At 40.7% G+C, this 54,812-nt stretch carries 70 protein-coding genes, 5 tRNA genes and 2 pseudogenes (1 of these 77 running past the window's edge); 17 read left to right on the top strand and 60 right to left on the bottom strand.

Translation table 11 applies throughout. The features are described 5' to 3' along the window. From AB5935_RS11075 to AB5935_RS11065, 3 genes and pseudogenes are all read right to left on the bottom strand, one after another. Positions 1-881 carry the 5' portion of a site-specific integrase gene (locus AB5935_RS11075; RefSeq protein ID WP_057098572.1) on the bottom strand. Its footprint begins 418 nt before the window's first position, so 881 of the gene's 1,299 nt are visible here — the first part of the coding sequence; its start codon is at positions 879-881; its stop codon lies off the left edge, out of view. A gap of 260 nt (positions 882-1,141) precedes the next feature. Further along, positions 1,142-1,603 (bottom strand): annotated as a pseudogene (locus AB5935_RS11070) (acyltransferase family protein); the annotation flags it as partial. Between the two features lie 306 nt (positions 1,604-1,909). Further along, complete coding sequence (locus tag AB5935_RS11065; protein ID WP_157196197.1) at positions 1,910-2,071, bottom strand: hypothetical protein; 162 nt, start codon at positions 2,069-2,071, stop codon at positions 1,910-1,912. A 165-nt stretch (positions 2,072-2,236) separates the two neighbouring features. Between AB5935_RS11065 and AB5935_RS11060 the strand changes: the two genes are divergently transcribed. From AB5935_RS11060 to AB5935_RS11040, 5 genes are all read left to right on the top strand, one after another. Next, entirely contained in the window at positions 2,237-3,409 is a 1,173-nt protein-coding gene (locus tag AB5935_RS11060; protein WP_007838886.1) for an iron-containing alcohol dehydrogenase, read from the top strand. Then, the gene (locus AB5935_RS11055; RefSeq protein ID WP_022185102.1) at positions 3,409-4,164 is read left to right on the top strand and encodes a creatininase family protein; all 756 of its coding nucleotides are present in this window, start codon (positions 3,409-3,411) and stop codon (positions 4,162-4,164) included. Before AB5935_RS11060 ends, AB5935_RS11055 begins: the two co-directional genes overlap by 1 nt. A 208-nt stretch (positions 4,165-4,372) precedes the next feature. Further along, positions 4,373-4,639: a hypothetical protein gene (locus tag AB5935_RS11050; RefSeq protein WP_007838891.1), complete on the top strand. Its 267-nt coding sequence runs from the start codon at positions 4,373-4,375 to the stop codon at positions 4,637-4,639. A gap of 115 nt (positions 4,640-4,754) precedes the next feature. Next, positions 4,755-5,909 carry a DUF4221 domain-containing protein gene (locus AB5935_RS11045; RefSeq protein WP_007838893.1) on the top strand — a complete coding sequence of 385 codons (1,155 nt, stop codon included), beginning with the start codon at positions 4,755-4,757 and terminating at the stop codon, positions 5,907-5,909. Then, positions 5,906-6,634 carry a DUF1573 domain-containing protein gene (locus AB5935_RS11040; protein WP_007855379.1) on the top strand — a complete coding sequence of 243 codons (729 nt, stop codon included), beginning with the start codon at positions 5,906-5,908 and terminating at the stop codon, positions 6,632-6,634. The genes AB5935_RS11045 and AB5935_RS11040 overlap by 4 nt, the downstream gene beginning before the upstream one ends. A gap of 64 nt (positions 6,635-6,698) precedes the next feature. Here AB5935_RS11040 and AB5935_RS11035 read toward each other — a convergent pair whose 3' ends face one another. Further along, complete coding sequence (locus AB5935_RS11035) at positions 6,699-7,142, bottom strand: acyl-CoA thioesterase (protein ID WP_032952818.1); 444 nt, start codon at positions 7,140-7,142, stop codon at positions 6,699-6,701. 122 nt (positions 7,143-7,264) lie between these two features. On the opposite strand from AB5935_RS11035, the gene AB5935_RS11030 reads away from it, so the two are divergent. The 6 genes from AB5935_RS11030 (at position 7,265) to AB5935_RS11005 (ending at position 11,574) form a co-directional block, all read left to right on the top strand. Next, positions 7,265-8,542, top strand: coding sequence for an O-acetylhomoserine aminocarboxypropyltransferase/cysteine synthase family protein (locus AB5935_RS11030; protein ID WP_032946159.1), 1,278 nt, complete (start codon positions 7,265-7,267; stop codon positions 8,540-8,542). Positions 8,543-8,552: 10 nt separating this feature from the next. After that, positions 8,553-9,281 (top strand): SDR family NAD(P)-dependent oxidoreductase, encoded by a 729-nt coding sequence (locus tag AB5935_RS11025; RefSeq protein ID WP_117596140.1) that lies wholly within the window; start codon positions 8,553-8,555, stop codon positions 9,279-9,281. 336 nt (positions 9,282-9,617) lie between these two features. Continuing rightward, positions 9,618-10,103 (top strand): DUF4252 domain-containing protein, encoded by a 486-nt coding sequence (locus tag AB5935_RS11020; RefSeq protein WP_007848315.1) that lies wholly within the window; start codon positions 9,618-9,620, stop codon positions 10,101-10,103. Next, positions 10,090-10,602, top strand: a complete 513-nt coding sequence (locus AB5935_RS11015) for an RNA polymerase sigma factor (protein ID WP_054349327.1) — start codon at positions 10,090-10,092, stop codon at positions 10,600-10,602. The genes AB5935_RS11020 and AB5935_RS11015 overlap by 14 nt, the downstream gene beginning before the upstream one ends. Beyond that, positions 10,589-11,119, top strand: a complete 531-nt coding sequence (locus tag AB5935_RS11010) for a hypothetical protein (RefSeq protein WP_007838904.1) — start codon at positions 10,589-10,591, stop codon at positions 11,117-11,119. The genes AB5935_RS11015 and AB5935_RS11010 overlap by 14 nt, the downstream gene beginning before the upstream one ends. After that, a complete protein-coding gene (locus tag AB5935_RS11005) occupies positions 11,116-11,574 on the top strand; it encodes a DUF4252 domain-containing protein (protein ID WP_007838906.1) in 459 nt (152 codons plus the stop codon). The genes AB5935_RS11010 and AB5935_RS11005 overlap by 4 nt, the downstream gene beginning before the upstream one ends. 254 nt (positions 11,575-11,828) lie before the next feature. Here AB5935_RS11005 and AB5935_RS11000 read toward each other — a convergent pair whose 3' ends face one another. After that, on the bottom strand, positions 11,829-12,500 hold the full coding sequence (locus tag AB5935_RS11000; RefSeq protein ID WP_007841167.1) for a glycine zipper domain-containing protein: 672 nt from the start codon (positions 12,498-12,500) through the stop codon (positions 11,829-11,831). A gap of 331 nt (positions 12,501-12,831) precedes the next feature. On the opposite strand from AB5935_RS11000, the gene AB5935_RS10995 reads away from it, so the two are divergent. Next, a complete protein-coding gene (locus AB5935_RS10995) occupies positions 12,832-14,631 on the top strand; it encodes a MutS family DNA mismatch repair protein (RefSeq protein WP_008654476.1) in 1,800 nt (599 codons plus the stop codon). Between the two features lie 94 nt (positions 14,632-14,725). On the opposite strand, the gene AB5935_RS10990 is transcribed toward AB5935_RS10995, so the two are convergent. From AB5935_RS10990 to rpsU, 53 genes are all read right to left on the bottom strand, one after another. Continuing rightward, entirely contained in the window at positions 14,726-15,265 is a 540-nt protein-coding gene (locus AB5935_RS10990; protein ID WP_007841170.1) for a hypothetical protein, read from the bottom strand. 117 nt (positions 15,266-15,382) lie between these two features. Then, a complete protein-coding gene (locus tag AB5935_RS10985; RefSeq protein ID WP_007838928.1) occupies positions 15,383-15,808 on the bottom strand; it encodes a hypothetical protein in 426 nt (141 codons plus the stop codon). A 413-nt stretch (positions 15,809-16,221) separates the two neighbouring features. Then, complete coding sequence (gene rplQ / locus AB5935_RS10980) at positions 16,222-16,710, bottom strand: 50S ribosomal protein L17 (protein WP_007838929.1); 489 nt, start codon at positions 16,708-16,710, stop codon at positions 16,222-16,224. Positions 16,711-16,713: 3 nt separating this feature from the next. Continuing rightward, the gene (locus tag AB5935_RS10975; RefSeq protein WP_005844902.1) at positions 16,714-17,706 is read right to left on the bottom strand and encodes a DNA-directed RNA polymerase subunit alpha; all 993 of its coding nucleotides are present in this window, start codon (positions 17,704-17,706) and stop codon (positions 16,714-16,716) included. Between the two features lie 11 nt (positions 17,707-17,717). After that, positions 17,718-18,323, bottom strand: a complete 606-nt coding sequence (gene rpsD, locus AB5935_RS10970) for a 30S ribosomal protein S4 (RefSeq protein ID WP_005844899.1) — start codon at positions 18,321-18,323, stop codon at positions 17,718-17,720. Positions 18,324-18,439: 116 nt separating this feature from the next. Next, a complete protein-coding gene (rpsK, locus tag AB5935_RS10965; RefSeq protein ID WP_005844897.1) occupies positions 18,440-18,829 on the bottom strand; it encodes a 30S ribosomal protein S11 in 390 nt (129 codons plus the stop codon). 11 nt (positions 18,830-18,840) lie between these two features. Further along, complete coding sequence (gene rpsM / locus AB5935_RS10960) at positions 18,841-19,221, bottom strand: 30S ribosomal protein S13 (RefSeq protein ID WP_007838931.1); 381 nt, start codon at positions 19,219-19,221, stop codon at positions 18,841-18,843. A gap of 33 nt (positions 19,222-19,254) precedes the next feature. Beyond that, positions 19,255-19,371 carry a type B 50S ribosomal protein L36 gene (ykgO, locus tag AB5935_RS10955; protein WP_002558051.1) on the bottom strand — a complete coding sequence of 39 codons (117 nt, stop codon included), beginning with the start codon at positions 19,369-19,371 and terminating at the stop codon, positions 19,255-19,257. Positions 19,372-19,385: 14 nt separating this feature from the next. After that, entirely contained in the window at positions 19,386-19,604 is a 219-nt protein-coding gene (gene infA / locus AB5935_RS10950) for a translation initiation factor IF-1 (protein ID WP_002558052.1), read from the bottom strand. Position 19,605: 1 nt separating this feature from the next. Beyond that, entirely contained in the window at positions 19,606-20,403 is a 798-nt protein-coding gene (map, locus tag AB5935_RS10945; protein WP_038604944.1) for a type I methionyl aminopeptidase, read from the bottom strand. Between the two features lie 10 nt (positions 20,404-20,413). Next, positions 20,414-21,760: a preprotein translocase subunit SecY gene (gene secY / locus AB5935_RS10940; protein WP_005844891.1), complete on the bottom strand. Its 1,347-nt coding sequence runs from the start codon at positions 21,758-21,760 to the stop codon at positions 20,414-20,416. 4 nt (positions 21,761-21,764) lie between these two features. Continuing rightward, positions 21,765-22,211, bottom strand: coding sequence for a 50S ribosomal protein L15 (gene rplO, locus AB5935_RS10935; RefSeq protein WP_005844889.1), 447 nt, complete (start codon positions 22,209-22,211; stop codon positions 21,765-21,767). Positions 22,212-22,241: 30 nt separating this feature from the next. Beyond that, positions 22,242-22,418: a 50S ribosomal protein L30 gene (gene rpmD / locus AB5935_RS10930; protein WP_007838934.1), complete on the bottom strand. Its 177-nt coding sequence runs from the start codon at positions 22,416-22,418 to the stop codon at positions 22,242-22,244. Positions 22,419-22,427: 9 nt separating this feature from the next. Next, on the bottom strand, positions 22,428-22,943 hold the full coding sequence (gene rpsE, locus AB5935_RS10925; RefSeq protein ID WP_007838936.1) for a 30S ribosomal protein S5: 516 nt from the start codon (positions 22,941-22,943) through the stop codon (positions 22,428-22,430). 6 nt (positions 22,944-22,949) lie between these two features. Further along, a complete protein-coding gene (gene rplR, locus AB5935_RS10920) occupies positions 22,950-23,291 on the bottom strand; it encodes a 50S ribosomal protein L18 (RefSeq protein ID WP_005844882.1) in 342 nt (113 codons plus the stop codon). 21 nt (positions 23,292-23,312) lie between these two features. Further along, entirely contained in the window at positions 23,313-23,882 is a 570-nt protein-coding gene (rplF, locus tag AB5935_RS10915) for a 50S ribosomal protein L6 (RefSeq protein WP_007838939.1), read from the bottom strand. Positions 23,883-23,896: 14 nt separating this feature from the next. Next, positions 23,897-24,292, bottom strand: a complete 396-nt coding sequence (gene rpsH, locus AB5935_RS10910; protein WP_005844874.1) for a 30S ribosomal protein S8 — start codon at positions 24,290-24,292, stop codon at positions 23,897-23,899. 57 nt (positions 24,293-24,349) lie between these two features. Continuing rightward, positions 24,350-24,649 (bottom strand): 30S ribosomal protein S14, encoded by a 300-nt coding sequence (gene rpsN / locus AB5935_RS10905; protein WP_005844872.1) that lies wholly within the window; start codon positions 24,647-24,649, stop codon positions 24,350-24,352. Positions 24,650-24,655: 6 nt separating this feature from the next. Then, on the bottom strand, positions 24,656-25,213 hold the full coding sequence (rplE, locus tag AB5935_RS10900) for a 50S ribosomal protein L5 (protein ID WP_005844870.1): 558 nt from the start codon (positions 25,211-25,213) through the stop codon (positions 24,656-24,658). Beyond that, positions 25,213-25,536: a 50S ribosomal protein L24 gene (gene rplX, locus AB5935_RS10895; protein ID WP_007838941.1), complete on the bottom strand. Its 324-nt coding sequence runs from the start codon at positions 25,534-25,536 to the stop codon at positions 25,213-25,215. Before rplX ends, rplE begins: the two co-directional genes overlap by 1 nt. A 20-nt stretch (positions 25,537-25,556) precedes the next feature. After that, on the bottom strand, positions 25,557-25,922 hold the full coding sequence (rplN, locus tag AB5935_RS10890) for a 50S ribosomal protein L14 (RefSeq protein WP_005844866.1): 366 nt from the start codon (positions 25,920-25,922) through the stop codon (positions 25,557-25,559). Positions 25,923-25,924: 2 nt separating this feature from the next. Beyond that, entirely contained in the window at positions 25,925-26,182 is a 258-nt protein-coding gene (rpsQ, locus tag AB5935_RS10885) for a 30S ribosomal protein S17 (protein WP_005844864.1), read from the bottom strand. An 11-nt stretch (positions 26,183-26,193) separates the two neighbouring features. Continuing rightward, entirely contained in the window at positions 26,194-26,388 is a 195-nt protein-coding gene (gene rpmC, locus AB5935_RS10880; RefSeq protein WP_005844862.1) for a 50S ribosomal protein L29, read from the bottom strand. A gap of 6 nt (positions 26,389-26,394) precedes the next feature. Further along, entirely contained in the window at positions 26,395-26,829 is a 435-nt protein-coding gene (gene rplP, locus AB5935_RS10875; RefSeq protein WP_005844860.1) for a 50S ribosomal protein L16, read from the bottom strand. Positions 26,830-26,850: 21 nt separating this feature from the next. Continuing rightward, positions 26,851-27,582, bottom strand: coding sequence for a 30S ribosomal protein S3 (gene rpsC, locus AB5935_RS10870; RefSeq protein ID WP_005844858.1), 732 nt, complete (start codon positions 27,580-27,582; stop codon positions 26,851-26,853). 6 nt (positions 27,583-27,588) lie between these two features. Further along, positions 27,589-27,999, bottom strand: coding sequence for a 50S ribosomal protein L22 (rplV, locus tag AB5935_RS10865; RefSeq protein ID WP_005844856.1), 411 nt, complete (start codon positions 27,997-27,999; stop codon positions 27,589-27,591). 36 nt (positions 28,000-28,035) lie between these two features. Then, positions 28,036-28,305 carry a 30S ribosomal protein S19 gene (gene rpsS / locus AB5935_RS10860; RefSeq protein ID WP_002558070.1) on the bottom strand — a complete coding sequence of 90 codons (270 nt, stop codon included), beginning with the start codon at positions 28,303-28,305 and terminating at the stop codon, positions 28,036-28,038. A gap of 22 nt (positions 28,306-28,327) precedes the next feature. Then, the gene (gene rplB, locus AB5935_RS10855) at positions 28,328-29,149 is read right to left on the bottom strand and encodes a 50S ribosomal protein L2 (protein ID WP_005844853.1); all 822 of its coding nucleotides are present in this window, start codon (positions 29,147-29,149) and stop codon (positions 28,328-28,330) included. Between the two features lie 5 nt (positions 29,150-29,154). Beyond that, on the bottom strand, positions 29,155-29,445 hold the full coding sequence (gene rplW / locus AB5935_RS10850) for a 50S ribosomal protein L23 (RefSeq protein WP_007838943.1): 291 nt from the start codon (positions 29,443-29,445) through the stop codon (positions 29,155-29,157). Between the two features lie 21 nt (positions 29,446-29,466). Then, positions 29,467-30,093: a 50S ribosomal protein L4 gene (gene rplD, locus AB5935_RS10845; protein ID WP_007838944.1), complete on the bottom strand. Its 627-nt coding sequence runs from the start codon at positions 30,091-30,093 to the stop codon at positions 29,467-29,469. After that, a complete protein-coding gene (gene rplC / locus AB5935_RS10840; RefSeq protein ID WP_005844847.1) occupies positions 30,093-30,710 on the bottom strand; it encodes a 50S ribosomal protein L3 in 618 nt (205 codons plus the stop codon). Before rplC ends, rplD begins: the two co-directional genes overlap by 1 nt. A gap of 21 nt (positions 30,711-30,731) precedes the next feature. Continuing rightward, positions 30,732-31,037, bottom strand: coding sequence for a 30S ribosomal protein S10 (gene rpsJ, locus AB5935_RS10835; protein WP_002558075.1), 306 nt, complete (start codon positions 31,035-31,037; stop codon positions 30,732-30,734). Between the two features lie 82 nt (positions 31,038-31,119). After that, entirely contained in the window at positions 31,120-33,237 is a 2,118-nt protein-coding gene (fusA, locus tag AB5935_RS10830; RefSeq protein WP_007838947.1) for an elongation factor G, read from the bottom strand. A gap of 31 nt (positions 33,238-33,268) precedes the next feature. Beyond that, positions 33,269-33,745, bottom strand: a complete 477-nt coding sequence (gene rpsG / locus AB5935_RS10825) for a 30S ribosomal protein S7 (protein ID WP_007838948.1) — start codon at positions 33,743-33,745, stop codon at positions 33,269-33,271. Between the two features lie 150 nt (positions 33,746-33,895). Beyond that, a complete protein-coding gene (gene rpsL / locus AB5935_RS10820) occupies positions 33,896-34,309 on the bottom strand; it encodes a 30S ribosomal protein S12 (RefSeq protein ID WP_005844840.1) in 414 nt (137 codons plus the stop codon). A 189-nt stretch (positions 34,310-34,498) separates the two neighbouring features. After that, entirely contained in the window at positions 34,499-34,840 is a 342-nt protein-coding gene (locus AB5935_RS10815; RefSeq protein WP_005844838.1) for a DUF3467 domain-containing protein, read from the bottom strand. Positions 34,841-35,049: 209 nt separating this feature from the next. Beyond that, the gene (gene rpoC / locus AB5935_RS10810) at positions 35,050-39,336 is read right to left on the bottom strand and encodes a DNA-directed RNA polymerase subunit beta' (protein ID WP_007838956.1); all 4,287 of its coding nucleotides are present in this window, start codon (positions 39,334-39,336) and stop codon (positions 35,050-35,052) included. 38 nt (positions 39,337-39,374) lie between these two features. Further along, on the bottom strand, positions 39,375-43,187 hold the full coding sequence (gene rpoB / locus AB5935_RS10805; protein WP_007838957.1) for a DNA-directed RNA polymerase subunit beta: 3,813 nt from the start codon (positions 43,185-43,187) through the stop codon (positions 39,375-39,377). A gap of 102 nt (positions 43,188-43,289) precedes the next feature. After that, positions 43,290-43,664, bottom strand: a complete 375-nt coding sequence (gene rplL, locus AB5935_RS10800) for a 50S ribosomal protein L7/L12 (protein ID WP_005844832.1) — start codon at positions 43,662-43,664, stop codon at positions 43,290-43,292. Between the two features lie 46 nt (positions 43,665-43,710). Continuing rightward, positions 43,711-44,229 (bottom strand): 50S ribosomal protein L10, encoded by a 519-nt coding sequence (gene rplJ / locus AB5935_RS10795; RefSeq protein WP_007838958.1) that lies wholly within the window; start codon positions 44,227-44,229, stop codon positions 43,711-43,713. 15 nt (positions 44,230-44,244) lie between these two features. Beyond that, positions 44,245-44,943 carry a 50S ribosomal protein L1 gene (gene rplA / locus AB5935_RS10790; RefSeq protein WP_007841179.1) on the bottom strand — a complete coding sequence of 233 codons (699 nt, stop codon included), beginning with the start codon at positions 44,941-44,943 and terminating at the stop codon, positions 44,245-44,247. Positions 44,944-44,958: 15 nt separating this feature from the next. Continuing rightward, on the bottom strand, positions 44,959-45,402 hold the full coding sequence (gene rplK / locus AB5935_RS10785) for a 50S ribosomal protein L11 (protein WP_005844826.1): 444 nt from the start codon (positions 45,400-45,402) through the stop codon (positions 44,959-44,961). Between the two features lie 60 nt (positions 45,403-45,462). After that, entirely contained in the window at positions 45,463-46,005 is a 543-nt protein-coding gene (nusG, locus tag AB5935_RS10780; protein WP_007838969.1) for a transcription termination/antitermination protein NusG, read from the bottom strand. A gap of 13 nt (positions 46,006-46,018) precedes the next feature. Then, on the bottom strand, positions 46,019-46,213 hold the full coding sequence (gene secE, locus AB5935_RS10775; RefSeq protein WP_007838971.1) for a preprotein translocase subunit SecE: 195 nt from the start codon (positions 46,211-46,213) through the stop codon (positions 46,019-46,021). Positions 46,214-46,229: 16 nt separating this feature from the next. Beyond that, a tRNA-Trp gene (locus tag AB5935_RS10770) sits at positions 46,230-46,302 on the bottom strand. Positions 46,303-46,360: 58 nt separating this feature from the next. After that, positions 46,361-47,545 carry an elongation factor Tu gene (gene tuf, locus AB5935_RS10765; RefSeq protein ID WP_007838973.1) on the bottom strand — a complete coding sequence of 395 codons (1,185 nt, stop codon included), beginning with the start codon at positions 47,543-47,545 and terminating at the stop codon, positions 46,361-46,363. A gap of 51 nt (positions 47,546-47,596) precedes the next feature. After that, positions 47,597-47,668, bottom strand: a tRNA-Thr gene (locus AB5935_RS10760). Between the two features lie 8 nt (positions 47,669-47,676). Continuing rightward, positions 47,677-47,749 (bottom strand) — tRNA-Gly (locus tag AB5935_RS10755). An 8-nt stretch (positions 47,750-47,757) separates the two neighbouring features. After that, positions 47,758-47,840: transfer RNA gene (locus AB5935_RS10750), tRNA-Tyr, on the bottom strand. Between the two features lie 45 nt (positions 47,841-47,885). Further along, positions 47,886-47,959, bottom strand: a tRNA-Thr gene (locus tag AB5935_RS10745). Between the two features lie 98 nt (positions 47,960-48,057). Further along, entirely contained in the window at positions 48,058-48,357 is a 300-nt protein-coding gene (gene hpf / locus AB5935_RS10740; protein WP_007838975.1) for a ribosome hibernation-promoting factor, HPF/YfiA family, read from the bottom strand. Between the two features lie 15 nt (positions 48,358-48,372). Continuing rightward, entirely contained in the window at positions 48,373-49,254 is an 882-nt protein-coding gene (locus AB5935_RS10735; RefSeq protein ID WP_007841181.1) for a tyrosine-type recombinase/integrase, read from the bottom strand. Between the two features lie 77 nt (positions 49,255-49,331). Next, on the bottom strand, positions 49,332-49,523 hold the full coding sequence (rpsU, locus tag AB5935_RS10730; RefSeq protein ID WP_005844817.1) for a 30S ribosomal protein S21: 192 nt from the start codon (positions 49,521-49,523) through the stop codon (positions 49,332-49,334). Positions 49,524-49,691: 168 nt separating this feature from the next. Here rpsU and AB5935_RS10725 point away from each other — a divergent pair, with 168 nt between their 5' ends. From AB5935_RS10725 to AB5935_RS10705, 5 genes and pseudogenes are all read left to right on the top strand, one after another. Continuing rightward, positions 49,692-51,473 carry an aminopeptidase P family protein gene (locus tag AB5935_RS10725; protein WP_032942985.1) on the top strand — a complete coding sequence of 594 codons (1,782 nt, stop codon included), beginning with the start codon at positions 49,692-49,694 and terminating at the stop codon, positions 51,471-51,473. Between the two features lie 9 nt (positions 51,474-51,482). Then, positions 51,483-52,007, top strand: a complete 525-nt coding sequence (locus AB5935_RS10720) for a gamma carbonic anhydrase family protein (protein ID WP_007848308.1) — start codon at positions 51,483-51,485, stop codon at positions 52,005-52,007. A 45-nt stretch (positions 52,008-52,052) separates the two neighbouring features. Then, entirely contained in the window at positions 52,053-52,544 is a 492-nt protein-coding gene (locus AB5935_RS10715) for an outer membrane protein (protein ID WP_007838985.1), read from the top strand. 33 nt (positions 52,545-52,577) lie between these two features. Continuing rightward, positions 52,578-53,075 (top strand): annotated as a pseudogene (locus AB5935_RS10710) (GNAT family N-acetyltransferase); the annotation flags it as partial. A 3-nt stretch (positions 53,076-53,078) separates the two neighbouring features. Next, positions 53,079-53,615: a GNAT family N-acetyltransferase gene (locus AB5935_RS10705; RefSeq protein WP_032933629.1), complete on the top strand. Its 537-nt coding sequence runs from the start codon at positions 53,079-53,081 to the stop codon at positions 53,613-53,615. A gap of 50 nt (positions 53,616-53,665) precedes the next feature. Here the strand turns inward: AB5935_RS10705 and AB5935_RS10700 are convergent, their stop codons facing one another. Further along, a complete protein-coding gene (locus AB5935_RS10700) occupies positions 53,666-54,367 on the bottom strand; it encodes a response regulator transcription factor (protein WP_007848306.1) in 702 nt (233 codons plus the stop codon). A gap of 25 nt (positions 54,368-54,392) precedes the next feature. Next, positions 54,393-54,812 (bottom strand): sensor histidine kinase (locus tag AB5935_RS10695; protein ID WP_368327428.1); only part of this gene is annotated, 420 nt, incomplete at its 5' end.

Below are 54,812 nucleotides of genomic sequence, written 5' to 3'. Positions count from 1 at the left end.
TTGGTCTTTGTCCTGCGGGTGATAATCCATTCTTCTCCGTCGAAATCCATACGCTGGATCTTGTTATAGGTGAGAGTCTTTATATCTATGTAGCTCAATCCGGTGAAGCAGCCGAAAAGGAACATATCACGGACGAGGTTGGTCTGTTTATCCACAAACACGGTATTGGCTATCAGTTTCAGTTCTTCTTCCGTGAGGTAGCCCCGGTCGGTTTCCTGCATTTCAAGGCTGTACTCGCTGAACGGATCGGTACGGATAATTCCCCTGCGCCAAGCCTTGTCGGTCAGGCTGAGTATGGGCATGGTGTAAATCCAGAGAGTGTTTGCGCTCAATCCCTTTTCATTACGCAGGTAGCTGTCGAAATCGTCTATGAAGTCTTTCGTCAGTTCCTTGTAAGCCATATCGGTACGCTTCCTCTTCTCCCACATGAAGGCTTCGAGATGCTTGTAAACGGTCAGGTATTTGTTATAGGTGGACTTCGCACGGAGTTTCTTTTCCACCATTTCGCCAAATTCCTTGTTCATGGTCTGGAAGTCTTTAAGGATGCAGTTCTCCATCACGCCGATGCCTAAAAAGGCGTTGCGCACCTTCTCGGAAGTGACAAAATCGTCCACCCGGAGTATCTGGTAGTAGTGGTTGTTGATGCGGGCTTTGATCTCTTCCAACTGCGGGTTGATCTCCAAGGCTTCGACGGACTTGCCGCTTACTTTTCCGGCTTCGGCGTTCCACAAGGAAGGGGTGACGAACAGCTTTGCGCTGAACGTGGCAATATCGCCGTCAATGGTGATACGTGCCATTACAGGGGCTTTTCCGTCACTTACTCTGACTGCTGTTCTCTTCACGTAGAACAGGACTTTAAAGGTGCTTCTTTTTGTTTTCATAACTCTAAATATTCGTTTGTAAAGGTAATTACTTTCCCGTTACCACGAGTTATGAAGAATTACGCAAAATAGTGAAACAGAACTTATTACCATTACAGTAGGGTGTCATGGATTAGGTAATGACTTAGTACCTGAACTATGGCTTAACCCTACTTTTTGGGGCTTTTTTTGCCGGGGGCTGTTTCTTTCCGCTTTGCTACTAAGATGCTGATATGCTTATTTTTAAGCTAAACTTTGCTTTTCTTTGCGACTGTTCCCGATTTTTTAGCAAAAAACAACGCTAAAAACGGAAACAAGAAATAAAACAACTGTTCACATCCCAAACTCCAGGAAGGACTGTCGAAATAAAAAAAGTAATCCATCCGGGGAACAAAAGGGTGCAAAAGGAACAGCGCAGGAATAAAATGTTTCAATCCTTCCCCCCAACCCATCGGGTTCAATAGATTACCTATCACGGCTACTCCCAATAAGGTCGCTATATGCAATGGATAGATACGGGCGATTCGTGCCACCCAAAACTGGCGTTTCGACACTTTCCGCTCCACCAGCTTCTGCTGATAATTATAAGCGATAATAAAACCACTCAATATAAAGAAGAAACTCACGCCTACAAAACCCTCTTTATAGAAATGAGTTGAAAAGGTGGAATCAACGACATAGCAATGTGCCCCGAAAACCATCAGCGCAAAAAAGAGCCGTAAGGAAGTTAATGTATTAATCATAGTAGCATTCTTTTCTCAATTGAATGTAAAGGTACATTTCTTTTCCGAACTATTTATTCACATAGAACGGAAAAACAGATTGGACCGCATTATTCACCAATAAATAAAAATATCATCCAATAACCTTATATCACGAACGGGCTTATATCACGCAACAAAATCATATCTTTCACAGAAGCGACGTATTGTTTTTCTGACTCGACAGTGGGCAAGTTGTACAATTCGGACAAACCGCCTTTCTGTAAATAGGTCAAATAAGAAGCCCGGCCGGCAAGTTGCTGCATCAACTGTAAATATTCAGCATAACTATAGGGCAATATATGAAATTCCACATAACGTCCCCACAAAATTGCCAATCTTGTCGGTATAAGCTTTCCGTTCCAGTCCCAATTGATACGTATTTCCGCCCCAAAGGTTATACTTTTCTAAAGCTTTCCATTTATCGTCCATGCTCGAATCTTTTCCCACAAAGATAGTTTTTTTCGATTATACTCGGAAAAACATATCTATCTCAAACTGAATTAAAGAAAACGAATACAATCCGGCAGTATGTAAAATTTAACAAATTACTTAAACAAGCAAACTATTATTTTCCTACATTTGTTACCAGTGAAACTTTAAATACGAAAGAACATGAAAGCAAATCCTGTATTTAGTTTGTACATCCCTACCAAATTAGTATTTGGTTGCGGAGAAATCAAGAAATTATCCAGTGAAAAATTACCGGGGAAAAAGGCACTAGTCGTCATCTCATCCGGAACTTCCATGCGGAAATATGGGTATCTGGAAAGAGTACTCGCCCAATTAAGACTGAATAATGTAGAAACACTGGTTTACGATAAAATCCTTCCCAACCCCATCAAAGAACACGTCATGGAAGCAGCCGCCATCTGCCGGGAAGAAAAATGTGACTTTGTAGTAGGCCTGGGAGGCGGAAGTTCCATCGACTCCGCCAAAAGTATAGCTGTTATGGCCTGCAACGACGGTGACTACTGGGATTATGTATCAGGGGGTAGTGGCAAAGGACGCCCCGTAACCAAAGCACTTCCCATTATCGCCATCCCTACCACCGCCGGAACCGGAACGGAAATGGATCCATGGACAGTGATTACCCACGAAACGGCTCAAGAAAAGATAGGCTTCGGTTGCCAGCTGACCTTCCCTACCTTATCTATTGTAGACCCGGAACTGATGGTTTCCATTCCCCCGCACCTCACCGCCTATCAAGGGTTCGATGCATTCTTCCATGCCGCAGAAGGTTTTATCGCCAATTGTGCAACACCCATCAGTGATCTTTATGCCTTAGAAGCCATTCGTTTGATCTACAAATATCTGCCAGTAGCTGTAGCCGACGGAAAGAATTTGAAAGCGCGTGCCAAAATTGCTTGGGCCAGCACCTTGGCAGGCATGGTGGAGGCCACTTCCAGTTGTACTTCTGAACATTCATTAGAACATGCCATGAGTGCTTATTATCCACAACTTCCTCATGGAGCAGGACTCATTGCCTTGTCTGAGACATACTTCGAAACTTTCCGGCATGACTGTACAAAACGTTACATGAAAATGGCTGAAATGATGACCCAGAAAAAGAGCAACCGTCCGTCCGATTTCATTGATGCATTGATTACACTGCAAAAAGAATGTAAAGTACATTCTATCAAACTGAGCGAGTTTGGCATCCAATCCGAAGATTTCCCCAAATTTCTGCAAAATGCAAGAGATACGATGGGAGGACTGTTCACTCTCGACCCACGCCCGATTACAGACGAAGAAATCCTGCATATCTTTAAAAAGTCTTATAAATAATGGATAAAGAACTAGACCTTGCCGTAACCTGTTACGGCAAGGTAAAACCATTGAAATATGATTTGGTCCTCCTCCCTTGGGGGGCTACCGAACCGCATAATCTGCACCTGCCTTATCTGACAGACTGTATTCTGAGCCACGACATCGCACTAGATGCTGCTAAAATGGCAAAAACACATTACGGTATTCGTTGCATGGTCCTGCCTTACGTCACTGCCGGTTCACAGAATCCGGGACAACGCGGGCTGGATTTCTGCATCCACTATCGCTATGAAACGCAGAAAGCGATTTTAAGCGACATAGTTGCCTCTCTATACGCCCAAGGATACCGCAAAATGGTCATTATCAACGGACATGGCGGCAATACATTCAAAAGTATGATACGTGACTTGTCACTGGACTATCCCGACTTCCTGATAGCCAGCAGCGAATGGTTTGCCTTTGTTCCTGCTAAAGAGTACTTTGATGAACCGGGTGACCATGCAGATGAATTGGAAACTTCTGTTATGATGCATTATCATCCGGAATTGGTAAATTTAGACGAAGCCGGAAACGGAGATTATAAGAAGTTCACCTCACAAATGTTGAATGAAAAAGTGGCATGGATTCCGAGGAACTGGCAAAAAGTTTCGCAAGACACCGGTATAGGCAATCCTAAAAAAGCAAGTGCCGGAAAAGGGAAGAAATACGCCGAAGCAGTCGTTGCAAAATATGCATTGCTGTTTGAAGAGTTGGTACATAAAGAACTTTATTAATAGTTTTAGAACTAAATAGGTTTATTTTCTTCATAATAAAAAGCATAAATTTAGCACATCATATAAGTCACATTCAATTATATCACTGCATATAAACCAGTTACCCAACAATATATTCTGAAAAATATTCCAAAATATATTTGATATAATAAAATTCTAATGTACATTTGTGAAGTTAACTATATACTAACCTTTAAAAGCAGATCTTATGAAAAACAAATCACTTTTTTTAGTCCTAGTCATTCTTTGTTTGACTAGCGTAGAGATCTATTCTTCCCGACAAGAATTAAAGTTTGATGCACCTCTTCCGAGCAACACAGAAAACGGAAATGCTCGCAGTGATTACGGACCTCCCGGTGAAGGAGATAAATGCTGGTATTTCGATGGAGCGTCTTCTTGTGTAAATTTTTCATTCAATAATTGTTATGAAGACCCAAACCAAAGGTGCGGAAGAGATGAAGGAGCTCCCAATTAATTTAACCGACTAGCAAATCATTCCATAGGGTATTTAAGATCTTTCCTATTCATAATTAGTTGATCCAATCTACAAACTGAAGATAATTAAATACCCTATATTTAATCTATAGTGTATGAAATATTTTTTGTATATCTTCACTTATCTGCTTCTAGGAGCATCGTGTTCATCTCCTTCTCGTCCAATAGACTATGGTACAGAATTAACAGCTACAGACTCCATCTGCCTGTCTATAGATGAACATACACATTATGAAAGCAAATCTATATTCCAATTTGAAGAAAACGGACATGAGTATCTTTCCTTTTTGAATGAAAAAGCAAGCTATAAAGTTCATATCTATGATTTGGATACCAAACAAGTTATTAAAACAATTCATCTACAAAAAGAGGGGAGAAATGCAATGCCATCAACTAATGGCTGTTTTCCACTTAGCTCAAAGCATTTTTTAATTACAACTTGGAATGGAGTTTTTGGAATTATCAATGAAAAAGGAGAAGTGGAAAATAAGAATAGCTTTTGGAAAGACAGCGTAAACTTTCATGCTTTCGACCACATTTGTTGCATGAGTTATACATATCGACCTGCCATAATTAAGGATTCTATTTTATATTTCAGTCAATCATTATTAAAATATCCCCGTAAAAAAGATGAATGGGATAAAATACCCATATTTGCTTATGCAGACCTTCATAAAAAAAAACTAGGGTGGACAGAACTACGATACCCATCTATTTTTAACAAAGATGAGATAGACTACATTCTGTATGACCCTGAAATCAGTTACACATATACAGGTAAAGAAGTTGTTGTTTCACTGGGACAATATGACAGCATATTTGTATCTTCTGATTTCAAACATAAAAAAGCGTATAATGCTAAAAGCCATTATCTGCCCCACGTGCGTCCAGTCTCCCAAAATTTACAAATTGATTTATTCAAAACCATACATGACAGAGGATTACAGCCCCATTACCACCACTTGATGTATGATAAATACCGAAAAGTATTCTATCGGTTTGCCTTAATGCCGGATGATAATATAAAACCATTCTCCAACAATCCGCATCAAAGTTTCTCCATCATCATTCTAAACAAAGACTATGAAATTATTGGTGAAACAAAATTTCCCGGCAACACCTATGCCCATCACTTGTGCTTCGTAGGTAAAAAAGGCCTGTATATTTCAGAGAATAATGAAAATAATCCTCAGTTTGACGAAAACAAACTGGTATTCAGGTGTTTCACACTTCAAGGCCGGAAAAAATGAAGAAAAAGAACTACTCAATCATTCTATGTGGAGGACTGTTCCTGGCAAGCTGTATGTCCAATAATGACAAATGCCTTCAAAAACTGTTTGATGAAGTCGGAGTTGAGAAATCACAAATCCACAATGCCACCCACCTTGTTACCATATTGGGTAATGGTTGCAAAGGATGCATACACAAAGCTCTGTCAGAAATACATAACTCGACCGATACTATTTATATAATTGCATGTAAAAGTAAAAAGACTTTCAATTTAATTGCCAATAAAAATATAGATGACTACTCCAATGTATATCTAGACACTAAATCCATATTAGTGGAATTGGATATGGCTAAAAACACACCTAGAGTCTACCTTTTAAATAATGGTAAATATGTGTCGCACTCTTTTTATGGAAATGAATCTCCCAGCGAAGAAGCGAACACCACCATTACATTCAACACAAATGAGATAGATTTAGGCAAAATCAGCCGCACGGAAAAGGCAAGAATCAAATTCACAATATGGAATACAGGGAAGAACATAGTAAGAATCAGTCATATAGATCTTTCATGCGAATGTTTGAATATTGAAAATGAAATTACTGAAATAAATCCGGGAGACAGCACTTGTCTGAATATCATTTTCCATCCCGATGACATAGGAAAGTTTCAAAGAGAAATTTTATTATATGGTAATTTTGACTCATCTCCCAAACTTTTAACCATTACAGGAGAATGCTTTTAATAAAATAATACAATCTCGCTATAAATAACTTTTTAGCTATTTATAGCGAGTATACCATCCATTTCTACCCTTTTGAAAGTTCCTCCAACGTTTTTTCCTCGTACCTGCAAATGGCCTCCTTATAATCCTCGGAAATCAATTTCGGTTCTTTGGTAGCCAGGTCATAACCTACCATCACCGTGCGGCACTCACACTTCACCTCATGGGTATCCGTAGTCACGGCACGCTGCAACAAAGTAAAACTCTTATGCCCCAAATGTACCACAGCCGTTTCTATCACCAGATGATCCGAGAAAAATACCGGCATAAAGAAGTTTGCATTGATATTGGCCACCACAATAGCCAGCTTACTCCAGTCGGCACTGCCAAACACATCTTTTATATAAGTAGTCTTTGCCAAATCATACAAAGAAAAGTAAACTGAATTGTTCATATGACCAAACTGGTCCACATCGCTGAATCGTATCTGCACCGGCATAGTATGCCTGAATTTTATATCCTCTGCCATAGTTAAGCTTATTAAAATCGTTCAAATATAACACTTTTCTCAATAATTGAACCCTAAATGACAGATTATTCTTAATTTTGCTGCGAAATAAATGAATATGTAATTTTAATAACAATATAAACATGGATAAGAAGTATAGCAGGGAGACCTTATGCGTACAGGCAGGCTGGACTCCGAAAAAAGGCGAACCGCGCGTTTTGCCTATTTATCAAAGTACCACATTCAAGTATGACACCAGCGAACAGATGGCGCGTCTGTTCGATCTGGAAGATTCGGGATATTTCTATACACGCTTGCAAAACCCCACCAATGACGCCGTCGCCGCAAAAATCGCAGCATTGGAAGGTGGTGTGGGTGCTATGCTGACCTCGTCCGGCCAGGCTGCCAACTTCTATGCCATTTTCAATATCTGTCAGGCAGGCGACCACTTCGTATGCTCGTCTACCATCTACGGAGGTACATTCAACCTGTTCGGCGTCACGCTGAAAAAACTGGGCATCGAGTGTACCTTCATTGACGCCAATGCATCCGAAGAGGAAATAGACCAAGCTTTCCGCCCGAATACCAAAGCGTTGTTCGGCGAAACCATCTCCAATCCGAGCATCGATGTGCTGGACATCGAAAAGTTCGCACGCATCGCACACAAGCACGGTGTGCCTTTGATTGTGGACAACACCTTCGCCACTCCCATCAATTGCCGCCCGTTTGAATGGGGAGCGGATATCGTCACCCATTCTACAACCAAATACATGGACGGTCATGCCACCAGTGTAGGAGGCGCCATTGTGGACAGCGGCAACTTTGACTGGGAAGCCCATGCGGACAAATTCCCCGGTCTGACCCAGCCCGACGAATCTTATCACGGACTGACTTATACCAAAGCATTCGGCAAAATGGCTTACATGACGAAAGCAACCGCCCAACTGATGCGTGACCTCGGCTCCATCCAGTCTCCGCAAAATGCGTTCCTGCTGAATCTGGGATTGGAAACATTACACCTGCGCGTGCCCCGTCATTGCGAAAACGCACAGAAAGTGGCCGAATGGCTGGAAGCCAACCCGAAAGTGAAATGGGTGAACTATTGCGGACTGAAAAGCAGCAAATACTATGATCTGGCACAGAAATATATGCCAAACGGCTCGTGCGGTGTCATCGCTTTCGGCTTGAACGGAACCCGTGAGGAAGCGATAGAATTTATGGACAGGCTGAAATTCATCTGCATCGTAACCCATGTGGCCGACGCACGGACCTGCGTACTGCATCCCGCCAGCCATACTCACCGCCAGCTCACCGACGAACAGTTGCGCGAAGCGGGAGTCGCTCCGGACTTGATTCGTCTTTCAGTGGGCATCGAGAATGTAAACGACATCATAGCCGACATTGAGCAAGCTTTACAATAAGACGAAGCGGATGAAAAGAATCATTATCATTGGCGCCACTTCCGGCATCGGACTGGAAGTGGCGCGATGCTATCTGAAAGACGGCTGGCAAGTAGGCGTGGCAGGACGTAGAGAAGAAGAACTGGAAAAAATCCGGTTATCCGCGCCCGGACAGGTATGTACTCAGACAATAGATGTCACCCGTGAGGACGCCCCTTTCTCATTGGAGCAACTGATTACTAAAATGGGAGGTATGGATGTGTTCCTGCTCAGCTCGGGCATAGGCAAACAAAATCTTTCACTTCAACCCGATATAGAATTACAAACCGCCGCCACCAATGTTTCGGGATTCATACGGATGGTCAATGCCGCCTATCACTATTTTGAGCAACACGGGAAAGGGCATATAGCCGTAATCAGCTCCATAGCAGGCACCAAAGGGCTGGGATCCGCCCCAGCTTATTCAGCTACCAAGCGGTTTCAGAACACGTACATAGATGCATTGGACCAATTGGCACACATGAAGAAACTAAACATCTCCTTCACCGATATCCGTCCCGGATTTGTCGCCACTCCTTTGCTGAAAGATGATAAATATCCGCTGCTGATGCATACTTCCCAAGTGGCATCTCAAATTGTAAAAGCCATCTCCCGAAGGAAAAGAGTAGCCATCATAGACTGGCGCTATCAGCTTATCGTATTCTTCTGGAAATTGATTCCCGGATGGTTATGGGTGAGGCTGCCTGTGCGGAACCAATAATCCCCAGCCAATATCATTTCATAAGAAAAACCCCTTGTTCTCATCTTGAACTTGCGAAAGATTTGTAAACAAGGCGAGGGTTTCTTCATTCTACTCCCCGAAATTACCTGAATGAAAGGAATTGGTTAAAGGGACCGGCAAAGCCTGTGATCATGCTGATGAAAGATCAAACAGGCTATTGAATGATGCTTTCTTTGTAAAGCTGAACCTCTTTACAAACATAGAAACTTAAAAAAATTCTTTTCCCTTTGTAACAACTTTCCCACTTCCCCCGTCTATCTGATTGAAAGCGCTTTCAAAAAACAATTTCAGTATGAACAAAAACAAAATAGAACCATGAAAAAGTTTGTATTTACTCTATTGCTAGTCTTCGTCTGCCATCTGGGCTACGCCCAAGGCATCAACGGTCTTTTCAATGAATTCGGCAGCGAAAAAAATGCCGATTGTGTCAAAGTATCTTCTTTCATGATGTCTCTTGGAAAAATGTTTGCCGGACACGATGAAGACGCTGAGATAATAAGAAAAATAAAGTCAATAAAAGTACTGGACCTGGAATCTTGTACGGCAAGCGTAAAAGAACGGTTCAACAAAAAAGTGAACAAACTGAATCTGAAAGGATATGATGAGCTGATGCGTGTAAACGATGAAGGCGAGAAAGTCCGCGTGCTGATGAAAACAAAAAAGGAAACTATCCGTGAACTGCTGTTTGTATGCACCGGAAAAGAAGACTGTACACTGGTACAGATAAACGGAAAATTCACAAAGGATGATATAGACAAATTAGTAAATCAGGAAACAGGAAAGAAGCATGGACGCCGCTGAGTTTAAGCAACAATTTCTACCTTACCACCGGAAACTCTACCGGGTAGCCTTCCGGCTGACGGGCAACCCTCAGAATGCGGAAGATATGGTGCAGGAAGCGTATCTGAAATTGTGGAACAAGCGCGATGAACTGGCGGACGTACTGAACACCGAAGCCTATTGTGTCACCCTCATCAAGAATCTGTGCTACGACGTCCTGCGCCGGAGTCAGCCGGATGAAGACGGACGCCCTCCCGAAGAGCTGAACCTCCCCATGGACACCAACATAGCCCGGGAAATAGAACAGCGGGATGAAGTGAACCAGGTAAAACGGCTCATCGGCAGACTGCCCGAGCAACAAAAACGTGTGATTCTGCTTCGTGATGTCAATGATTGCTCCTTTGAGGAGATAGAGCAAGCCACCGGACTGAATGCCATCAACATACGTGTGTTGCTGAGCCGCGCCCGCAAAAAGATACGTGAACAATATAATGCAATAATGAACTATGAAAGTAAATGAAATAGAAAGACTATTGGCCCGGTATTACGATGGAGAAACCAGCGATACCGAAGAAAAGGAACTGAAACGCTTTTTTACCGAAGAGGACGTTCCGGCTCATTTACTTGCCGAGAAGGAAATCTTCATGCAACTGGCAGCACATCCCGCTCCCGAAATACCGGAAGGCCTGGAAAGCAGGCTGAGCCGCAAGATAGACGAATGGGATACAGGCGAAAGACGCACGCTGAAAATAAAAAAACATATACGGGCCCTCCGCTTGCAATGGATAGGAAGCATAGCCGCCAGCCTGCTCATCCTGCTCTCCGTAGGACTGTACCTATACAAGCCCTATCCGGCACCGCAAGATACCTGCGCCACCCCCGAAGAAGCATACGCACAGGCCCAGAAGGCACTTATCATGCTTTCCAGCAGCCTGAATAAAGGAATAGAAAAGGTGGAATCGGTGCAGGAAGCTACCGGAAAAATTCAAGAGAACGTAAACGAACAATTAAACCGATTAAATAACATAAAACAATGAAACGTACATATATCATTACTTTATTGCTCTCTCTGTGCTCACTGTTCACCTACGCACAGGACAGTTTTTTCGACAAGTTCGCTGATATGGAAGGGGTAACCTCTGTCTATATCTCAAAAGCCATGCTCAGCCTGATGCCCAACATGAAAACGGAAGGGGTAAATATAGGCGAAGTAGCCTCCAAACTGGATAACATCCAGATTCTAAGTTGTGAAAAACCCGACATTATCGCCAAGCTGAAAAAGGAGACAGCTTTCATCAGCCCCAAGAACGGCTACGAGGAGTTGATGCGCATAAACGATGAAGGCGAGAAAACCATCATTTATCTGAAACGGAACAAAAACAAAGAAAAGGAATTTGTATTGATGAGTCAGGAAAAAAATGAATTTACCATCATCGCCATCACAGGAAATCTGACTCTGCAAGAGATACAAGGGATCATCAACAAGGAGTAACTCCACACATACCCCACCCTAAGGCCTTTTCTCCCGCCTGCTAAGGTCTGAAGAAAGGATATATACTATCTCCATAGCACTATGGAGTTATCTCCAAAGCTTGCGGAGTTAACTCCAAAGGCTATGGAGATAACTCCGCAGGTTTTGGAGATAGTAACCGGACGGCCTGAAAGGCTTAACAATAGGGCTGAGAACGCTTACGTTGTCTCCGGCAAAGGGTTATCCGCCCGCAGAGACCCTGCCAGTCAAGGAACTTATTTCTTTATCCGTTTTTGGGTAGGCAAAGTAAACTCATGCGCTTCGGTCACCGCCCCGTTGCTCTCTGTTGCAAAAACACGGAATTGCGCCTGGCCTGTTTTCAACTTCCTGCCTCCGCGAATGGTGGCCGTATACCTTATCTGATTCCCGACAGGCATATAGGCTATCTGAGCCGAAGGTGAAATCAAAATATGTTTCATGCCGCTCATTTCCTCTATCACCGGAGTAACATTGTAAGCGGGCACATCCCCATCATTCACCACATCGAACACCAGTTTGCTGTCTTCTTCCGCATCAATAACATGGTTACGGTTATCATCGATAAAACGCAGGTTGATGATCCTCAATCCTGACGAAGGCTCATAAGAGGAAGTATGCTCATACTGCGAAGAAGAAGGATAAGTCTTCACGTAATACTCCTCCACCTGATAAGTTTTCTCCCGAGGCGTAGTTATGGCATTTCCCACAGCAGCCCCCGTTACAGTTCCCAGCAGGGCGCCGAATTGCGAACCGTTATATCCGCCGGCCCTGTCACCCACAATAGCGCCTAATACTCCGCCGATGGCCGCACCGGCTTGTACTGCCGCCGGATTACCTTGCATTCCGGATGGTGAGCAAGCCGAAAGCAAAGCGGTCGGAATGCATAAAATGAATATCATTTTTCTCATACCCCAAGTAGTTTATAATCTTTATCAGACAGACAAATATACTTTTTCCTATTGACAATGGATTCATCGGCTATGTTAAAATTTCATTTCCTGTCATTCATCCTCATCGGTCTAACTGCCATCATTCCGGATGGAAGGCTCTTCTTCCTAAAATGAAAAGATAAGTCTAAATAACACAAGAAACAGAAGGAGACGTTTTTTTTTCTATATATTTGCCGGGAAACAAATGAAAAGTTCTTCGCCATACCCTTGCATCGCCGCAGAAGGCTTCCCCCCTCTCCGCAGCAAAACCGCACCCGGTATGGCAAGGAAATATTTACAACCTATCATTATGGAATTGAAAGCAAAATACGAACAGCGCATTGAACAGGCTGAGGCAGAACTCCGCCAGGTAAAAAATAAGATTCTCCGCATCAGCACGCTGAGGGTCTTGTTATTTGCAGCAGGGATTATAGGAACAATCTACTTCTATCAGGCAGGAACAACCACTATATGTCTCACTATAGCGGTCACTTTCGTTCCTTTTCTGGCATTGGTGAAGTATCACAACCGGTTGTTTTTCCGCAAAGACTGGCTGGAAACCTGCATACGGGTGAATAGTGACGAGCTTTCCGCACTGGCGGACAACTATGAGCCTTTTGAGGACGGAAAGGAATTTACAAACCCGGCCCACAGGTATTCTTTTGACCTGGACTTGTTCGGAAGGCACTCTTTGTTTCAGGCCTTGAACCGTACCTGCACTTCATTCGGAAAGGAAAAACTGGCAGAATGGTTACAAAATCATCTGGAGATAAAGGAAGAGATAATCCAACGGCAGGAGGCGACAAAGGAACTGGCTGCTTATTCCGATTTCCGGGAAACATTCCGGATTACCGGTCTGCTCTACAAAGGGGCGACAAGCGACCGCGAAGAAATTAAAGAGTGGACGGAAGCACCTGCTTATTTCAGCAAGAAATGGTGGAGCCGCCCGTTATTGGGAATAGTTCCCGGAGTCAACATCGTACTGGCTATGCTGGGAGTGGCCGGGGTCATTCCGATGACATGGTTCGGACTGGCCTTCGGACTGTTCGTGATAGGTAGTTTCGGACTGATAAAGCCTGTCAGCAATCTGCAAAGAGTTTATGACAAGAAATTACGTATCCTGTCTATCTACGCCGAACTGATCAGCCTGATAGAGAACCGGGAAATGAACGCTCCGCTACTCAGACACCTGAAAGCTGAATTCGGCATGGACGGGAAATCCACCACCCATATTTTGAAAGAGCTTTCACGGGAACTGGACAAACTGGACTTGCGCAACAACCAATTGTTATATGTCTTGCTAGAAGGTTCCATGTTCTGGCAACTCCGGCAGGTAATGCGCATTGAACAATGGAGGCACAAATATGGAAAATATCTGCTTCACTGGCTGGACGTCCTGGGTGACATTGATGCTCTTTGTTCGCTGGCGACATTTGCCGGCAACCATCCCGCATACGCCTATCCGGCCATTGCCGGCAAGCCTTTTGTTTTCCTTGCAAAGGATATGGGACATCCCCTGATGCCTGCACGGCAATGTGTGACCAATGATGCCGATATCCCCTCAAGACCGTTCTTTGTCATCATCACAGGAGCCAACATGGCAGGGAAAAGTACTTATCTGCGTACGATCGGAGTGAATTATGTATTGGCATGTACCGGCTGCCCTGTATGCTGTTCCTCCCTTGAAATATATCCTGCCAAACTAGTGACAAGCTTGCGGACTTCCGATTCGTTGACAGACAACGAATCTTACTTCTTTGCCGAACTAAAACGATTGAAACAAATTATAGACCGCCTGAATAAGGGAGAGGAGTTGTTCATCATTCTGGATGAGATTTTAAAAGGAACTAACTCGATGGACAAGCAGAAAGGCTCATTCGCCCTGGTACGCCAACTGATGGAACTGAAAACGAACGGTATCATTGCCACACACGACCTGCTATTAGGGAAATTAATAGAATATTTCCCCAAAGAGATACGGAATTATTGCTTTGAAGCTGATATCACCAATGATGAACTGACTTTTTCATACAAACTCCGTGAAGGTATCGCACAAAATATGAACGCTTGCTTCCTGATGAAAAAGATGGGGCTAATCATCAACGACTAACCCCACCCAACAATTTATCACATTAACGTCTTAAGCAAATAAAGCAGACCTTCACAGGCACACCTTATTTCATAACATAAAGAGTCATAGAAAATCAAAATTCACTTGTTTCCAAGCAATGTACAAACGCACTTGCATCGTCTCCCGTGAAATAAAACACAGAAGATGCAGGCTCGTATGTATAGGGGATGAAACGGAACAACTGGGCCGCAACGAATTTCTTATCCTGAGAAATCATATAGTCCATACGTACGTTTCCGTTTGTCTTTACTTTCACGTCATTCTTGGTTTCAAAACCTTTTTTCTCCAACGTTTCCGTTAAAGCCTGTAAATCGCATACATCAAAGAAGCAGGCTCCTTCTTTAGCTACACTGCCGGTAGGTGCATATACCCATTCCTTGCTTCGCCAGAAAAGGCGGAATACGGCCCACAGAAACAAAATGGTTCCACCAGCCATAAACACCATACTCATGGTGGATGAGGAATCCCCCATCTTTAAAGAGGTTGCAAATGCACCTGCACCTATCACGCAAAGGATAGCGGATATGATAACAGAAGAAATACTAGTACGTTTTACGACATCAGGATGTGTTGTTGAAAATAAGGTCGCTTCAGTAGAAACTGTATTACTCATAATAATTTAAATTTTATTCTTTACTAATTAAAAAGACAATAATTCATACCAAGGTCACATCTCGCCATCACCGACAAGACGGAACCATGAAAAAACAAATTGGTAAAAGAATAAAAGCTAAATGAGAATACGCCTCATACCGAAGATATAGTGCTCGCAAGCACTATCCCAATGAAGGGAGTGGGAAGAGGCATACACATGGGTATGACAGCTTGCAAGACTGGCCATCCGGGCGGCCATCTTACGCAACAAAGTCTTTATAAATTGGGTAGTCTCTATGGAGGAAAAACGGTACATACGCTCTGCAGAAGCACTGACACGATGTGCTAAAGTATGAGCATCCCCAAACTCCATATCTGCTATTCCCTTATTGCTATCCATGGGAATGACACTATCCTCATTGATGGAGTCCTGCGGAGTAGTATCCGTATTCTGTACAGTACATACCGTCATTAACGCAGCTGGAACTGCATCAACATATTCTGTTCTGGCAAAAGCCAAAGCAAACAGAAAAAATAATATGACTGTTACAAATCCTCTCATTGCTTACTGTTTGAGTTACAAAGATAACATAAATAGCTTCTTAGGTTTCATTTCATACAATAATTAACAAATATCAAAGGTATTTTGTTTTAAAGGAGATTTGAAGGATTATCAAAAGATATGAAGGATCAGCTCTCAACTCCTTCATGATTTCTTTTTGAGATACAGGCAGTTATCTATCCATGAAGGTTTTGAAGGAATTATTCAGTGTTCTTAATTCCGGCTTTAATCTAAAAGCTGTTCTCGTTCTGTATGCTTCGTTCATATCAAAACTTTTGTAAACAGGACAAGTAATATTTATGTGGACGAAAGCGCTCTCAGCTTGTTTTCTCATTACTGCCGGTCATGGCATAAAATAAAAAAAAGCCACAGCTTTTATAGCTATGGCTTTTATATATATGATGATATACAGATTATTCAGCTTTAGGGGCCTCCTCTGTAGTTTCAGCTGCCGATGCTGCAGGAGCTTCTGTAGCGGCTGCACTCTTCTTAGAACGACGAGTACGAGTTGCTTTCTTAGCAGTTGCAGTCTTAGCCATGTTTTCATCGTAATCTACCAATTCGATAAAGCACATTTCAGCATTATCACCCAAACGATGACCTGTTTTGATGATACGAGTGTAACCACCCGGACGATCTGCTACTTTTACAGAGATTTCTTTGAACAACTCCGTTACAGCAAACTTATCTTGCAAGTTGCTAAATACAACACGACGTGAATTAGTTGTGTCGTCTTTAGATTTTGTAATTAAAGGCTCAACGAATTTCTTCAAAGCTTTAGCCTTTGCAACAGTCGTAGTGATTCTTTTGTGCTTGATCAAAGAACAAGCCATGTTAGATAACATAGCACTTCTATGAGAAGCAGTACGACCTAAATGATTGAATTTCTTATTATGTCTCATTTTTTATTCTTTATCTAATTTATATTTAGAGATATCGGTCCCAAACGACAGATTCAGACCCTCGAGCAAATCATCAAGCTCCGTGAGCGATTTCTTACCGAAGTTTCTGAACTTCAACAGATCTGTCTTGTTGAACTGTACCAAGTCACCCAATGTTTCCACATCGGCAGCTTTCAAGCAGTTCAAGGCACGAACTGAGAGGTCCATATCAACAAGCTTAGTCTTAAGCAGCTGGCGCATGTGCAATACTTCTTCATCAAATTCTTCATTGCCGTCCACATCGGATGTTTCAAGAGTAATCTTTTCATCAGAGAACAACATGAAATGATAAATCAATATTTTAGCGGCTTCTTTCAAAGCTTCCTTCGGGTGAATGGAACCATCGGTAGTAATTTCCAATACCAGCTTTTCGTAGTCAGTCTTCTGTTCAACACGGAAGTTTTCCACCTGATATTTTACATTACGTATCGGTGTGTAAATAGAATCGATAGGAATTACATTAACATCGGTACAATATTCGCGGTTTTCGTCGGCCGGAACATACCCTCTACCTTTATTAATAGTAATGTCCATCTGCATTGTTGCTTTTGAATCTAAATGGCAAATAACCAATTCAGGATTTAACACTTCAAATCCAGTCAAATACTTACTTATATCACCTGCCTTAAATTCACTAGAATTCTCAACGGTAATGCTTACCTTTTCATTTTCGAACTCTTCTACTACTTGCTTAAATCTGACTTGCTTCAGATTTAAGATAATGTTGGTCACGTCTTCTTTAACACCAGGTACAGATGCGAACTCATGTTCTACACCTTCGATCTTAATCGTATTGATTGCAAATCCTTCCAATGAAGAAAGAAGAATACGGCGTAAAGCATTACCTACGGTAATACCGAAACCGGGTTCGAGTGGACGGAACTCAAATTTTCCAAATCTGGAGTCCGCTTCCAACATTAATACTTTATCAGGTTTTTGAAATGCTAATATCGCCATGAAATTAATTATTATTTAGAGTACAATTCAACGATCAAGTGTTCTTTAATGTTTTCAGGAATGTCTGCTCTTTCAGGTATATGTAACAACTTACCTACCTTAGAACTTTCATCCCACTCCAACCAAGGATATTTGCTATGATTGAATCCTGCAAGTGAATTAGCAATCACTTCCAAAGATTTAGATCTTTCGCGTACACCCACAATCTGACCGGGTTTTACAGAGAATGAAGGAATATTAACTACCTTTCCATCTACTGTAATGTGCTTGTGACTTACTAACTGACGGGCAGCAGCACGAGTCGGAGCAATACCCAAACGGAACACCACGTTGTCAAGACGAGCCTCTAAACTCTGCAACAAGATTTCACCGGTAATACCGTTAGCACTTGCAGCCTTTTCAAACAGGTTACGGAATTGTTTTTCCAACACACCGTAAGTATATTTAGCTTTTTGTTTTTCTGCCAACATGACACCATACTCAGAAGTCTTTCTTCTTCTGTTGTTACCATGTTGTCCGGGAGGATAATTCTTCTTAGATAAAACTTTATCTGCTCCAAAGATTCCTTCACCGAATTTACGGGCAATTCTTGATTTTGGTCCAGTATATCTAGCCATTTCTTTTTCTAATTTAATTGTTACTAATGAACTTAATTTGTTGCAGCCGCGATTACAGAAAGGAAGTGCAATCCATTATTAACAAAATCAAGTTACATATAAAAATAGGTTATCTATTAAACTCTTCTTCTTTTCGGAGGACGACAACCGTTGTGTGGAAGCGGAGTTACATCAATAATTTCAGTAACCTCGATACCAGCTCCGTGAACAGTTCTGATAGCAGACTCACGTCCGTTTCCAGGACCCTTTACATAAGCTTTAACCTTTCTCAGGCCAAGATCAAACGCTACTTTAGCGCAATCTTGTGCAGCCATCTGTGCTGCATAAGGAGTGTTCTTCTTAGAACCTCTAAATCCCATCTTACCTGCAGAAGACCATGAGATAATCTGACCTTCACTATTTGCCAAAGATACAATGATGTTGTTGAATGAAGAATGAACATGCAACTGTCCATTAGCGTCAACCTTCACATTTCTCTTCTTAGCTGCGACTGTTTTTTTTGCCATATCAACAATTATTATTTAGTAGCTTTTTTCTTATTTGCAACTGTTTTCTTTCTTCCCTTACGTGTACGAGCGTTGTTCTTAGTGCTCTGGCCACGAACCGGCAGACCAATACGGTGACGTACACCACGATAGCAACCAATATCCATTAATCGCTTAATGTTTAATTGCACTTCTGAACGAAGATCACCTTCTACTTTGTATTCAGCACCAATGATTTCACGAATTCTAGCAGCCTGGTCATCTGTCCAGTCTTTCACTTTCACATCTCTGTCAACACCAGCCTTATCCAAGATTTTTGCTGAACTACTGCGTCCAATACCATATACATAGGTTAACGCAATCTCGCCTCTCTTATTCTGAGGCAAATCTACACCAACTATTCTTATAGCCATATACTAAATTATTTTTTTTGCAAAAATAATAAATTATCCTTGACGTTGTTTATACTTAGGATTTTTCTTGTTAATAACATACAAACGGCCATTTCGTCTAACGATTTTGCATTCCGGCGTACGTTTCTTTAATGATGCTCTTACTTTCATATCTTATTTCTTTTTTATTTGTATCTAAAAACGATTCTTCCTTTAGATAAGTCATAAGGAGACATCTCTACTCTGACCTTATCCCCGGGTAATATTTTAATGTAATGCATTCTCATCTTGCCAGAGATATGAGCAGTAATCTCATGCCCGTTTTCTAGCTCAACACGAAACATTGCATTAGACAATGCTTCAACTATAACTCCATCTTGTTCTATTGCGGATTGCTTTGCCATATTAAATTGCTTTATCTCCTAATACTTGTTCGACATATTCAAATGAGGACAAAATATCTGCCTTCCCAACTCCTATTGCAACTGTATGCTCAAAGTGAGCGGCACATTTCCTATCGCGTGTACGCACTGTCCATCCATCTCTTTCCATTACTATTTGGCGGGAACCCAATGTTATCATCGGTTCGATGGCAATGCACATACCCTTTTTCAACAGAGTGCCATATCCTCTTTTTCCATAATTGGGTACCTGCGGATCTTCATGCATATCTTTTCCAATGCCATGACCTACAAATTCTCTTACCACACCATAGGAATTAGCCTCGCAATGTTGCTGGACAGCAAAACCTATATCACCCAAACGCTTTCCATGAATGGCATTCTCTATACCTAAATATAAAGCTTCTTTTGTTGTCTTCAAAAGTTTCAAGACCTCAGGATCAACTTCTCCTACACAGAAAGTATAAGCTGAATCCCCACAAAAACCATTCATATAAGTACCACAATCAACAGAAACAATATCACCTTCTTTCAAAGGGGTATCATTGGGAATACCGTGTACAACCTGATCATTTACCGAAGTACACAAGGTACTGGGGAAGGGATCACCATACTGATTTGGAAAACCTTTAAAAGTAGGAACAGCTCCATTATCTCTAATAAACTCTTCGGCCACCTTGTCAAGTTCCTTAGTTGTCACACCGGGTTTTATCAATTTAGCAACTTCAGCCAGAGTCCTACCTACAAGTAGGTTACTCTGACGAAGCAGCTCTATCTCATCATCTGTCTTAAGAAATATCATCTCAGACTAATTAATATGCAGCAACATTACCAGCACGCCCCTTGATTCTTCCAGAATTTAACAATCCGTCATAATGGCGCATCAACAAATGACTTTCTACCTGTTGGAGTGTATCCAATACAACACCTACAAGAATCAATAAGGATGTACCACCGAAGAACTGGGCGAACTCAGCTTTTACTCCAAAAATGCCAGCAAATGCAGGCATAATGGCTACAAGAGCCAAGAATATAGAACCCGGCAGAGTAATACGAGACATAATCGCATCTATATACTCAGCTGTATTCTTACCTGGTTTTATTCCCGGAATAAAACCATTATTTCTCTTCATATCTTCTGCCATCTGGTTAGGATTAATTGTTATTGCAGTATAGAAGTATGTAAACACAATAATCAATATTGCAAAAACAAAATTATACCAGAAGCTAGTATGATCTACAAATGCACGTACAATACCACTTGCGGTTGCAGCATTTGAGAAACCTACCAATGTAATAGGGATAAACATGATTGCCTGGGCAAAGATGATAGGCATTACATTCGCAGCATTCACCTTTAAAGGAATATATTGTCTTGCACCACCATATTGTTTGTTTCCTACAATACGTTTTGCATATTGCACGGGAACTTTGCGGACGCCTTGAACCAGCAAAATTGCTGCTGCAATAACGAACAACAAAAATACTATTTCCAACAAAAACATGATGATACCACCTGCACCCGGAGAAGCCAAACGAGAAACGAACTCCTGGAATAAAGATTGTGGCAGACGGGCAATAATACCTATCAAAATGATGAATGATATACCATTACCTATCCCTTTATCTGTTATTCTTTCTCCAAGCCACAGAATAAACATACTTCCAGCTGCCAAAATGATGGTAGAAGTAATTATAAAGAATGTCCAATCTAATGAAGCATTAAGTGATGGTCCGGCTTGCATCTTAAGGTTAAGCAAGTATGAGGGAGCTTGGAAAACCAAAATTGCAATTGTCAATATACGGGTATACTGATTGATTTTTCTTCTACCACTTTCACCTTCACGCTGGATTTTCTGAAAGTAGGGAACAGCAATCGCCAAAAGCTGAATTACAATTGATGCCGAGATATATGGCATGATTCCCAATGCAAAAATAGATGCATTAGAAAACGCTCCTCCAGAGAACATGTTTAACAAGGCTAACAAACCTTCACTCGTTTGTTTATGCAACTGAGTTAACATAGCAGGGTTAATACCTGGCAGAACCACGTAAGAACCAAACCTGTAAATTGCAACAAATAATATAGTAATGAGGATCCTTTGTCTCAGATCCTCAATTTTCCATATATTCTTTAATGTTTCAATAGATTTTCTCATTGAATCAGAGTTTTACTGCATTACCACCAACAGCTTCGATTGCAGCTACCGCACTCTTTGAAAAAGCATTAGCTTCCACATCAAGCTTAGTAGTCAAACTACCGTTACCTAGTACTTTTACCAATTGATTAGAAGAAATGAAACCAGCTTCAATAAAGTCATTCATACCTACCTTAGTCAGATTCTTAGCTTCAGCCAATTTCTGAATAGTTTCAAGGTTAATAGCTTTATATTCTACACGGTTAATATTCTTAAAACCAAACTTCGGAACACGACGTTGAAGAGGCATCTGTCCGCCTTCAAAACCAATCTTCTTTGAATAACCTGATCTTGATTTAGCACCTTTATGACCTCTTGTAGAAGTACCACCCAAACCAGATCCGGGGCCACGGCCAATTCTTTTTCTAGTCTTTGTAGATCCTTCTGCAGGTTTTAAATTACTTAAATTCATATCGTAATTAGTTTTTTTATTAACAATGAATTACTTAACGATGGCAACCAGGTGTTTTACCTTTTCAACCATTCCCAGAATAGAAGGAGTTTCTTCGTGCTCAACCACACGATTCATCTTGCGAAGTCCCAGCGCATCGAGTACTCTTTTTTGATCAGCAGGAGCACCAATTCTACTTTTTATTTGTTTAATCTTAATAGTTGACATAATTCCTCCTTATCCTCTAAATACTTTTTCCATACTTACGCCTCTGTTCTGAGCAACCATACGGGCATCTCTCATCTCACCCAAAGCTAAAATAGTAGCTTTTACCAAGTTGTGCGGATTAGAAGAACCTTTTGACTTAGCCAAAACATCTGTAATACCCACACTTTCCAAAACAGCACGCATCGCACCACCTGCTACCACACCAGTACCGGTAGAAGCCGGCTTGATGAATACTTCAGCGCCGCCAAATTTAGCCGACTGTTCATGAGGAACTGTACCTTTCAATACAGGAACACGAGTCAAGTTCTTTTTAGCTGCTTCAACGCCTTTAGCAATAGCAGCTGTTACTTCACCTGCTTTACCAAGGCCCCAACCAATAATACCGTCTTCGTTTCCAACAACGACAATTGCAGAAAAGCTGAATGTTCTACCACCCTTTGTTACCTTTGTAACACGGTTGATAGCAACCAATCTGTCTTTTAACTCTATATCGTTAGTTATCTTAACTCTATTATTAACTGCCATAATTGATTAAAATTTAAGTCCACCGTTACGAGCAGCGTCAGCTACTTCTTTTATTCTCCCATGATACAAGTAACCATTACGGTCGAATACGACAGTCGTAATACCAGCTTCCTGAGCTTTCTTAGCAATCAGTTCACCAACTTTAGCAGCCTGTTCTTTCTTAGGCATAGCTTCCATTCCCAAAGATGAAGCTGCAGCCAAAGTTCTACCAGACAAGTCATCGATAACTTGAACGTAAATCTGCTTGTTACTTCTAAACACACTCATACGCGGACGTTCAGTAGTACCTGAAATCTTATTGCGTACTCTATATTTGATCTTGATTCGTCTTTCTAATTTTGTTGTCATGATAATACAATTTTATGTAAATTATTTAGCACCGGCTGACTTACCAGACTTTCTACGAATTTCTTCGCCAACAAACTTAATACCTTTACCTTTATAAGGTTCCGGCTTACGGAAAGAACGTATTTTTGAGCAAACCTGACCAAGCAGTTGTTTGTCACAAGATTCCAATATAATAAGAGGGTTCTTATTTCTTTCTGACTTAGTTTCTACCTTGATTTCAGGAGGCAACTGCATAAAGATATTATGAGTATAACCCAAAGCGAAATCAATAATATTACCATTGTTTGAAGCACGGTAACCTACACCGACAAGTTCCAGTTCTTTCTTATAACCTTCAGAAACACCAATAACCATGTTGTTAACCAAAGAACGATACAAGCCGTGAAAAGCATGTCTTTGTTTTATGTTATCCAACATCTCGTTTTCGTTTTCTGTCAACATCACATGTCCATCTTCAATTGCAACATTGATAGAAGGATCAACAAATTGGCTAAGTTCGCCTTTAGGACCTTTTACAGTAACTACATTATCCTTCAGAGTAACTGTTACTCCAGTGGGAATACTAATGGGTAATTTTCCTATTCTTGACATTGCTTATCCTCCTATTAATATACATAACAAAGAACTTCACCACCAATTTTCAGTTCAGCAGCTTCTTTGTTAGTCATTACACCTTTGGAAGTAGATATTATAGCAATACCTAAACCATTAATAACTCTCGGCATGTCTTTGTAACCCGTATACTTACGTAAACCCGGAGTGGAAACTCTAATAAGTTTCTTAATAGCATTTACTTTGTTTACTGAGTCGTACTTCAAAGCCACTTTGATAGTTCCTTGAGGACCATCTTCTACAAACTTGTAGTTCAGAATGTAGCCTTTGTCGAAAAGGATCTTAGTGATTTCCTTTTTCAAATTTGAGGCAGGCACTTCTACTACTCTGTGCTTTGCACTAATTGCATTTCTCAATCTGGTGAGATAATCTGCGATTGGATCTGTCATATAATAATAAATTAAATTAATCAGGACTACCCTGACAATATTTAAAAATAAAAAGAATTACCAGCTTGCTTTCTTAACGCCCGGGATCAAACCATTAGAAGCCATTTCGCGGAACTGAATTCTTGAAATCCCGAACTGACGAATATAGCCTTTAGGACGACCGGTCAATTTACAACGGTTGTGCAAACGAATAGGATTAGCATTCTTAGGAATAGCCTGTAATTTCTGAGCAGCTTCAAAAGCTTCAGCAGGATCACCTGAGTTGACAATCTTTTTCAACGCAGCACGTTTTTCAGCATATTTGGCTACAAGTTTGGCTCTTTTTACTTCACGAGCCTTCATTGATTCTTTTGCCATAATATATTAATCTTTTTTTGAGTTTTTAAACGGTAAACCAAATTCCTTCAACAAAGCATAACCTTCTTCATCTGTCGGAGCAGAAGTTACAAAGGTAATATTCATTCCGAGAATTTTAGTAATACTATCGATATTTATTTCAGGGAAAATGATTTGTTCCTGAATACCCAATGTATAATTACCTCTTCCATCGAACTTACTTTCGATACCTTTAAAGTCACGAATACGTGGCAAAGCAACACGAACAAGTTTTTCAAGGAACTCATACATTCTTTCACGACGCAAAGTCACCATTACGCCAATCGGCATTTTCTTACGCAACTTAAAGTTAGCGATATCTTTACGTGAAACTGTTGCAACAGCTTTCTGACCCGTAATTGCTGTTAACTCATTAATAGCAACTTCAATAATCTTCTTGTCAGCAACAGCCATACCCAATCCTTGATTAATAACAATCTTCTTAAGTACGGGGATCTGCATTGTTGAAGAATATTGGAACTGATTCTTCAATGCAGGCGCAATGCGCTCTGCATATTCTTTCTTAAGGCTAGCAGTATTACTCATTATTTAATCTCCTCTCCTGATTTTTTAGCATAACGAACAAATGTTCTACCATCAGAACTTTCTCTTCTTCCCACACGTGTTGGCTTGCCTGTTTTAGGATCAACCACATTCAAGTTTGAGATATGTATAGCAGCTTCCTGCTTCACGATACCACCCTGAGGGTTCTTTGCATTAGGTTTGGTACTTTTCGATACCATATTGATACCTTCTACAAGTGCACGTCCTTCTTTAACAAGAACTTTCAGCACACGGCCAGTTTTACCTTTATCTTCACCAGAGTTTACGTAAACTGTATCGCCTTTTTTTATATGTAATTTACTCATTACTTAAATCTTTTACAAAATTAAAGTACTTCAGGTGCAAGTGATACCACTTTCATGTTTGCAGCACGCAATTCTCTTGCAACAGGGCCAAAAATACGACTTCCTCTAATTTCACCTGCATTATTCAACAATACGCAAGCATTATCATCAAAACGAATATAAGAACCATCAGCACGACGGATTTCTTTCTTAGTACGTACAATTAAAGCCTTTGATACTGCACCTTTTTTAACATCACTAGAGGGGATTACACTCTTGATAGAAACTACAATGACATCCCCTACAGAAGCGTAACGTCTCTTTGTACCACCTAATACGCGGATACAAAGAGCTTCTTTAGCGCCACTGTTGTCACACACTGTAAGTCTGGATTCTACTTGTATCATAATTACTTAGCTCTTTCAATTATTTCAACCAATCTCCATCTCTTAGTTTTGCTCAAAGGACGAGTTTCCATGATGTGTACTGTATCACCTACATTACATTCATTCTTTTCATCATGAGCATGGTATTTTTTCGTTTTAGAAACGAATTTACCATAAATAGGGTGTTTTTCTTTAAACTTAGCAGCAACAGTAATGGTCTTATCCATCTTATTGCTTACTACAACACCTGTTCTTTCTTTTCTTAAATTTCTAGCTTCCATGAGGACCATTATTATTTGTTAAGTTCTCTCTGATGCAATTCTGCCTTCATACGCGCAATCGTTCTGCGTAACTTTTTAATCTGTGCAGGATTATCCAGCGGAGAGATAGAATGATTTAAAACCATCTGATTGTAATTGGCTACTTCAGCTTCAATTCTTTCTGCCAATTCATTGGTAGCTATTTCTCTAATTTCTGCAATCTTCATAATAAATTAAGCATTTTGATTTTGAGCATCGTAATCACGTCTAACTATAAACTTAGTAGTAACAGGAAGCTTCTGTGCTGCAAGACGCAAAGCTTCTTTAGCTACCTCATAAGGAACACCTTCTGCCTCGATAATAATACGTCCCGGGGTAACCGGAGCAACGAAACCTTCAGGAGCACCTTTACCTTTACCCATACGCACATCAGCAGGCTTGCGAGTAATAGGTTTGTCCGGGAAAATACGGATCCAAATCTGTCCTTGACGTTGCATATATCTTGTTACCGCAATACGTGCAGCTTCAATTTGTCTACCTGTAATCCATTTAGTCTCCAAAGATTTAATACCAAATGATCCAAAAGCCAATTGGTTTCCTCTTTGAGCATTTCCTTTCTGACTGCCCTTCTGCTGTCTTCTGAATTTTGTCTTTTTCGGTTGTAACATAATTCCTAAAATTCAAATCCGTTAGCGATTGTTTTTCTTTCTTTTGAAGTTCTTACCACCGTTATTGTTGCCGTTTCCACCGCGACCGCTTTCTTTAGTCTGAGTAAAGTTGGGCGCTAATTCTCTCTTACCATACACTTCACCACGGCAAATCCATACTTTAATACCCAGCAAACCAACTTTAGTCAAAGCTTCTGCATGACAGTAGTCAATATCTGCACGGAAAGTATGCAACGGAGTTCTTCCTTCTTTATACATTTCAGAACGAGCCATTTCTGCTCCATTCAAACGTCCTGAAATCAACACTTTGATACCCTCAGCGCCCATACGCATTGTGTTAGCGATAGCCATCTTGATGGCACGGCGGTAGGCAATCTTACCTTCTACCTGACGAGCGATATTATTAGCTACAATAACAGCATCCAACTCAGGTCTCTTCACCTCAAAGATATTGATCTGAATATCTTTGTCCGTGATTTTCTTCAACTCTTCTTTTAGTTTGTCAACTTCCTGACCACCTTTACCAATGATAATACCTGGACGCGCTGTACAAACTGTGATTGTCACCAATTTCAGTGTACGTTCTATAACAATTCTTGAAACGCTGGCTTTTGCAAGTCTGGCATTCAAATATTTACGGATTTTGCTGTCTTCCAACAAAGCATCACCATAATCATTGCCACCGTACCAATTAGAATCCCATCCTCTGATAATTCCTAAACGGTTGCTTATCGGATTAACTTTCTGTCCCATCTAGTCTTAATTTTGATTATCATTAGTACTCTTAGAATCAACGAACAAAGTCACGTGATTTGAACGTTTACGAATTCTGTAACCTCTTCCCTGCGGAGCCGGACGCATTCTTTTCAGTGTTGCACCACCATCAACATAAATCTTTGTTACAAACAATTCGCCACTTTCTGCCTTACGTTCGTTTTTCTGTTCCCAGTTAGCAATAGCAGAGCGCAACAGTTTTTCCACTCTTGCAGAAGCTTCTTTAGAAGAAAACTTCAAGACACCCAGTGCACGGTTCACTTCCATACCACGAATCATGTCAGCCACGAGACGCATTTTCCGCGGAGAGGTAGGAACATTTTGCAATTTTGCAAAATACATGGTCTTAAGGGCTTCTTTTCTTTTTTCAGCCGATATTTTTTTTCTTGCTCCCATTATTTATTACTTTATTATTTCTTCAGATTATCCTGCTTATTTTTTCTTATTACCTGCATGGCCGCGGAATGTACGTGTCGGTGCAAATTCACCCAATTTGTGTCCTACCATGTTTTCTGTAACGTAAACAGGAATAAATTTATTTCCGTTATGAACTGCAACTGTGTGCCCTACAAAATCAGGCGAGATCATTGAAGCTCTAGCCCAAGTCTTAACGACAACCTTCTTGCCGCTTTCATTCATAGCAAGCACTTTCTTTTCAAGTTTAACGTTAATATATGGACCTTTTTTTAATGAACGACTCATAATTTACTCAATTAATCAGTTATTACTTTCTTCTCTCAATAATATACTTAGAAGACTGTTTCTTCGGAGCTCTTGTCTTCAAGCCCTTAGCATACAAGCCTGTACGTGATCTTGGGTGACCTCCTGAAGCACGTCCTTCACCACCACCCATCGGGTGATCAACAGGATTCATAACAACACCACGGTTGCGAGGACGACGCCCCATCCAACGAGTACGACCTGCCTTACCGGAAGACTCCAATCCATGATCAGAGTTACCAACGCTACCAATAGTAGCCTTACAAGCACTAAGTATTTGTCTTACCTCACCTGAAGGCAATTTAATCACACAATACTTGCCTTCTCTTGAAGTTAACTGAGCAAAATTACCAGCTGATCTCACCAAAGCTGCACCTTGACCCGGACGCAATTCAATATTATGAATTACAGTACCAACGGGGATGTTTTCAAGCGGAAGTGCGTTACCAATCTCAGGCGCTGCATTCGCTCCAGACATCAATGTGCTACCAACTTGCAATCCATTAGGAGCAATAATATATCTCTTTTCACCATCAGCATAAAACAGCAAAGCAATACGAGCCGAACGATTCGGATCGTATTCTATAGTCTTAACAACTGCGGGTACACCGTCTTTGTTTCTCTTGAAATCGATAAGTCTGTATTTTCTCTTGTGACCACCGCCCATATAGCGCATTGTCATTTTACCAACGTTGTTGCGACCACCTGTTGAGCGCTTTCCAAATACAAGAGACTTTTCTGGTACCGATGCAGTAATCTCTTCAAAAGTACCAATAATTTTATGTCTTTGCCCCGGTGTTGTGGGCTTAAATTTACGTACTGCCATCTTTATTAAATATTGCTATAAAAATCAATAGTATCGCCTTCTTTCAATGTTACGATAGCTTTCTTATAAGCATTCGTACGACCATTGATGATTCCAGACTTAGTGTAACGGCTTTTACTCTTTCCCGAGTATCTTAGCGTATTTACATCTACTACTGTAACATTATACAAAGCTTCAATCTCACTCTTAATTTCCAACTTGTTAGCTTCAGGACGTACAATAAAACCGAATCGATTTAACTTCTCGGTAATTGCAGTCATTTTCTCAGTAACCAACGGTTTAATAATAATTCCCATTATCTAAGCCTCCTTTTTAAATTAAGATAAGATATTCTCGATAGCCTTGAGCGAGTTTTCTGTAACAACAAGAGTTTCAGCATTCAATACATTGTAAGTATTTAATGCAGAAGCAATTGCCACATTAGCACGTTCGATGTTACGAGCTGACAAATATACATTTTTATTAGCTTCCGGCAAAACGAGAAGCAACTTTTTGTCAGTAATTTTAAGATTATTTACCATAGAAACGAAATCCTTAGTTTTTGGAGCTTCAAATGTAAAGTCTTCAACAATAATGATTGCGTTTTCTTGAGCTTTATAAGACAATGCCGACTTGCGGGCCAATGTCTTAACTTTTTTATTCAACTTAAACCAATAGTCACGAGGTTTAGGACCAAATACGCGAGCACCACCCACCAATACCGGAGAGTTGATATCACCACGACGAGCACCGCCACCACCTTTCTGACGACCTAATTTACGAGTAGAACCGCTGATTTCGCTTCTTTCTTTAGATTTATGAGTTCCCTGACGTTGGTTAGCCATAAACTGCTTAACGTCCAAATAGATAGCGTGGTCATTGGGTTCAATTCCGAAGATAGATTCGTTTAACGTAACCTTTCTTCCGGTGTCTTCACCTTTAATATTTAATACGTTAACTTCCATTATTTCTCAATTATTACGATTGAACCTTTGCAACCCGGTACCGAACCTTTAATCAAAAGAAGATTGTGTTCCGGAATCACTTTTAATACCTGTAAGTTATGTGTAGTAACGCGGTCACCACCCATTTGGCCACCCATACGCATTCCTTTGAATACTTTTGCAGGGTAAGAACATGCACCGATAGAACCCGGCTTACGAGCGCGGTTGTGCTGACCATGAGTAGTCTGACCTACCCCACCAAATCCATGTCTTTTAACTACACCTTGGAAGCCCTTACCTTTAGAAGTACCAACAACGTCAACATAAGCTGCATCATTGAATAATTCCACTGTAATAGTGTCTCCCAAATTCAATTCTGTTTCAAAATCTTTGAACTCGGCCAAGTGTCTCTTCGGAGTTACACCAGCTTTTTTAAAGTGCCCCATCAAAGGTTTGGTAGTATGTTTTTCCTTTTTGTCCTGGAAACCTACCTGAACAGCCGCATAGCCGTCTTTCTCAACACTCTTAATCTGAGTAACTACACAAGGACCAGCTTCGATAACAGTGCATGGTACATTTTTACCATCAGCACTGAAAACGGATGTCATTCCGATTTTCTTTCCTAATAATCCTGGCATTTCAGTTAATTTTTAAATGCATTAAACTTTAATTTCTACTTCAACTCCACTCGGTAATTCTAACTTCATCAGAGCGTCTACTGTCTTAGCTGTTGAGCTATAGATGTCGATTAATCTCTTGTAAGAAGACAATTCAAACTGTTCACGTGACTTCTTGTTAACGAAAGTCGAACGGTTTACCGTGAAAATACGCTTGTGTGTAGGCAATGGAATAGGACCGCTAACAATAGCACCTGTTGCCTTCACTGTTCTAACGATCTTTTCAGCAGACTTGTCTACCAAGTTGTGATCGTAAGATTTCAGTTTAATTCTAATTTTTTGACTCATTAGATTTTAAATTAAAAATGATTAAATATAAAGTGGGGCCGGATTAAGAGTCATTCGCTAACCCGTTGCCCCTGCTTTTTTATTATACTAAGTCTACGCGACCTTTCACTTCTTCAAGTACAGCTTTAGCAATAGAGCTGGAAACTTGAGCATGATGATCGTAAGTCATAGATGATGTTGCACGACCTGAAGTAATAGTACGCAAAGCTGTTACATAACCAAACATTTCTGCCAAAGGCACTTTAGCTTTTACAATACGAGCTCCAGAACGACTTGATTCCATACCTTCGACTTGCCCACGACGCTTATTCAAGTCACCAATAACATCACCCATGTTTTCTTCAGGAGTTACGACCTCCAGTTTCATAATAGGCTCAGTCAATACAGGACCTGCTTTAGCACATGCATTTTTATAGGCTTGAATAGCACAGATTTCGAATGACAACTGGTCAGAGTCAACCGGATGGAATGAACCATCCTTCAAAACTACTTTCAGTGAATCAAGCGGATAGCCAGCCAATACACCATTCTTCATTGCGGTCTGGAAACCTTTCTGAACTGATGGGATAAATTCCTTAGGAACATTTCCTCCCTTCACTTCATCAATAAACTGCAAACCGCCTTGTGTAAAGTCTTCGTCAACCGGACCGATTGTCACAATGATATCGGCAAACTTACCACGACCACCAGACTGTTTCTTATAAACTTCACGCAATTCAACAGTCTTAGTGATAGCTTCCTTATAATTAACCTGAGGTTTACCTTGGTTACATTCTACTTTAAACTCACGTTTCAGACGATCGATAATAATATCCAAATGAAGCTCACCCATACCGGAAATAATAGTCTGTCCAGACTGTTCGTCAGTCTTAACAGTAAATGTCGGGTCTTCTTCAGCTAATTTAGCCAAGCCGTTAGACAACTTGTCCAAATCTTTCTGAGTCTTAGGTTCAACCGCAATACCAATTACAGGATCAGGGAATTCCATTGATTCCAACACAATCGGTGCATCTTCATCACACAACGTATCACCTGTACGGATATCCTTGAAACCAACACCGGCACCAATATCACCAGCTCCAATCACCTCTACAGGATTCTGTTTGTTTGAGTGCATTTGGAACAAACGTGACACACGTTCTTTTTTACCTGAACGAGTGTTATAGATATATGAACCAGCCTCTATCTTACCAGAGTAAACGCGGAAGAAAGTCAAACGTCCGACATAGGGGTCAGTTGCAATCTTAAATGCCAAAGCTGACGTTTTTTCATCCTCACTAGGTTTACGATCTTCCTCTGCTCCTGTGCTCGGGTTAGTACCTACGATAGCAGGCGTATCCAACGGAGAAGGCAAGAATGCACAAACATAGTCAAGCAATGTCTGAACTCCCTTATTCTTGAATGAAGAGCCACAGAACATCGGAACGATATCCATCTTCAATGTACCTGCACGCAAAGCACGCAAGATTTCTTCTTCAGTGATTGTAGAAGGATCGTCAAAGAATTTCTCCATTAAAGCATCGTCAAACTCAGCTACTTTTTCGAGCATTTTTTCTCTCCATTCATTAGCTTCATCAACCAAGTTCGCCGGAATTTCTTCTACGCTATAATCTGCACCCATTGTTTCATCGTGCCACAAAATAGCCTTCATTTTGATCAAATCAACAACCCCCTTGAAACTCTCTTCAGCACCAATAGGAATTACCACAGGGCAAGCATTTGCACCTAATACATCCTTCATTTGGCGAACAACTTCGAAAAAGTCAGCACCAGAACGGTCCATTTTATTAACGTAACCGATACGAGGAACATTATATTTATCAGCCTGACGCCATACGGTTTCTGACTGAGGTTCAACACCACCTACCGCACAATAAGCTGCAACAGCTCCATCCAAGACACGTAAAGAACGTTCTACTTCAGCAGTAAAATCAACGTGCCCCGGAGTATCAATCAAGTTTATTTTATAAGTATTTCCCGCATATTTCCAACGAGTAGTAGTAGCAGCAGATGTAATAGTAATACCACGTTCCTGCTCCTGCTCCATCCAGTCCATTGTTGCTGCACCATCATGCACCTCACCAATTTTGTGAGTCAAGCCAGTGTAGAACAAAATACGTTCTGAAGTCGTTGTCTTACCGGCATCGATGTGAGCCATGATACCGATATTGCGGGTCAAATGCAAATCATGTTTAGCCATTTTCGTCCTTTACTTATTAATTATTACTTGATTAGAATCTAAAGTGAGCGAATGCACGGTTAGCTTCAGCCATACGGTGCATATCTTCTTTACGCTTGTAAGCGCCACCCTGTTCGTTAAAAGCGTCAATAATCTCAGCCGCCAGTTTATCTGCCATTGATTTACCACCACGTTTACGAGCGAAAAGAATCAAATTTTTCATTGAGATTGACTCTTTACGATCAGGACGAATTTCAGTAGGAACCTGGAAAGTAGCGCCACCTACACGACGAGACTTTACTTCAATCTGAGGAGTTACATTATCCAAAGCTTTCTTCCAAATTTCCAAAGATGATTTTTCTTCATTAGGAAGTTTTGTTTTCACTGTTTCCAGTGCTGCATAGAAGATCTCATAAGATGTATTCTTTTTCCCATCATACATCAAGTGATTTACGAATTTAGAAACCTTCTGATCATTAAATACTGGATCCGGAAGGATCACACGTTTTTTTGGTTTTGCTTTTCTCATTTTTTTCTCAAAATAATGTTTTTGTTTGGGGCTGCACTTTTTCCGTTTACTTCAACGCTTCCTCTGAAACATTTACTCAACCTTTATAGCTTATTCCAACAAACCAAAACTTAAATTAAATATTCTTTGTTTCAGGAATTCAGTTACGGTTTACTTCTTTCCTTTTCCTTTTGCAGGAGCTGCAGCTTGTCCTGCTTTAGGACGCTTAGCACCATATTTAGAACGTCTTTGTGTACGACCAGCTACGCCAGCTGTATCCAAAGTACCACGAACGATGTGATAACGTACACCCGGAAGGTCTTTCACACGACCACCACGCACCAACACGATTGAGTGTTCCTGCAAGTTATGACCTTCTCCCGGAATATAAGAGTTTACTTCCTTAGAGTTAGTCAGACGCACACGAGCAACTTTACGCATTGCTGAATTCGGCTTTTTCGGAGTAGTAGTATACACACGAACACAAACGCCACGTCTTTGAGGACATGAATCCAGTGCCGGAGATTTACTCTTCTCAACCAAAACCTCTCTTCCTTTTCTTACTAATTGTTGAATAGTAGGCATTTTGTTTGATTTTTAATTATTATATATTGTTTATTAATTTGCTATACTAAGTCCAAAACTATACATTTTGGGCTGCAAAGTTACGAATAACATTTTAATAAACAATACTTTCTACTAATAAAAATAGTCTGTTTCTCAAAAAAAGTTTTTGAAAAACAGACTACTATGTTATTTTTGCTACAAAAGCCCTTATGCCTCCCCTTTAAATCCGCTTATAGGAGGAATGAATGTTTTTCCATCCGGTCCATTATTTCCCCCATTCATTTCTTCCGGCATTCGAATAGGTCCAAAATTACGTTCGTATTTTGCAACATTCTCCTGTAATGCATACATCAAACGTTTTGCATGTTCAGGGGTCAGTACAATACGTGACTGCACTCCAGCTTTGGGCAATCCCGGCATTACACGCACAAAATCAACAATAAATTCCGAACTGGAATGGGTGATAATGGCAAGATTTGCATACGTTCCTTGAGCTACTTCTTCTTTCAACTCTATCTGCAACTGATTATTATTTTTTTCGTTTTCCATGATTTTATACTTTAGCATTAAAAAATATTCTGAATCTCAATATCCCCAACTCCTATTCTTTGGTTGGAGTACAAATATAGACATTTATTTGTAATAATACAACATACTTATTATTCTATATAATTTTCCTATAGCATCTACTATAATAAACCTAAAGAGGCTGATTTCTGTCTAAGAAATCAGCCTCTTTTACAGTGTATATATTAAAATTACTCTACCTCACTATAATCGAGTACATTCTTACGATTGGCAAGAATACGGTCATATTCTTCCTTCGAACCAACAATAATCTTTTCGAATTCACGCTGACCAGTACCAGCAGGAATCAAGTGACCACAAATCACATTTTCCTTCATACCTTCCAATCTATCAACCTTACCATTAATAGCAGCTTCATTCAAAACTTTCGTTGTTTCCTGGAATGATGCAGCAGACATGAAACTCGAAGTTCCCAAAGCGGCACGGGTGATACCTTGCAAAATCTGGGTAGATGTAGCAGGAATAGCATCACGTACCTCAACAGGCTTCAAGTCACGACGTTTCAACATACTGTTCTCATCACGCAACTTACGAGCAGTAACAATCTGACCCGGCTGCAAATTCTGAGAATCACCAGCGTCAACAACTACTTTCTTGCCCCAAATACGATCGTTTTCTTCCATAAACTCTTGCTTATCCACTACCTGCTGTTCCAAGAAGCGAGTATCGCCCGGCTCATCGATTTCTACCTTACGCATCATTTGACGAACAATAATCTCAAAGTGTTTGTCGTTAATCTTCACACCCTGCAAACGGTAAACGTCTTGCACTTCATTTACGATGTATTCCTGTACAGCCGTGGGACCTTTAATGGCCAAAATGTCAGCAGGAGTAATCGCACCGTCAGACAGCGGAGTTCCGGCACGAACGTAGTCATTCTCCTGAACCAATATTTGTTTAGACAGATTCACCAAATACTTTTTCACTTCACCTGTCTTAGATGTGACAATAATTTCACGGTTACCACGCTTAATCTTACCCATAGTAATTTCACCGTCTATTTCAGAAACGACAGCAGGATTAGATGGATTACGAGCCTCAAACAGCTCTGTAACACGAGGAAGACCACCGGTGATATCACCAGCCTTGCCTACAGCACGAGGAATCTTCACAATAATGTCACCAGCTTTCACTGCCTGACCGTTTTCAACCACAACATGCCCCCCCACGGGTAAGTTATAAGTACGGATCAAATTACCATCCTCGGTTACAATATGGGCAGAAGGTACTTTTGTCTTATCCTTAGACTCGATAATGATAATTTCACGCAGACCGGTAGCTTCATCAGACTCTACCTTATAAGTTACGTTTTCAACCACACTCTCGAATTCAATCTTACCAGTAGCCTCTGTGATAATAACAGCGTTGAACGGATCCCACTTAGCAATCAGTTTTCCTTTCTCAACAATATCACCGTCCGCAGCATATAATTTTGAACCATAAGGCACGTTATGAGTTGACAGGATAATTCCTGTATTCACATCGATAAAGCGGACTTCAGCCAAACGACCGACTACCACTTTCACAGCCTCACCCATTTCATCAACCGTATCTACCGTACGTAATTCTTCGAATTCCAAACGTGCATTATTCTTGGCGACAATGCTTGCATTAGCAGCCATATTACCTGCGATACCACCGGCGTGGAATGTACGCAATGTCAACTGTGTACCCGGCTCACCAATAGATTGGGCAGCGATTACACCGACTGCTTCACCTTTCTGAACCATACGACTGGATGCCAAGTTACGTCCATAACACTTAGCGCATACCCCTTTCTTAGATTCACAAGTTAATACCGAACGGATTTCAACGCTTTCAATCGGAGAATCCTCGATTTCCTGCGCAATATCCTCTGTAATCTCCTCTCCACCGGCTACAATCAGTTTACCAGTAGTAGGATGGACGATATCATGTACAGAAACACGTCCTAGAATACGTTCGTACAAAGTAGCAATAACTTCATCGTTATTCTTCAAGGCCGTACAAACCAAACCACGAAGTGTTCCACAGTCTTCTTCATTGATAATCACATCATGCGACACGTCTACCAGACGGCGGGTCAAGTATCCCGCATCAGCAGTCTTCAACGCAGTATCCGCCAAACCTTTACGAGCACCGTGGGTAGAAATAAAATACTCTAACACAGACAAACCTTCTTTAAAGTTTGAAAGAATAGGGTTTTCAATAATCTGTGCGCCTTCAGCACCGGCTTTCTGCGGTTTCGCCATCAAACCACGCATACCAGACAACTGACGAATCTGCTCTTTAGAACCACGGGCTCCGGAGTCAAGCATCATAAATACTGAATTGAAGCCTTGGTCATCATTCTTAATCGTCTTGTAAAGTATATCAGACAGGTCACTGTTCACGTGAGTCCATGTATCGATAACCTGGTTATAACGTTCATTGTCAGTAATGAAACCCATGTTATAGTTCATCATAATCTGTTCCACTTCCTCATTACCACGTTTTACCAGTTCTTCTTTTTCTTTCGGGATAATAATATCACCCAAGTTAAATGACAGACCACCCTTGAACGCCATATAGTAACCTAAGTTCTTAATACCATCCAAGAATTCACAAGCACGTGCAACACCGACAGCTTTGATAACATCACTAATGATATCTCGCAAAGACTTTTTGGAAATAATGGTATTCAAGTACCCCACTTCCGCCGGAACGATTTCATTTACAATCACACGCCCTACGGAGGTTTCTTTCATCATCACATCTACGATTTTGCCATCTTTGTCCAAGTCCTTCACCACTACGTTGACGATAGCATGAATATCCACTTTACCTTCATTATAAGCAATCAAAGCCTCTTCCGGACCGTAGAAAGTCAAGCCTTCACCTTTAGCCCCTTTTCTCAACTTGGTAATATAATACAAACCAAGTACCATATCCTGTGCAGGCACAGTAATAGGAGCACCATTAGCAGGGTTCAGAATGTTATGAGCCTGAAGCATCAACATCTGTGCTTCCAGAATCGCATCATTACTCAAAGGCAAGTGAACCGCCATCTGGTCACCATCGAAGTCGGCATTGAACGCTGTACAAGCCAATGGGTGCAACTGAATAGCTTTACCTTCAATCATATGCGGTTGGAAAGCCTGAATACCCAAACGGTGCAGAGTCGGCGCACGGTTCAGCAATACAGGATGACCTTTCATGACATGTTCCAAGATATCCCAGATCACAGGCTCCTTGCGGTCTACAATCTTCTTTGCAGATTTTACAGTCTTCACAATACCACGTTCAATCAACTTACGGATGATAAACGGCTTGTAAAGCTCTGCAGCCATCAGTTTAGGAATACCACATTCACCCATCTTCAATTCAGGACCAACAACGATTACCGAACGAGCAGAGTAGTCAACACGCTTACCCAGCAAGTTCTGACGGAAACGTCCTTGCTTACCCTTCAAGCTATCGGACAGTGATTTCAATGGACGATTAGCGTCAGTCTTCACTGCACTTGATTTACGTGAGTTATCGAACAAGGAATCGACAGCCTCCTGCAACATACGTTTTTCGTTACGCAAAATCACTTCGGGAGCCTTGATTTCAATCAATCTCTTCAAACGGTTGTTACGGATAATCACACGACGATACAAGTCATTCAAGTCAGAGGTAGCAAAACGGCCACCATCCAACGGAACCAATGGACGCAGTTCAGGAGGAATAACCGGCACAATACGTACAATCATCCATTCAGGTTTATTACGTCCGCGAGATGCACGGAACGATTCAACTACCTGCAGACGCTTCAAAGCCTCATTCTTACGTTGCTGCGAAGAATCATTACTTGCTTTATGACGTAATTCATAAGATAAAGCATCCAAATCCAAAGTTGAGAGCAGATCATAAATAGCTTCTGCCCCCATCTTAGCAATAAACTTATTCGGATCTGTATCTTCTAAATATTGGTTTTCTTTAGGAAGTGTATCCAAGATATCCAAATACTCTTCTTCAGAAAGCAAATCATATTTATTAATGCCATCTTCAGCCTTCACACCCGGCTGAATAACCACATAACGTTCATAATATACAATAGCGTCTAGTTTCTTTGTAGGCAGCCCCAACAAATAACCGATCTTGTTCGGCAATGAACGAAAATACCAAATATGCGCTACAGGCACAACTAACTGAATATGTCCCATACGTTCACGACGGACCTTCTTTTCAGTCACTTCAACGCCACATCGGTCACAAACAATACCTTTATAACGGATACGTTTGTACTTACCGCAATGACATTCGTAATCTTTCACCGGACCGAAAATACGCTCGCAGAACAAACCATCACGTTCCGGTTTGTAAGTACGGTAGTTGATCGTTTCAGGCTTCAACACCTCACCGCTCGAATTCTCAAGGATTTCTTCGGGTGAAGCCAAGCCAATTGAGATTTTCGAGAAATTACTCTTTATCTTAGTTTCTTTTCTAAAAGCCATACTTCCTTATTTATAATGTAAAGAGTTATATTTTTTTATTATTCAAGGTTGATACTCAAGCCAAGACCTCTCAGTTCGTGTAACAATACATTCAGAGATTCGGGGATACCCGGAGTTGGCATAGGTTCACCTTTCACAATAGCTTCGTAAGCCTTTGAGCGTCCTACAACGTCATCAGACTTAATGGTCAGAATTTCCTGTAAGATATGTGCTGCGCCGAATGCTTCAAGCGCCCAAACTTCCATTTCTCCGAAACGCTGACCACCGAACTGTGCCTTACCACCAAGCGGCTGCTGAGTAATAAGGGAGTACGGACCGATAGAACGGGCATGCATCTTATCTTCAACCATGTGCCCTAGTTTCAACATATAAGTTACACCCACTGTTGCAGGTTGGTCAAAGCGTTCACCTGTACCACCATCACAAAGATAAGTCTTACAATAACGAGGCAATCCAGCTTTATCTGTCCATTCATTTAAATCATCCATAGAAGCACCATCAAAAATAGGAGTAGCAAATTTCACACCCAACTCTTTTCCGGCACGACCTAATACGGCTTCGAAAATCTGACCAATATTCATACGAGAAGGCACACCCAACGGATTCAATACGATATCTACTGGAGTACCATCTGCTAAGAACGGCATATCTTCCTGACGAACCACACGAGAAACAATACCCTTGTTACCGTGACGTCCCGCCATCTTATCACCTACACCAATCTTACGCTTCTTGGCAATATAAACCTTAGCCATCTGAATAATGCCCGCAGGAAGTTCATCACCGATAGTGATAGCAAACTTCTTACGCTTTAATTCAGCATCCAATTCTTTATATTTCTTCAAATAATTCATCACCAAGTCGCGAATCATATCATTCTTATGAGCATCAGCTGTCCACTTGCTCAACTGGATAATAGTATAATCCAATGATTCCAAATCGCGTTTGGTGAACTTCGCCCCCTTGGCAATAACTTCCGTTCCCAAATAATCTTTCACTCCTTGGGAAACCTTACCATTAGTCAAAACCAATAGTTTCTCAATCAAAATATCTTTCAGTTTTGCTGCCTTTTCTTCGAATTCATCATTCAGTTTAGGCAGAATAGCCTTATCGGCATTCTTCTCACTTCTACTCTTGATAACACGTGAGAACAACTTCTTGTCAATAACGACACCACGTAATGACGGAGAAGCTTTCAATGAAGCATCCTTCACATCACCTGCCTTATCACCGAAAATAGCACGAAGCAATTTTTCTTCCGGAGAAGGATCTGATTCACCTTTCGGAGTAATCTTACCAATCAAGATATCACCCGGTTCGATACGTGCACCTACACGTACAATACCGTTTTCATCCAAATCTTTGGTAGCTTCTTCACTCACATTAGGAATATCAGAAGTTAATTCTTCCATACCGCGTTTCGTTTCGCGGACCTCCAAAATATATTCATCAACGTGTACAGAAGTCAGCAAGTCCTCACGTACAACGCGTTCATTCAATACAATAGCATCCTCGTAATTATAACCTTTCCAAGGCATATAAGCCACCAACAGGTTTTTACCCAATGCAAGCTCACCACCCTGAGTTGAATATCCTTCAGTCAGGATATCACCCTTCTTCACACGTTGGCCCTTATCACAAGTAGGACGAAGGTCAATAGTCATGCTTTGGTTGGTTTTACGGAATTTAGGAATTCTATATTCTTTCAAAGCAGGTTCGAAGCTTACGAATTCCTCATCTTCATTTCTATCGTACAGGATACGGATAGTCGTTGCATCTACATATTCTACAACACCATCACCTTCTGCAGCAATCTGAGTACGAGAGTCTTCAACCAATTGTTTTTCAATACCTGTGCCTACGATAGGAGCTTCTGTACGCAACAAAGGAACTGCCTGGCGCATCATGTTCGATCCCATCAATGCACGGTTAGCATCGTCATGTTCCAAGAACGGAATCAAAGAAGCAGCAATAGAAGCGATCTGCTGTGGAGAAACATCCATTAACTCTACTTGGTCAGGAGTAACAACCGGATAATCAGCATCACGGCGGGCTTTTACTTTCTCACGAACAAATTTACCTTCATCATCCAACGGGGCATTACCCTGAGCGATAATCTTATCCTCTTCTTCTTCGGCTGTCAGATATTCAATACCTTCATCAGATATATCCACCTTACCATCAGCTACTTTACGATAAGGAGTTGAAATAAAGCCAAGCTCATTAATCTTAGCATACACACACAAAGAAGAAATCAAACCGATATTCGGACCTTCAGGAGTTTCGATCGGACATAAACGACCATAGTGAGTATAGTGTACGTCACGAACCTCGAAACCGGCACGCTCACGTGACAAACCACCAGGACCTAACGCTGACAAACGACGCTTGTGAGTGATTTCAGCCAACGGATTAGTCTGATCCATGAACTGAGACAAAGCATTTGTACCAAAGAATGAATTGATAACAGAAGAAATTGTCTTTGCATTAATCAAATCAATCGGTGTAAACACTTCATTGTCACGTACGTTCATACGTTCACGTATAGTACGAGACATACGTGCCAAACCAATCGCAAACTGGTTAGACAACTGCTCGCCTACCGTACGTACACGGCGGTTGCTCAAGTGGTCAATATCATCAACATCCGCTTTAGAATTAATCAACTCAATCAGATACTTGATGATTTCAATAATATCTTGTTTTGTCAATACCTTCACATCCATATCCGTAGTCAGACCCAACTTTTTGTTGATTCTATAGCGGCCTACTTCACCAAGGTCATATCTTTTTTCAGAGAAGAACAGGTTGTTGATAACCTCACGGGCACTGGCATCATCAGCCGGGTCTGCATTACGCAACTGGCGGTAGATATAAAGCACAGCCTCTTTTTCAGAGTTACTCGGGTCTTTCTGAAGAGTATTAAATATAATAGAATAGTCGGATGAATTCGCCTCTTCCTTGTGAACAAGGATATTCTGAACGCCTGAATCAATAATTTCATCGATATGCTCCTCTTCAATTACAGTTTCACGGTCGATGATAACCTCATTACGTTCAATAGAAACTACTTCACCAGTGTCTTCATCTACGAAATCTTCTGTCCATGTTTTCAAAACACGAGCAGCGAGTTTTCTTCCTACGACTTTCTTCAAATTAGTCTTGTTAACTTTAACGTCTTCAGCCAAGTTAAAGATTTCGAGGATATCTTTATCATTTTCAAAGCCTACAGCTCTCAGCAGAGTAGTAACAGGCAATTTCTTTTTACGGTCGATATACGCATACATCACATTATTGATGTCTGTTGCGAATTCGATCCATGAACCTTTGAACGGGATAATACGGGCAGAATACAATTTCGTACCGTTAGCATGTACGCTCTGACCAAAGAATACCCCCGGAGAACGATGCAACTGAGAAACGACTACACGTTCTGCACCATTAATTACAAAAGTTCCTTTCGGAGTCATATACGGAATAGGACCCAGATAAACATCCTGAATGACTGTGTCAAAATCTTCATGATCAGGATCAGTACAATACAGCTTCAATTTCGCCTTCAAGGGCACGCTGTATGTGAGGCCACGCTCCAGACACTCGTCTATTGAATAGTGAGGCGGGTCAATGTAATAGTCCAAGAATTCAAGGACAAAGTTATTACGAGTGTCAGCGATAGGGAAGTTTTCAGCAAATACCTTGTACAGCCCGTCATTCTTACGTTTTTCGGGCGGGGTATCCAACTGTAAAAAGTCTTGGAATGACTTCAATTGCACTTCCAAGAAATCCGGATACTTCATCGGATTCTTAATGGAAGCAAAATTAACTCTTTGATTTTCAGTATTTGAAGACATTTGTTAATATTTTGTAGAACTTAATAATAATATAGACACAAAAAGGTTAAGAATCCTCTACCAGAGGATTCCTAACCGTATTACCTGATACTCAGGCTAATATTATTTAAGCTCAACTTCAGCTCCAGCTTCTTCCAAAGTTTTCTTCAGTGATTCAGCTTCGTCTTTAGCCAAGCCTTCTTTTACTGTGCTAGGAGCACCGTCTACCATGTCTTTAGCTTCTTTCAAGCCAAGACCACATGCTTCTTTAACGGCTTTAACAACCTGCAATTTTGCAGCACCAGCGCTCTTCAAAACTACATCAAAAGATGTTTTTTCTTCAGCAGCAGCTGCACCAGCAGCAGGACCAGCAGCAACAGCTACAGCTGCAGCAGCAGGTTCAATACCGTATTCTTCTTTAAGGATAGTTGCAAGTTCATTAACTTCTTTTACTGTCAAGTTAACTAATTGTTCTGCAAAAGCTTTCAAATCTGCCATTTTTGTATGATTTTAATTGTTTGTTACTAATTGATTATAAAATTGATTATTCGGCGCGTTCGCCCAGAGTTTTAAGTACTCCATGAATGGTGTTACCACCTGATTGAAGAGCTGAAATAACATTCTTCGCCGGTGATTGCAACAATGCAATAATGTCAGCGATAACCTCATTCTTACTCTTGATATTGCAGAGAGCATCCAGTTGATCTGCACCTACATAGAAACCTTCTTCAGCATAAGCTGCCTTCAATGCAGGAATGTCCTCTTTGTATTCTTTCAACAACTTTGCAGGAGCGTTAGCTACTTCGCTAAACATTACAGAAGTTGTACCTTTCAAAGAATTGAACAACGGAGAGAAATCAACATCTTCCATGCTCATCAGAGCTTTGTGAAGCAAAGAATTCTTCACAACAACCAGCTTAATACCGGCTTTGAAACATTTTCTTCTCAGTTCACTTGTCTTAGCTGCGTCCATAGCAGTTGTGTCAACCAAGTAAAAATGTCCGTATTGCTTAACGGTTTCAGCCAACTGACCAATAATAACGCCTTTATCTTCCTTTCTCATGATTCCTCCTTATTATTAGTTTTCTTCTACAGTTTTGGGATCAATCTTGACACCCTTACTCATAGTACTTGAAAGATAAATACTCTTAATATAGGTACCCTTAGCTGAGCTTGGTTTCAATTTGATGATAGTAGCGATAAATTCTTTCGCATTATCACGAATCTGATCTGCAGTGAAAGACACCTTACCAATTGAAGTATGAACAATACCGCTCTTATCAACCTTAAAGTCAATCTTACCTTGCTTAACTTCCTTAACAGCCTTAGCTACATCCATAGTTACAGTACCACTCTTAGGATTCGGCATTAATCCACGAGGACCAAGAACACGACCTAAAGCACCGATCTTACCCATGATAGACGGCATTGTAATGATTACATCAATATCAGTCCATCCACCTTTGATCTTTTCAATATATTCATCAAGACCAACATAGTCAGCGCCAGCTTCTTTTGCAGCAGCTTCAGCATCAGGTGTACACAGAACCAAAACACGTACTTGCTTACCTGTTCCGTGAGGCAGCGAAACTACACCACGAACCATCTGGTTAGCTTTACGAGGGTCTACACCTAAACGTACGTCAATATCTAATGAAGCATCAAATTTAGAAAAAGTAATATCTTTAACTAACTGTGCAGCTTCTTTCAGTGAGTATGCTTTCCCTGCTTCAATTTTTTCTGCAGCCAACTTTTGATTTTTTGTCAGTTTACCCATTATAATTGAAGTTTATTAGTTATTACCCGGGAATTCCCCTTTTACAGCGATACCCATACTTCTAGCTGTACCAGCTACCATAGTCATAGCAGACTCGATAGTGAAGCAGTTCAAGTCAACCATTTTGTCCTGAGCAATCGTACGAACTTGTTCCCATGTAATTTCGGCAACTTTCTTACGATTAGGCTCAGCAGAACCACTCTTAATCTTAGCCAATTCAAGCAATTGAATAGCTACGGGAGGAGTCTTGATAACAAAATCAAAAGACTTATCTGCGTAGTAGGTAATGATTACAGGTAAAATTTTACCTGCTTTGTCCTGGGTTCTGGCATTGAATTGCTTGCAAAATTCCATGATATTAATACCCTTAGAACCCAAAGCAGGTCCAACGGGAGGTGATGGATTTGCAGCGCCTCCTTTAATCTGTAATTTGATTAGTCCAGCAACTTCTTTAGCCATTTTGTTTCTAATTTTTATATATTAATTATAGCGAAAGTCCAATGCACGTAACAGAATGCATTATTCTTTCTCGACATCCATAAAGCCAAGTTCCAGCGGAGTTTTACGTCCGAAGATCTTAACCATAACCTTCAACTTCCGTTTTTCGGTGTTCACTTCTTCAATGAGACCACTGAAGCCACTGAACGGTCCAACGGTAACTTTCACTGTTTCGCCTACGGTATAAGGTACATTAAGTTCCTCACCACTTTCCTGAAGTTCATCCACCGTACCAAGTATACGATTCACTTCCGATTGTCTCAAAGGAACCGGATTTTCGGAACCTCCCAAGAAGCCGATTACATTCGGAGTGTTTCTCAAATGATGAGCAACTTCACCGACCAAAGCGGCCTCGACTAAAACGTATCCGGGAAGATAACTTCTTTCTTTCACAATTTTCTTACCATTGCGAACCTGATACACTTTCTCGGTAGGAATCAACACCTGAGACACATACTCGCTAAGGTCACTGTTCTTAATGTCAGCATCAAGATATTCTTTAACCTTGCTTTCTTTTCCACTAACAGCACGTAATACGTACCACTTTTTTTCAATCTCAGACATTTTATTCAATTAATTAGTGCGGATAGATAATATCCTCCATTACAAACTGGAAGACTGAATCCATAAGAAAAACGACTAACGCAATGAGTAGGGAAGCATATAAAACAACCACTGCGCTACTAGAAAGTTCTTTACGAGTCGGCCATGATACTTTATGGACTAATTCGTCGTAAGATTCTTTACAATAATTTGCTACTTTCTGAAACATATTCTTTCAAGTTTAGCACGGGAGGAGAGGTTCGAACTCCCGACACCCGGTTTTGGAGACCGGTGCTCTACCAACTGAGCTACTCCCGTAAAAATCAGTTCCCGAAGCCTTACGACCGAGAACTGATCATATATATTTATCCAAGTGTTAGTCAAGAAGTTCTGTTATCTGTCCAGCACCTACAGTACGTCCACCTTCGCGGATAGCGAAACGCAAACCTACATTCAATGCAACCGGGTAAATCAACTCAACTGTAATAGTTACGTTATCACCAGGCATTACCATTTCAGTTCCTTCCGGCAAAGTGATTTCACCTGTACAGTCCATTGTACGCAAGTAGAACTGAGGACGGTATTTATTGTGGAACGGAGTATGACGGCCACCTTCTTCTTTCTTCAAGATATAAACCTCAGCTTTAAACTTAGAGTGAGCCTTAACCTGACCCGGCTTACACAAAATCATACCGCGTTTGATTTCGTTTTTGTCGATACCACGCAACAACAAACCAACATTATCACCAGCTTCACCTTGATCCAACAATTTACGGAACATTTCAACACCAGTAACAACAGATTTCTTATCTTCACCCAAACCAAGGATTTCAACTTCGTCACCTACATGGATAACACCAGCTTCGATACGACCTGTAGCAACAGTACCACGACCAGTAATAGAGAACACGTCTTCAACAGGCATCAAGAAAGGTTTATCAATATCACGCGGAGGCAATGGAATCCACGTATCAACTGCATCCATCAATTCCATTACTTTCTCTTCCCATTGAGGAACACCATTCAAAGCACCTAATGCAGAACCGCGAATGATAGGAGTATTATCGCCATCGAAATCATAGAATGAAAGCAATTCACGCATTTCCATCTCCACCAATTCCAACATTTCCTCGTCATCAACCATATCACACTTATTCAAGAAAACGACCAAACGAGGTACATTTACCTGACGAGCCAACAGAATATGCTCACGAGTTTGAGGCATCGGACCATCAGTTGCAGCACAAACAATAATTGCACCATCCATCTGAGCAGCACCCGTAACCATGTTTTTCACATAGTCGGCGTGACCCGGACAGTCAACGTGAGCATAGTGACGATTTGCAGTTTGATATTCTACGTGAGAAGTATTGATAGTAATACCTCTTTCTTTTTCTTCAGGAGCGTTGTCGATAGAATCGAAAGAACGCAATTCTGAAAGACCTTTTTTAGCCAACACAGTAGTGATAGCAGCAGTCAAAGTGGTTTTACCGTGGTCAACGTGACCGATAGTACCAATGTTAACGTGCGGTTTCGAACGTTCAAATTTCTCTTTAGCCATAGCTTTACTTGTTATTTATTTGATTAATAATCAGCAATTACGTTATTAAAGAGCTGTTAACGAGACTTGAACTCGTGACCTCTTCCTTACCAAGGAAGTGCTCTACCACTGAGCTATAACAGCAAAAAAAGAGCGGAAGACGGGGCTCAAACCCGCGACCCTCAGCTTGGAAGGCTAATGCTCTATCAACTGAGCTACTTCCGCAATTTTTGTGGGCAAAGATGGATTCGAACCACCGAAGTCGAAAGACAGCAGATTTACAGTCTGCCCCATTTGGCCACTCTGGTATTTGCCCAACTTATTTTTCAAAGAACAACTAGCTTCTCAGCACCTTTTCTTGAGCCTCTTGTCGGATTCGAACCAACGACCCCGAGATTACAAATCACGTGCTCTGGCCAACTGAGCTAAAGAGGCTTGTCATACCTAACTTCACAACCATTCCACCTTGGATGGTTAAGCGGCTGCAAAGTTAGATATTTATTTTAAATCTCAAAAACTTTCAGCGATTTTTTTTATTTACCGCGCAGTTTTTCTTTATATTTTGTCAATTGCTTGGAAAGCGCATCTACGCACACATCAACCGACTCTTCAAATGTATCACTCACCTTTTCTGCAAAAAATTCTCCATTAGGCACCAACACTTTCATACTAGCCTCCTTATTCATTGCAGTTTCAGGCTTTACAACTTTTAATGACACCTCCACTTTATTTATATCGTCACAATACTTTTCTAACTTAGCAGTCTTCTTCTGGATAAAATCCTGAAGTCTTTCTGTTGCATCGAAATGAATAGCTTGAATTCTAACTTCCATAAATACCTCCTTTTTTTACGCTCTTGGATGAGCTTGTTCATAAACTTTTTTAAGTTCCTCAAAAGTCGTATGCGTATAGATTTCCGTTGTAGTCAGACTACTATGACCCAGTAATTCTTTTACCGCGCCCAACTCTGCCTCATTATTCAACATAGCAGTTGCAAAAGTATGCCTCAACACATGCGGACTTCTTTTTTTCAGCGATACCACTTTTGAAAGGTTCCGTTTCACTAAAAGATATACCTTTCCAGGATACATCCGTTTTCCGTTCTTTAAAACAAAGAACGCCCCAGCCTTTCCAGGTAACACTTCATTCCTTATCTTCAAATAAACAAACATCGCCCTTCGCAGTTCTTCACCGAAAGGAATCAACCGCTGTTTATTTCTCTTCCCTGTCACTTTTATCAGAGATGCAGAGAAATCGACATCCACGTCATTCAGCCCTATTAACTCGGAAAGCCGCATGCCTGTAGCATAAAACATTTCCAATACCATTCTATCCCGACAACCTGTAAAATCCTCCTTAAAAGGAACATCATCCAAAAGTCGGTCCATTTCACGTTCTTTCAGAAATACAGGAAGAGGCTTCTTGTTTTTCGGACCAATGATTTTCAACATCGGATCCTCCCCTATCACACCTTTCTTTAGAAGGAAACGATAAAACGATCGGAGTGAACTCAATTTCCGATTTACAGAAGCAGATGTATATCCGTCCTCTATCAGGTTCATCACCCAACCACGAACCAAATCAGCATCTACCGTTGTAAAATCGACATTCTCATCTTTTCCCCTGATGTATTCTTCAAACTTGATCAGATCTATTCCATAACTAACTATTGTTTTCTCAGAATAGTTTCTTTCAAACCGAAGATAATCCAAAAAAGAGTCTGTCATCATAAGAAACGTCGCTTATCAATTCAGCAACGAATATATGAAAAAGAATTCAATTATTCAAAGAATGTGCGAGTTTTTAATTATTCTTCTACTTGCTGAAGTTTCTGAACATAGATAGCACGTTCTCTTTTCAGCCTGTTCAATACAGACGGCTTGTCAAACTGCTGTCTAGCTCTTAGTTCTTTTACAACACCTGTTTTCTCAAATTTTCTTTTGAACTTCTTCAGCGCTTTTTCAATGTTTTCGCCTTCTTTTACTGGTACTACAATCATTGTTTTTAATTATTAAATATGTTGTTATTAATATTTTCAGATAGTCAAATTGCGGCGCAAAATTACACATACTTTCTTTATTTACAAAACTTTCCGCAATTATTTATTTAAAATAATCTAGAAATCGTATCTTTGCTTTCCAGTACAAACCATTATAAACCTATTAAAATGAAATCGGAAATTATAAATAGAATAGTTAGTCTGCGCAATTTCATGCGTAAACACAAGCTTTCAGCCTTTATTATCCCCAGTACGGACCCCCACTCGGGAGAGTATATCCCCAAACATTGGGAAGCACGTAAATGGATATCAGGTTTCACAGGTTCGGCAGGTACAGTTGTCGTAACGCTGGATAAAGCCGGACTTTGGACAGATTCACGCTATTTTCTTCAAGCGACCGCACAATTGGAAAACACAGGCATTACTTTATTCAAAGAACGATTACCGGAAACTCCTTCCATTGTAGAGTGGTTGGGCTGTGTATTGAATTCAGAAGATAATGTGGGTATAGACGGTTGGGTTAACAGCTATCAAGAAACAAGCAACTTACAGAAAGAATTAGAAAAAAAACAGATACACTTAACCCTTACTCCCGATCCATTCAATGAATTATGGACAGACCGGCCTGCATTGCCCGACAACAAAGTTTTTATACATGAATTGAAATATGCCGGTCTCAGTTGCAAGGATAAAATCACTCAAATACAAGAAGCCACCCGTCGTAACAGTTGCACAGGCATTCTAATTTCTGCACTGGATGAAGTGGCATGGACTCTAAACTTGCGGGGAAGTGACGTACACTGCAATCCGGTTTTTGTGAGTTACCTTCTCATCACGGAATATAGTTCCACCTTATATATAATAGAGAATAAACTGTCAGATGAAGTAAAAGACTATCTAGCAGAAAACGGAGTTACAGTGAAACCTTATTCAACAATTGAAAAAGATTTAAAAGATTTTACCGGCAAACTCCTGTTGTCAGCTAGTATCAATGCAGCCATTCATGCAGCAGCCTGCACCCATTCTTTAATAGAAATAGCTCCTTCACCTGTACTTTTTTTAAAAGCGGTAAAGAATGAGACGGAAATAGAAGGCTTCCATCGCGCTATGAAACGCGACGGAATAGCCATGGTTAAATTTCTCCGCTGGCTGAAAACAGCTGTTTCTACTGGAAATGAAACCGAAATAAGTATAGATAAGAAATTATACGAATTCCGTGCCGGACAAGACTACTTCAATGGTATCAGTTTTGACACCATTGCCGGATATAAAGCTCATGGCGCTATTGTTCACTATGAAGCAAGCCCCGAAACCGATATCCCCTTAAAACCTGAAGGTATGCTGCTGCTGGACAGTGGAGCACAATATTTGGACGGAACAACTGATATTACCCGTACCATCGTTTTAGGAGCGCTCACGAAAGAAGAAAAAACGGATTACACATTAGTCTTAAAAGGATTTATCCAACTCTCAATGGCTCAATTTCCACATGGAACTTGCGGAACACAACTAGATGCGCTGGCCCGCCTCCCTATGTGGAAAGCCGGAATCAACTACCTGCATGGAACAGGCCACGGTGTAGGTTGTTTCCTGAATGTACACGAAGGTCCTCACCAATTCCGCATGAACCACATGCCAGCCTTACTTGTTCCAGGCATGACAGTAACCAACGAGCCCGGTATATATAAAGCCGGCCGTCATGGAGTACGTACGGAAAATACCATGTTAATTGTTCCGTCACAAGAGACAGAATTCGGTACTTACTATAAATTCGAACCACTTACCCTCTGCCCTATTGACAAAGAAGCCATCCTAACAGATATGCTGAGCGATGAAGAAATAACATGGTTCAACCAATATCATGAAAAAGTTTACAATTGTTTGAGCCCGGAATTGAACAACGAGGAACGCGAGTGGTTAAAAGAAGTAACATCTCCTTTAAAACGGTAGAAATTAATTATGGCACTTATAAAATCAGTAAGAGGATTCACTCCAAAAATCGGCGAAAACTGTTATTTAGCCGATAATGCCACTATTATTGGTGATGTTGTAATCGGAAAAGATTGCAGCATTTGGTTTAACGCCGTATTACGCGGCGATGTTAATGCTATCCGCATAGGCAACCGCGTAAATATCCAGGATGGCAGTGTAGTACACACACTATATCAAAAATCAGTTGTAGAAATCGGGAATGATGTTTCTGTAGGACATAATGTAACCATACATGGCGCGACTATAAAAGACGGCGCTCTGATTGGAATGGGCTCTACCGTACTAGACCACGCTGTCGTAGGTGAAGGAGCTATTGTAGCTGCGGGAGCACTAGTACTCAGTAACACCGTCATCGAACCTGGAAGCCTATGGGCAGGAGTTCCAGCCAAATTCGTCAAAAAAATTCCCGAGGCACAGAGCAAAGAGCTCAATCAGAAAATTGCCAATGGATATTTAATGTATGCTTCCTGGTTTAAGGAGGAAGAAAAATAATTCTACATATAAAGAAAAGTTAGTATTCATTTAAAATGATTGATTATGAAAAAAATTATTATTGCAGCATGCATGACGCTTTTAAGTTTTAGTTCTGTTTTTGCACAAAAAGGAAAGCAAGCTATTGGTGGTAATCTAAGTTATGGAACTGAAATAGAGAGTATTGGTCTTGGTCTGAAATATCAATATAATATTACTGATCAAATCAGAATCGAGCCATCTATGAATTACTTTTTTAAAAATGACGGACTTAGCATGTTTGACATCAATGCAAATATCCACTACCTTTTTCCCATAGCAAGCAATGTAAGTTTATATCCATTAGCAGGATTTACATACACTAACTGGCATTTGGATTTAGGAAAAGTAGGCGATTACGATGTCAGTGGAAGTGATGGAAAATTCGGAGTTAATTTAGGGGCAGGCATGGAGTTTACCTTAGATAAAAGCTGGAGTCTAAACCTCGACATTAAATACCAATTAATTAGCGATTTAGATCAAGCAGTATTCAATCTTGGCGTAGCCTATAATTTCTAATTAATAACCAGAGAAGGATAAAAGTGCTTTTAAATGCACCTTTATCCTTCTTCACCTTACAAAGAACAAACCTGCTCTACCTATTTTTACACTAACTTACAAATATGGCACACTATGAATAAAATACGACTACTCACAAAAGATGAGCTCCCAAAAGCTATCGAACTATCCTGGCAAGTTTTCACCATTACCAGCAAAGAAGATTTCAACGATGAGGGATTAGAATTTTTCAAAAGCTTTATTTATAACGAAAAATATATAGACGAAATCACATTTTACGGTAGTTTTAACAATAAAGTCCTAACAGGCATTTTAGGTATAAAAAATAATGGTAAACATATCTCCTTATTTTTTATCAAGCCTGAATATCACAGGCAAGGATTAGGGAAAACCCTTTTCCACTACGTCTTCGCCCTTCATCCTTCCATTGAAACCACGGTTAATTCTTCTACTTACGCCATTCCTTTCTACCAGAGTCTGGGATTTGCTGTCGTAGGAGAAAAACAAAATTACCACGGACTCTGCAGCACCCCCATGAGACGCTATCATGCTGTATTTGTACAAAAGCAAAAGTACACACTACGTACCTGGCAAACAGAAGACGCTCATTCATTAGTTCAAGAACTGAATAACAAAAAGATTTGGGACAATTGCCGCAATGTATTCCCCCACCCTTACAGGCTGGAACATGCAGAAACCTTTATTGACCTCATCAAGAAAAAAGAAGGTATTCATGATTTTTGTATTGAAGTCAATGGAAAAGCCGTAGGTAATATCGGATTTATACCCGGCACAGATGTGGAATGCTTCAATGCCGAAGTAGGGTATGTTATCGGAGAAAAATATTGGAACCAAGGTATTGTAACCGACGCATTACAAGAAGCCATCTACCATTACTTCACTTATACGAATACAATACGTATATTCGCACTTGTCTTTGAGCACAACTTTCCTTCCATGCGAGTATTAGAAAAGACCGGCTTCAACAAAGTCGGGATAATGACAAAATCCATTTTCAAGAATGGTCATTTCACCAATGCCCATCTTTTCGAGTTGCTTAAAAACACTTAATGTTCAAAAAATGCCAAAAGAACTTACAATGAATGTTATATTACACATATTCATCCTTTGTCCGAAAGACATAACCCCACTCCTTTCACAGTCTTTATCTGTATCCGTTCATCATCAGCAAACAGTTTTCTAAGTCGAGTAACAAAAACATCGAGACTACGTGATGCAAAAAAATCATCCTCCGTATCCCATAGTCTTGAAAGAATAACATCCCGTCTTACTAGTTCATTTTTCTTTTTACAAAGCATCTGAAGCAGTTTCGCTTCGCGTTCCGTCATTGTCTTTTGTACACACGACGAACACTTTAATACTGCATGAACAGCATCAAATGTATAATTTTCACCAATCTGATAAACCTCACTTTCATTAGCAGCTCCCATTCCCTGCTTCATTTTCAACAAGGCACCAATATGCGCATCCAGTTCTTCCGCCAAAAAAGGTTTCTTAATATAATTATTCACTCCCAGTTCATAACCTTTCACCACATCTTTAGGCGAAACTCTACCCGAGGTAAAAACAATGGGAATAAATCCATCCGTTTCCCGGATACGACGTACCATTTCATAACCATCCATAACAGGCATCTCAATGTCTGAAATAATGATATCGGGATGTTGCTCCTTCCATATCCTCAGCCCTTCCTCGCCATTGGAAGCAGTCATCACCTCGTATCCACCTATCATATCCTCCAATCCACCACGGATAATGTAACAAAGATTAGTATCATCTTCTACCAACAACAGTTTTATCATATCATCTTCCTTCTTTAAAAAACATTTATACCCTCTCCTCACTCGGCAAAAAAAGAAGAAATTCACTATACTCCCCTTCAATGCTTTCCACACACACTTTTCCACCATGCGCCTCAGCCACGCGGAAAACATAATTCAAACCCAGTCCGAAACCTGACGCACCACCTTTACGGCTGCGGTCGGCAGCCGAAGCACGTTCGTATTTCTCGAAGATACGGCTCTGATCCTTCAACGGAATACCCATGCCGTTATCTCTTACCTTTATCAAATAAAAGTTATGGTCCTGGCGCAAGGATGAAATCTGTATTTCCACCTCTTCACCTGAATATTTTATAGAATTGTCTACCAAATTACCAATAGCTTCTTTCAACCTCAAATCCGCAACTAAGCCCTTGAACGTCCTTATTGCGTTTACACGTCCTCTCATTACTGAATTTGTAGATAA

The organism is Phocaeicola sp. RTP21198st1_B8_RTP21198_201120, assembly GCF_040929485.1.
Lineage (GTDB): Bacteria > Bacteroidota > Bacteroidia > Bacteroidales > Bacteroidaceae > Phocaeicola > Phocaeicola dorei.
Note: the sequence above shows the minus strand (reverse complement) of the source record. Positions and strands in the feature narration are given on the sequence as shown.

What these genes read in the sequence shown, in the direction of transcription:
- AB5935_RS10700 (WP_007848306.1), bottom strand. Translation starts at nt 54,367, where the DNA reads ATGATAAAACTGTTGTTGGTAGAAGATGATACTAATCTTTGTTACATT.
- secE (WP_007838971.1), bottom strand. Translation starts at nt 46,213, where the DNA reads ATGTTTCAGAAAGTAGCAAATTATTGTAAAGAATCTTACGACGAATTA.
- rpsK (WP_005844897.1), bottom strand. Translation starts at nt 18,829, where the DNA reads ATGGCAAAAAAAACAGTCGCAGCTAAGAAGAGAAATGTGAAGGTTGAC.
- rplR (WP_005844882.1), bottom strand. Translation starts at nt 23,291, where the DNA reads ATGACAACAAAATTAGAAAGACGAATCAAGATCAAATATAGAGTACGC.
- AB5935_RS10995 (WP_008654476.1), top strand. Translation starts at nt 12,832, where the DNA reads ATGGAATTGAAAGCAAAATACGAACAGCGCATTGAACAGGCTGAGGCA.
- rpsL (WP_005844840.1), bottom strand. Translation starts at nt 34,309, where the DNA reads ATGCCTACTATTCAACAATTAGTAAGAAAAGGAAGAGAGGTTTTGGTT.
- AB5935_RS10715 (WP_007838985.1), top strand. Translation starts at nt 52,053, where the DNA reads ATGAAAAAAATTATTATTGCAGCATGCATGACGCTTTTAAGTTTTAGT.
- rplX (WP_007838941.1), bottom strand. Translation starts at nt 25,536, where the DNA reads ATGAGTAAATTACATATAAAAAAAGGCGATACAGTTTACGTAAACTCT.
- rpsQ (WP_005844864.1), bottom strand. Translation starts at nt 26,182, where the DNA reads ATGGAAGCTAGAAATTTAAGAAAAGAAAGAACAGGTGTTGTAGTAAGC.
- rplJ (WP_007838958.1), bottom strand. Translation starts at nt 44,229, where the DNA reads ATGAGAAAGGAAGATAAAGGCGTTATTATTGGTCAGTTGGCTGAAACC.
- rplW (WP_007838943.1), bottom strand. Translation starts at nt 29,445, where the DNA reads ATGGGAATTATTATTAAACCGTTGGTTACTGAGAAAATGACTGCAATT.
- rplA (WP_007841179.1), bottom strand. Translation starts at nt 44,943, where the DNA reads ATGGGTAAACTGACAAAAAATCAAAAGTTGGCTGCAGAAAAAATTGAA.
- AB5935_RS11015 (WP_054349327.1), top strand. Translation starts at nt 10,090, where the DNA reads ATGGACGCCGCTGAGTTTAAGCAACAATTTCTACCTTACCACCGGAAA.
- AB5935_RS11000 (WP_007841167.1), bottom strand. Translation starts at nt 12,500, where the DNA reads ATGAGAAAAATGATATTCATTTTATGCATTCCGACCGCTTTGCTTTCG.
- rpsG (WP_007838948.1), bottom strand. Translation starts at nt 33,745, where the DNA reads ATGAGAAAAGCAAAACCAAAAAAACGTGTGATCCTTCCGGATCCAGTA.
- rplF (WP_007838939.1), bottom strand. Translation starts at nt 23,882, where the DNA reads ATGTCAAGAATAGGAAAATTACCCATTAGTATTCCCACTGGAGTAACA.
- rplO (WP_005844889.1), bottom strand. Translation starts at nt 22,211, where the DNA reads ATGAATTTAAGTAATTTAAAACCTGCAGAAGGATCTACAAAGACTAGA.
- AB5935_RS11055 (WP_022185102.1), top strand. Translation starts at nt 3,409, where the DNA reads ATGGATAAAGAACTAGACCTTGCCGTAACCTGTTACGGCAAGGTAAAA.
- AB5935_RS10705 (WP_032933629.1), top strand. Translation starts at nt 53,079, where the DNA reads ATGAGACGCTATCATGCTGTATTTGTACAAAAGCAAAAGTACACACTA.
- AB5935_RS11035 (WP_032952818.1), bottom strand. Translation starts at nt 7,142, where the DNA reads ATGGCAGAGGATATAAAATTCAGGCATACTATGCCGGTGCAGATACGA.
- rplP (WP_005844860.1), bottom strand. Translation starts at nt 26,829, where the DNA reads ATGTTACAACCGAAAAAGACAAAATTCAGAAGACAGCAGAAGGGCAGT.
- rplB (WP_005844853.1), bottom strand. Translation starts at nt 29,149, where the DNA reads ATGGCAGTACGTAAATTTAAGCCCACAACACCGGGGCAAAGACATAAA.
- AB5935_RS10735 (WP_007841181.1), bottom strand. Translation starts at nt 49,254, where the DNA reads ATGATGACAGACTCTTTTTTGGATTATCTTCGGTTTGAAAGAAACTAT.
- map (WP_038604944.1), bottom strand. Translation starts at nt 20,403, where the DNA reads ATGATATTTCTTAAGACAGATGATGAGATAGAGCTGCTTCGTCAGAGT.
- AB5935_RS11045 (WP_007838893.1), top strand. Translation starts at nt 4,755, where the DNA reads ATGAAATATTTTTTGTATATCTTCACTTATCTGCTTCTAGGAGCATCG.
- tuf (WP_007838973.1), bottom strand. Translation starts at nt 47,545, where the DNA reads ATGGCTAAAGAGAAATTTGAACGTTCGAAACCGCACGTTAACATTGGT.
- rplV (WP_005844856.1), bottom strand. Translation starts at nt 27,999, where the DNA reads ATGGGAGCAAGAAAAAAAATATCGGCTGAAAAAAGAAAAGAAGCCCTT.
- AB5935_RS11025 (WP_117596140.1), top strand. Translation starts at nt 8,553, where the DNA reads ATGAAAAGAATCATTATCATTGGCGCCACTTCCGGCATCGGACTGGAA.
- rplE (WP_005844870.1), bottom strand. Translation starts at nt 25,213, where the DNA reads ATGAGTAATACTGCTAGCCTTAAGAAAGAATATGCAGAGCGCATTGCG.
- rpsM (WP_007838931.1), bottom strand. Translation starts at nt 19,221, where the DNA reads ATGGCTATAAGAATAGTTGGTGTAGATTTGCCTCAGAATAAGAGAGGC.
- rpmD (WP_007838934.1), bottom strand. Translation starts at nt 22,418, where the DNA reads ATGTCAACTATTAAGATTAAACAAATAAAAAGTAGAATTGGTGCTCCT.
- rpoC (WP_007838956.1), bottom strand. Translation starts at nt 39,336, where the DNA reads ATGGCTTTTAGAAAAGAAACTAAGATAAAGAGTAATTTCTCGAAAATC.
- AB5935_RS10815 (WP_005844838.1), bottom strand. Translation starts at nt 34,840, where the DNA reads ATGGAAAACGAAAAAAATAATAATCAGTTGCAGATAGAGTTGAAAGAA.
- rpsN (WP_005844872.1), bottom strand. Translation starts at nt 24,649, where the DNA reads ATGGCAAAAGAATCAATGAAGGCTCGTGAAGTAAAAAGAGCCAAACTT.
- AB5935_RS10990 (WP_007841170.1), bottom strand. Translation starts at nt 15,265, where the DNA reads ATGAGTAATACAGTTTCTACTGAAGCGACCTTATTTTCAACAACACAT.
- rpsE (WP_007838936.1), bottom strand. Translation starts at nt 22,943, where the DNA reads ATGGCAGTTAATAATAGAGTTAAGATAACTAACGATATAGAGTTAAAA.
- rpsH (WP_005844874.1), bottom strand. Translation starts at nt 24,292, where the DNA reads ATGACAGATCCAATCGCAGATTATCTCACCAGATTGAGAAATGCAATT.
- AB5935_RS10975 (WP_005844902.1), bottom strand. Translation starts at nt 17,706, where the DNA reads ATGGCGATATTAGCATTTCAAAAACCTGATAAAGTATTAATGTTGGAA.
- AB5935_RS11005 (WP_007838906.1), top strand. Translation starts at nt 11,116, where the DNA reads ATGAAACGTACATATATCATTACTTTATTGCTCTCTCTGTGCTCACTG.
- AB5935_RS11020 (WP_007848315.1), top strand. Translation starts at nt 9,618, where the DNA reads ATGAAAAAGTTTGTATTTACTCTATTGCTAGTCTTCGTCTGCCATCTG.
- rplL (WP_005844832.1), bottom strand. Translation starts at nt 43,664, where the DNA reads ATGGCAGATTTGAAAGCTTTTGCAGAACAATTAGTTAACTTGACAGTA.
- rplQ (WP_007838929.1), bottom strand. Translation starts at nt 16,710, where the DNA reads ATGAGACATAATAAGAAATTCAATCATTTAGGTCGTACTGCTTCTCAT.
- rplK (WP_005844826.1), bottom strand. Translation starts at nt 45,402, where the DNA reads ATGGCTAAAGAAGTTGCTGGACTAATCAAATTACAGATTAAAGGAGGC.
- rpmC (WP_005844862.1), bottom strand. Translation starts at nt 26,388, where the DNA reads ATGAAGATTGCAGAAATTAGAGAAATAGCTACCAATGAATTGGCAGAA.
- infA (WP_002558052.1), bottom strand. Translation starts at nt 19,604, where the DNA reads ATGGCAAAGCAATCCGCAATAGAACAAGATGGAGTTATAGTTGAAGCA.
- rpsD (WP_005844899.1), bottom strand. Translation starts at nt 18,323, where the DNA reads ATGGCTAGATATACTGGACCAAAATCAAGAATTGCCCGTAAATTCGGT.
- AB5935_RS10725 (WP_032942985.1), top strand. Translation starts at nt 49,692, where the DNA reads ATGAAATCGGAAATTATAAATAGAATAGTTAGTCTGCGCAATTTCATG.
- AB5935_RS11040 (WP_007855379.1), top strand. Translation starts at nt 5,906, where the DNA reads ATGAAGAAAAAGAACTACTCAATCATTCTATGTGGAGGACTGTTCCTG.
- rplN (WP_005844866.1), bottom strand. Translation starts at nt 25,922, where the DNA reads ATGATACAAGTAGAATCCAGACTTACAGTGTGTGACAACAGTGGCGCT.
- ykgO (WP_002558051.1), bottom strand. Translation starts at nt 19,371, where the DNA reads ATGAAAGTAAGAGCATCATTAAAGAAACGTACGCCGGAATGCAAAATC.
- AB5935_RS10720 (WP_007848308.1), top strand. Translation starts at nt 51,483, where the DNA reads ATGGCACTTATAAAATCAGTAAGAGGATTCACTCCAAAAATCGGCGAA.
- rplC (WP_005844847.1), bottom strand. Translation starts at nt 30,710, where the DNA reads ATGCCAGGATTATTAGGAAAGAAAATCGGAATGACATCCGTTTTCAGT.
- AB5935_RS11050 (WP_007838891.1), top strand. Translation starts at nt 4,373, where the DNA reads ATGAAAAACAAATCACTTTTTTTAGTCCTAGTCATTCTTTGTTTGACT.
- AB5935_RS11030 (WP_032946159.1), top strand. Translation starts at nt 7,265, where the DNA reads ATGGATAAGAAGTATAGCAGGGAGACCTTATGCGTACAGGCAGGCTGG.
- rpsC (WP_005844858.1), bottom strand. Translation starts at nt 27,582, where the DNA reads ATGGGACAGAAAGTTAATCCGATAAGCAACCGTTTAGGAATTATCAGA.
- fusA (WP_007838947.1), bottom strand. Translation starts at nt 33,237, where the DNA reads ATGGCTAAACATGATTTGCATTTGACCCGCAATATCGGTATCATGGCT.
- secY (WP_005844891.1), bottom strand. Translation starts at nt 21,760, where the DNA reads ATGAGAAAATCTATTGAAACATTAAAGAATATATGGAAAATTGAGGAT.
- rpsU (WP_005844817.1), bottom strand. Translation starts at nt 49,523, where the DNA reads ATGATTGTAGTACCAGTAAAAGAAGGCGAAAACATTGAAAAAGCGCTG.
- AB5935_RS11060 (WP_007838886.1), top strand. Translation starts at nt 2,237, where the DNA reads ATGAAAGCAAATCCTGTATTTAGTTTGTACATCCCTACCAAATTAGTA.
- rpsJ (WP_002558075.1), bottom strand. Translation starts at nt 31,037, where the DNA reads ATGAGTCAAAAAATTAGAATTAAACTGAAATCTTACGATCACAACTTG.
- AB5935_RS11010 (WP_007838904.1), top strand. Translation starts at nt 10,589, where the DNA reads ATGAAAGTAAATGAAATAGAAAGACTATTGGCCCGGTATTACGATGGA.
- hpf (WP_007838975.1), bottom strand. Translation starts at nt 48,357, where the DNA reads ATGGAAGTTAGAATTCAAGCTATTCATTTCGATGCAACAGAAAGACTT.
- nusG (WP_007838969.1), bottom strand. Translation starts at nt 46,005, where the DNA reads ATGTCTGAGATTGAAAAAAAGTGGTACGTATTACGTGCTGTTAGTGGA.
- rpoB (WP_007838957.1), bottom strand. Translation starts at nt 43,187, where the DNA reads ATGTCTTCAAATACTGAAAATCAAAGAGTTAATTTTGCTTCCATTAAG.
- rplD (WP_007838944.1), bottom strand. Translation starts at nt 30,093, where the DNA reads ATGGAAGTTAACGTATTAAATATTAAAGGTGAAGACACCGGAAGAAAG.
- AB5935_RS10985 (WP_007838928.1), bottom strand. Translation starts at nt 15,808, where the DNA reads ATGAGAGGATTTGTAACAGTCATATTATTTTTTCTGTTTGCTTTGGCT.
- rpsS (WP_002558070.1), bottom strand. Translation starts at nt 28,305, where the DNA reads ATGAGTCGTTCATTAAAAAAAGGTCCATATATTAACGTTAAACTTGAA.